The sequence below is a fragment of the Novosphingobium chloroacetimidivorans genome (genome assembly GCF_014204535.1).
Classification (GTDB): domain Bacteria; phylum Pseudomonadota; class Alphaproteobacteria; order Sphingomonadales; family Sphingomonadaceae; genus Novosphingobium; species Novosphingobium chloroacetimidivorans.
Map to the genome: position 1 here is coordinate 224,199 of NZ_JACHLR010000005.1, position 42,450 is coordinate 266,648.

42 protein-coding genes and 1 pseudogene (1 of these 43 cut by a window edge) are annotated in these 42,450 nt (G+C 65.5%); 20 read left to right on the forward strand and 23 right to left on the reverse strand.

Annotated elements, in window-relative coordinates; all coding sequences use genetic code 11:
* On the reverse strand, nt 1-123 hold the beginning of the coding sequence (locus tag HNO88_RS08265) for a GntR family transcriptional regulator (RefSeq protein WP_221419893.1). The gene continues 543 nt to the left of window position 1, outside the view; only the first 123 of its 666 coding nucleotides appear in the window; it begins with the start codon at nt 121-123; its stop codon lies off the left edge, out of view.
* Nucleotides 124-131: 8 nt separating this feature from the next.
* Nucleotides 132-1,376, reverse strand: coding sequence for a CaiB/BaiF CoA transferase family protein (locus tag HNO88_RS08270; protein WP_221419894.1), 1,245 nt, complete (start codon nt 1,374-1,376; stop codon nt 132-134).
* Between the two features lie 183 nt (nt 1,377-1,559).
* On the opposite strand from HNO88_RS08270, the gene HNO88_RS08275 reads away from it, so the two are divergent.
* Both HNO88_RS08275 and HNO88_RS08280 read left to right on the forward strand, forming a co-directional pair.
* The gene (locus HNO88_RS08275) at nt 1,560-2,597 is read left to right on the forward strand and encodes an aldo/keto reductase (protein WP_184243957.1); all 1,038 of its coding nucleotides are present in this window, start codon (nt 1,560-1,562) and stop codon (nt 2,595-2,597) included.
* 229 nt (nt 2,598-2,826) lie between these two features.
* Complete coding sequence (locus tag HNO88_RS08280; protein WP_184243959.1) at nt 2,827-3,612, forward strand: carboxymuconolactone decarboxylase family protein; 786 nt, start codon at nt 2,827-2,829, stop codon at nt 3,610-3,612.
* A gap of 198 nt (nt 3,613-3,810) precedes the next feature.
* On the opposite strand, the gene HNO88_RS08285 is transcribed toward HNO88_RS08280, so the two are convergent.
* Genes HNO88_RS08285 through HNO88_RS08325 form a run of 9 tightly spaced genes read right to left on the reverse strand, consistent with a single transcriptional unit; the run spans nt 3,811 to nt 12,962 of the window.
* Nucleotides 3,811-4,878: a phosphotransferase gene (locus tag HNO88_RS08285; RefSeq protein WP_184243961.1), complete on the reverse strand. Its 1,068-nt coding sequence runs from the start codon at nt 4,876-4,878 to the stop codon at nt 3,811-3,813.
* 4 nt (nt 4,879-4,882) lie between these two features.
* Nucleotides 4,883-6,082: an acyl-CoA dehydrogenase family protein gene (locus HNO88_RS08290; protein ID WP_184243963.1), complete on the reverse strand. Its 1,200-nt coding sequence runs from the start codon at nt 6,080-6,082 to the stop codon at nt 4,883-4,885.
* The gene (locus tag HNO88_RS08295; RefSeq protein ID WP_184243965.1) at nt 6,082-6,639 is read right to left on the reverse strand and encodes a VOC family protein; all 558 of its coding nucleotides are present in this window, start codon (nt 6,637-6,639) and stop codon (nt 6,082-6,084) included. The genes HNO88_RS08290 and HNO88_RS08295 overlap by 1 nt, the downstream gene beginning before the upstream one ends.
* A gap of 9 nt (nt 6,640-6,648) precedes the next feature.
* Nucleotides 6,649-8,082 carry a 2-oxo acid dehydrogenase subunit E2 gene (locus tag HNO88_RS08300; protein WP_184243967.1) on the reverse strand — a complete coding sequence of 478 codons (1,434 nt, stop codon included), beginning with the start codon at nt 8,080-8,082 and terminating at the stop codon, nt 6,649-6,651.
* 13 nt (nt 8,083-8,095) lie between these two features.
* Nucleotides 8,096-9,109, reverse strand: coding sequence for an alpha-ketoacid dehydrogenase subunit beta (locus tag HNO88_RS08305; RefSeq protein ID WP_184243969.1), 1,014 nt, complete (start codon nt 9,107-9,109; stop codon nt 8,096-8,098).
* Nucleotides 9,110-9,126: 17 nt separating this feature from the next.
* Entirely contained in the window at nt 9,127-10,116 is a 990-nt protein-coding gene (locus HNO88_RS08310; RefSeq protein ID WP_184243971.1) for a thiamine pyrophosphate-dependent dehydrogenase E1 component subunit alpha, read from the reverse strand.
* Between the two features lie 46 nt (nt 10,117-10,162).
* A complete protein-coding gene (locus HNO88_RS08315; protein WP_184243973.1) occupies nt 10,163-11,371 on the reverse strand; it encodes an acyl-CoA dehydrogenase family protein in 1,209 nt (402 codons plus the stop codon).
* 5 nt (nt 11,372-11,376) lie between these two features.
* On the reverse strand, nt 11,377-12,537 hold the full coding sequence (locus tag HNO88_RS08320; RefSeq protein ID WP_184243975.1) for a thiolase family protein: 1,161 nt from the start codon (nt 12,535-12,537) through the stop codon (nt 11,377-11,379).
* Nucleotides 12,534-12,962 carry a Zn-ribbon domain-containing OB-fold protein gene (locus HNO88_RS08325; RefSeq protein ID WP_376768759.1) on the reverse strand — a complete coding sequence of 143 codons (429 nt, stop codon included), beginning with the start codon at nt 12,960-12,962 and terminating at the stop codon, nt 12,534-12,536. Before HNO88_RS08325 ends, HNO88_RS08320 begins: the two co-directional genes overlap by 4 nt.
* A 104-nt stretch (nt 12,963-13,066) precedes the next feature.
* Between HNO88_RS08325 and HNO88_RS08330 the strand changes: the two genes are divergently transcribed.
* Nucleotides 13,067-14,734 carry a GMC family oxidoreductase gene (locus tag HNO88_RS08330; RefSeq protein ID WP_184243977.1) on the forward strand — a complete coding sequence of 556 codons (1,668 nt, stop codon included), beginning with the start codon at nt 13,067-13,069 and terminating at the stop codon, nt 14,732-14,734.
* On the opposite strand, the gene HNO88_RS08335 is transcribed toward HNO88_RS08330, so the two are convergent.
* Complete coding sequence (locus tag HNO88_RS08335) at nt 14,725-15,498, reverse strand: helix-turn-helix transcriptional regulator (protein ID WP_184243979.1); 774 nt, start codon at nt 15,496-15,498, stop codon at nt 14,725-14,727. The two genes, HNO88_RS08330 and HNO88_RS08335, sit on opposite strands and share 10 nt — an antisense overlap.
* Before the next feature lie 149 nt (nt 15,499-15,647).
* Between HNO88_RS08335 and HNO88_RS08340 the strand changes: the two genes are divergently transcribed.
* On the forward strand, nt 15,648-16,778 hold the full coding sequence (locus HNO88_RS08340) for an acyl-CoA dehydrogenase family protein (protein ID WP_184243981.1): 1,131 nt from the start codon (nt 15,648-15,650) through the stop codon (nt 16,776-16,778).
* A gap of 89 nt (nt 16,779-16,867) precedes the next feature.
* Here the strand turns inward: HNO88_RS08340 and HNO88_RS08345 are convergent, their stop codons facing one another.
* Nucleotides 16,868-17,656: a ThuA domain-containing protein gene (locus HNO88_RS08345; RefSeq protein ID WP_184243983.1), complete on the reverse strand. Its 789-nt coding sequence runs from the start codon at nt 17,654-17,656 to the stop codon at nt 16,868-16,870.
* A gap of 4 nt (nt 17,657-17,660) precedes the next feature.
* On the reverse strand, nt 17,661-19,124 hold the full coding sequence (locus tag HNO88_RS08350; RefSeq protein ID WP_184243985.1) for an aromatic ring-hydroxylating oxygenase subunit alpha: 1,464 nt from the start codon (nt 19,122-19,124) through the stop codon (nt 17,661-17,663).
* A gap of 143 nt (nt 19,125-19,267) precedes the next feature.
* Between HNO88_RS08350 and HNO88_RS08355 the strand changes: the two genes are divergently transcribed.
* From HNO88_RS08355 to HNO88_RS08365, 3 genes are read left to right on the forward strand one after another with little or no spacing between them, the layout of a single operon-like run.
* Nucleotides 19,268-20,047, forward strand: coding sequence for an SDR family NAD(P)-dependent oxidoreductase (locus HNO88_RS08355; protein WP_184243987.1), 780 nt, complete (start codon nt 19,268-19,270; stop codon nt 20,045-20,047).
* Complete coding sequence (locus HNO88_RS08360) at nt 20,044-20,862, forward strand: SDR family NAD(P)-dependent oxidoreductase (RefSeq protein WP_376768760.1); 819 nt, start codon at nt 20,044-20,046, stop codon at nt 20,860-20,862. Before HNO88_RS08355 ends, HNO88_RS08360 begins: the two co-directional genes overlap by 4 nt.
* Nucleotides 20,863-20,884: 22 nt before the next feature.
* Entirely contained in the window at nt 20,885-21,664 is a 780-nt protein-coding gene (locus tag HNO88_RS08365) for an SDR family NAD(P)-dependent oxidoreductase (RefSeq protein ID WP_184243991.1), read from the forward strand.
* Between the two features lie 326 nt (nt 21,665-21,990).
* Here HNO88_RS08365 and HNO88_RS08370 read toward each other — a convergent pair whose 3' ends face one another.
* Complete coding sequence (locus HNO88_RS08370) at nt 21,991-23,313, reverse strand: aromatic ring-hydroxylating oxygenase subunit alpha (protein WP_184243993.1); 1,323 nt, start codon at nt 23,311-23,313, stop codon at nt 21,991-21,993.
* A gap of 189 nt (nt 23,314-23,502) precedes the next feature.
* Between HNO88_RS08370 and HNO88_RS08375 the strand changes: the two genes are divergently transcribed.
* Nucleotides 23,503-24,189, forward strand: coding sequence for an SDR family oxidoreductase (locus HNO88_RS08375; protein ID WP_184243995.1), 687 nt, complete (start codon nt 23,503-23,505; stop codon nt 24,187-24,189).
* A gap of 7 nt (nt 24,190-24,196) precedes the next feature.
* Here the strand turns inward: HNO88_RS08375 and HNO88_RS08380 are convergent, their stop codons facing one another.
* Nucleotides 24,197-24,985, reverse strand: a complete 789-nt coding sequence (locus HNO88_RS08380; RefSeq protein WP_184243997.1) for a sugar phosphate isomerase/epimerase family protein — start codon at nt 24,983-24,985, stop codon at nt 24,197-24,199.
* A 4-nt stretch (nt 24,986-24,989) separates the two neighbouring features.
* On the reverse strand, nt 24,990-26,129 hold the full coding sequence (locus tag HNO88_RS08385) for an aromatic ring-hydroxylating oxygenase subunit alpha (RefSeq protein WP_184244072.1): 1,140 nt from the start codon (nt 26,127-26,129) through the stop codon (nt 24,990-24,992).
* A 184-nt stretch (nt 26,130-26,313) separates the two neighbouring features.
* Here HNO88_RS08385 and HNO88_RS08390 point away from each other — a divergent pair, with 184 nt between their 5' ends.
* Nucleotides 26,314-27,948, forward strand: a complete 1,635-nt coding sequence (locus HNO88_RS08390) for an AMP-binding protein (protein WP_184243999.1) — start codon at nt 26,314-26,316, stop codon at nt 27,946-27,948.
* A 2-nt stretch (nt 27,949-27,950) separates the two neighbouring features.
* Here the strand turns inward: HNO88_RS08390 and HNO88_RS08395 are convergent, their stop codons facing one another.
* Entirely contained in the window at nt 27,951-28,751 is an 801-nt protein-coding gene (locus HNO88_RS08395; protein WP_184244001.1) for an SDR family NAD(P)-dependent oxidoreductase, read from the reverse strand.
* Nucleotides 28,752-28,886: 135 nt separating this feature from the next.
* Between HNO88_RS08395 and HNO88_RS08400 the strand changes: the two genes are divergently transcribed.
* Nucleotides 28,887-29,645 (forward strand): SDR family NAD(P)-dependent oxidoreductase, encoded by a 759-nt coding sequence (locus HNO88_RS08400; RefSeq protein WP_184244003.1) that lies wholly within the window; start codon nt 28,887-28,889, stop codon nt 29,643-29,645.
* A gap of 58 nt (nt 29,646-29,703) precedes the next feature.
* Here HNO88_RS08400 and HNO88_RS08405 read toward each other — a convergent pair whose 3' ends face one another.
* Complete coding sequence (locus tag HNO88_RS08405; protein ID WP_184244074.1) at nt 29,704-30,717, reverse strand: NADP-dependent oxidoreductase; 1,014 nt, start codon at nt 30,715-30,717, stop codon at nt 29,704-29,706.
* A 155-nt stretch (nt 30,718-30,872) separates the two neighbouring features.
* On the opposite strand from HNO88_RS08405, the gene HNO88_RS08410 reads away from it, so the two are divergent.
* Nucleotides 30,873-33,149 (forward strand): TonB-dependent receptor, encoded by a 2,277-nt coding sequence (locus tag HNO88_RS08410; RefSeq protein ID WP_184244005.1) that lies wholly within the window; start codon nt 30,873-30,875, stop codon nt 33,147-33,149.
* Between the two features lie 93 nt (nt 33,150-33,242).
* On the forward strand, nt 33,243-34,010 hold the full coding sequence (locus HNO88_RS08415) for an SDR family NAD(P)-dependent oxidoreductase (RefSeq protein ID WP_184244007.1): 768 nt from the start codon (nt 33,243-33,245) through the stop codon (nt 34,008-34,010).
* Between the two features lie 49 nt (nt 34,011-34,059).
* Here the strand turns inward: HNO88_RS08415 and HNO88_RS08420 are convergent, their stop codons facing one another.
* The 3 genes from HNO88_RS08420 to HNO88_RS08430 are packed head-to-tail and all read right to left on the reverse strand — an operon-like array spanning nt 34,060 to nt 35,883.
* On the reverse strand, nt 34,060-34,485 hold the full coding sequence (locus HNO88_RS08420) for a nuclear transport factor 2 family protein (RefSeq protein ID WP_184244009.1): 426 nt from the start codon (nt 34,483-34,485) through the stop codon (nt 34,060-34,062).
* Between the two features lie 35 nt (nt 34,486-34,520).
* Entirely contained in the window at nt 34,521-34,871 is a 351-nt protein-coding gene (locus tag HNO88_RS08425) for a Rieske (2Fe-2S) protein (RefSeq protein WP_184244011.1), read from the reverse strand.
* A gap of 4 nt (nt 34,872-34,875) precedes the next feature.
* Nucleotides 34,876-35,883, reverse strand: coding sequence for an NADP-dependent oxidoreductase (locus HNO88_RS08430; RefSeq protein ID WP_184244012.1), 1,008 nt, complete (start codon nt 35,881-35,883; stop codon nt 34,876-34,878).
* Between the two features lie 33 nt (nt 35,884-35,916).
* Between HNO88_RS08430 and HNO88_RS08435 the strand changes: the two genes are divergently transcribed.
* The 8 genes from HNO88_RS08435 (at nt 35,917) to HNO88_RS08470 (ending at nt 42,364) form a co-directional block, all read left to right on the forward strand.
* Nucleotides 35,917-36,399, forward strand: a complete 483-nt coding sequence (locus HNO88_RS08435; RefSeq protein ID WP_312857023.1) for a nuclear transport factor 2 family protein — start codon at nt 35,917-35,919, stop codon at nt 36,397-36,399.
* A 133-nt stretch (nt 36,400-36,532) separates the two neighbouring features.
* Complete coding sequence (locus tag HNO88_RS08440) at nt 36,533-38,206, forward strand: acetolactate synthase large subunit (RefSeq protein WP_184244015.1); 1,674 nt, start codon at nt 36,533-36,535, stop codon at nt 38,204-38,206.
* A 522-nt stretch (nt 38,207-38,728) separates the two neighbouring features.
* On the forward strand, nt 38,729-39,733 hold the full coding sequence (locus HNO88_RS08445) for an NADP-dependent oxidoreductase (RefSeq protein WP_184244017.1): 1,005 nt from the start codon (nt 38,729-38,731) through the stop codon (nt 39,731-39,733).
* Nucleotides 39,734-39,778: 45 nt separating this feature from the next.
* Complete coding sequence (locus HNO88_RS08450) at nt 39,779-40,243, forward strand: nuclear transport factor 2 family protein (RefSeq protein ID WP_184244019.1); 465 nt, start codon at nt 39,779-39,781, stop codon at nt 40,241-40,243.
* The gene (locus HNO88_RS08455; RefSeq protein ID WP_312857024.1) at nt 40,240-40,455 is read left to right on the forward strand and encodes a YbhB/YbcL family Raf kinase inhibitor-like protein; all 216 of its coding nucleotides are present in this window, start codon (nt 40,240-40,242) and stop codon (nt 40,453-40,455) included. The genes HNO88_RS08450 and HNO88_RS08455 overlap by 4 nt, the downstream gene beginning before the upstream one ends.
* 277 nt (nt 40,456-40,732) lie before the next feature.
* Nucleotides 40,733-40,969 (forward strand): hypothetical protein, encoded by a 237-nt coding sequence (locus tag HNO88_RS08460; protein WP_184244022.1) that lies wholly within the window; start codon nt 40,733-40,735, stop codon nt 40,967-40,969.
* 44 nt (nt 40,970-41,013) lie between these two features.
* Complete coding sequence (locus HNO88_RS08465) at nt 41,014-41,439, forward strand: DUF3429 domain-containing protein (RefSeq protein ID WP_246381352.1); 426 nt, start codon at nt 41,014-41,016, stop codon at nt 41,437-41,439.
* A gap of 37 nt (nt 41,440-41,476) precedes the next feature.
* On the forward strand, nt 41,477-42,364 hold the full coding sequence (locus tag HNO88_RS08470; RefSeq protein WP_184244026.1) for a type 1 glutamine amidotransferase: 888 nt from the start codon (nt 41,477-41,479) through the stop codon (nt 42,362-42,364).
* Here HNO88_RS08470 and HNO88_RS08475 read toward each other — a convergent pair.
* A pseudogene (locus tag HNO88_RS08475) lies at nt 42,308-42,450 on the reverse strand (IS5/IS1182 family transposase); the annotation flags it as partial. The gene HNO88_RS08470 and the pseudogene HNO88_RS08475 overlap by 57 nt on opposite strands.

The window sequence follows — 42,450 nt, forward strand, 5'->3', positions numbered from 1 at the left end:
CGTCTTGAGCATCGTCGCGATTTCCTGCTGCTTGAGCCGGACGCCGCGGGGTATCCGGCCGGAGATGATGCCCTCGCGAAGGAAGTCGGCGACTTGCTCCTCCTTCGTACGAAACTGCATCATCGGTTCGATCATCCTTTCTGGCGGACCGGCGCCCAGGCGAAGTCACCAGGTTCATAGGCCTTGGCCGCCCCCCCTGCCAACAGCTGATCGATCTCGTCGGGCGCGTAGCCGAGCTCGGCCAGCAAGGCTTGCGTATGCTCGCCGATCTCGGGCGGAGGCAAGTTCGGTTCCACGGCGGTCTGGCCCGGAAATTCGGGAACTTCGAATTGCAAGCCACGAAACTCGAGTTCGCGCAGCTTGCCGGGCTGGCGCGCTTGCGGCTTTTCCAGCACTCGCTCAAGCGGCATGACTTCATTGAAGCCCAGGCCGGCGGCGCGCAGGCGCTGCTCCACGTCGGCGAACTGATACTTGGCCACGGCCTTGCGGACCGCCTCCTCGACCACCTCGCGATCCTTCTTGCGGTCGCGCAACTTGGCATAGGCCGGGTCACCGTGCTCCGGCATATCGAGCGCCTTGGTCAGCTTGGCCCAGTGCGCATCGGTCAGGATCAACAAATAGACCCAACGCTGGTCGGCAGTTAGGTAGGAGCCGTATCCTGGCATCGAGAACTCGCCGCCGCCCTCCTTCTCCAGCCGGCCGAGCAACTGCGTTTTCAGCTGCATGCCGGCAAGATCGCGCGCGGCAAGGTGCAGGCCCGTCTCGTAGAGGCCGATCTCGATGCGGCGATCCGCTTCGCTCGCGGCAGGGTTGAGCATCGTCGAGAGCACGCGGATGACCGCATATGTGCCTGCGAACTGGTCATGGTACGAAGGGCCGAATCGCGTGGGGCGATCATTGACCCGATGGTCGTCCATCGCCCCGGTCGCCGCCTCTGCGATCGGGTTGGTCATGAGGTCGTCAGCCTGCGGTCCGTGGGTGTATCCCTTGATGTGGACGTGAACGATGCCGGGATTGACCTCCATGCAATCGTCCGCGGTGACGCCCAGCTTGCGCGCGGCCGCTGGAGCGAGATTGTGGATCACCATGTCTGCGGTCGCTGCCAGGCGACGGAAGACCTCCCTCCCCTCACCCGTCGTCAGGTCGAGGCAGATTGCCTTCTTGGAGTGACTGTAGGCGACGATTGTTCCAGAAGGTCCGCCGCGCACCAGCGCCCGGGTCGTGTCGCCCGCAGGAGGTTCGACCTTGATCACCTCCGCTCCGAGCTGGGAAAGGATATGTGTCGCAAACGGCGCGGCAATCATCGTGCCGAGTTCGAGAACGCGCTTGCCGCTAAGTGGCTTATCGGTGATCTGCATTCCCGCTGGATAGTGCATTATATATCCTGGGTCTAGTCGGACTAAGTCTAGTCTTCCTGGCAGCCGCTACTGCGCGTCGCACCAGGATCGTGTATGCAGGCAAACGGCATAGCAGTTCGTGCCCGGCGCCCAAGCTTGAACCACGCCACCGGTTGGGCGTTGAAGTACCTGATCTGCCCCCTCACATAAGGCCTCCCAACCATGCGCTATAACAAACTCGGTCGTACCGGCCTGTTCGTGTCGGAGATCTGCCTGGGCACGATGACGTTCGGCGGCAGCGGTGAGGATATGTGGGCGAAGATCGGCCAGCTCGGCCAGGATGAGGCGGACGCGCTCGTCCGTGCCGCGGTAGAGGGCGGCGTGAACTTCATCGACACCGCCGACGTGTATGCTGGCGGCCGTTCCGAAGAAATCACCGGCCAAGCCATCCGCAACCTTGGCCTCAAGCGCGACGAGATCGTCGTCGCCAGCAAAGGCTTCGGTGCGACCGGCGAGGGTCCGAACGCCCGCGGCGCTTCACGCTACCATCTGATCGATGCCTGCAAGGCCAGCCTGAAGCGCCTTCAACTCGACCACATCGACCTCTACCAGATCCACGGCTTCGATCCCGTGACGCCGATCGAGGAGACGCTGCGCGCCCTCGATACTTTGGTCCAGCATGGTCACGTGCGCTATATCGGCGTGTCGAACTGGGCCGCCTGGCAGATCACGAAGGCGCTCGGAATCTCGGAGCGCCTGGGCTTGCACCGCTTCGCCTCGCTGCAGGCCTACTACACTCTGGTCGGCCGCGAGCTCGAGCGGGAGATCGCGCCCATGCTCTTGTCCGAAGAAGTCGGGCTGATGGTCTGGAGCCCGCTGGCCGGTGGTTTCCTGTCCGGCAAGTACAGCGCCGGCGACCCTGCCGATGGCCGGCGTACACAATTCGACTTCCCGCCCGTCGAGCCGCAACGCGGCGATGCGGTCATCGCGGCGCTACGCCCGATAGCCGAGAGCCGCGGCGTTTCGATCGCTCGCATCGCTCTTGCCTGGCTGTTGCACCAGCGCGCCGTGACGAGCGTCATCGTCGGCGCGAAGCGACCGGACCAGCTGGCGGACAACCTCGCGGCGGCCGACATAGACTTGACCGCCGAAGAACTTGCGGCGCTTGACGATGCCAGTGCCTTGGCGCGAGAATACCCCGGATGGATGTTCGAACGGCAGGGCGAGTTGCAGCGCCGCTTGCTCGCCCAAAGACGCTGACCAAGCGTCGTCCCAGGTGCGGCGCGTGACTGTACTTGCCGCCTGGTGTGAGAATGAAAGGCCATGCTACCGGCCTGCGGGCTTGCTCTGCCCATGACCACTCCGGAGCCTTGGGATCGCACCCCGGCATTGTTCGCAGGGATCGTGGGCACTTCCGTTATCTCGGAGCTTCTGCCCCTCGGTCTTATGCCGCCTTCGATCCCGTATCAGACATGAAAGGTCACCCGCAATGAACATGCTAAGCGCAGCTGAACGGATGCAACGTGGCGAGGTCAACCAGTCGCGGCTTCTTGCTCGTACGGCGCCCAGCCCGGCCACGGTCTGGCAGGCATCGGTGCGGGACTATGTCTTTGCGGAGATATGGGAGCGTCCGGGCCTGGACCTGCGCTCCCGTTTCCTGATCGCGATCAGCGGGGCGGCGAGTTGCAACGGATCGACTTCTCACGTGGACGGCTACGTTCGCGGTGCGCTCACCCTCGATGAACTATCGCTCTCCGAATTGCGCGAAGCGGCGTTGCACCTGGCGGTCTACACTGGCTGGCCCTGCGGCGAGGCACTCGACGCATCGATTTCGCGCGTTGCCGAGGAGCTGGACCTGGCGGCTGCCGCCTTCGATCCGATCCGCGCCGAGCCATGGGATCCGAACCAGCGACGGTTGCTGGGACGCGAGAACTTTCGCAAGGTCATGGTGTTCGACGCCGGCGAGCCCAGGACGGCCTTCGCCAAGGGCGGCGTCACGAACTTCGTGTTCGCCGAGATGTGGAACCGACCAGGCCTGGACGAACGCGCCCGCCGATGGATCACGCTGGTCGGCGTGGCGAACACGGCGCCCGACACGCCGCTGAACTCACACATCCATGCCGCCATGGCGAGCGGCAATGTCACGGGCGAGGAACTGGACGAGTTCGTCCTGCAATACGCAGTCTACGCCGGCTGGCCCAAAGCCTCGGTCGTCGACAGCGTGGTGCTGCGCCAACGCGATCGCGTAGCGCGCGGGCTCTCGTTCTCCTACTGACGCGGTTCCATTGTCAGACCGCTTTGCACGGCGGCGGCGCGTGATCGCTATCACGCTCGCCTTCCTCGGCCGGTGTGGTGCGAAGGCCCTTGGGCGCGGCCACTGGCCTGATCTCCTTGCGCCCGCCCTGTTGTAAAGGCGGCCCGCGCTGCCGCGCTCAAGCAGGGAAACTCGACAGGTCCTACTCTAACGGGCAGATCAGCGGGGGCCTGTGAGGCTTTCCAAGGCCATGCGCGCGAGTAAAGGGAAGCTCTGCGCGCGACTGGCGGCCTGCGCATTGGCGGCATTTCCGCGCAGCACGCGCCCCTTGATGCCGTGGAAGATCGCGGCGAGACGGAACAGGTTGAAGGCCACGTAGAACTCGTAGTCGGGAATACCCGCCCGTCCCGTCCGCCTGCAGTAGCTGGTGACGTAGTCCTGCTCGCTCGGGATGCCCAGCGCCTCCAGATCGGCTCCTTGCAGGCCCGGCACGATGCTGGGATCCATGCGATACATCAAGGCATGGTACGTGAAATCCGCCAGCGGGTTGCCGAGGGTGGATAGTTCCCAGTCGAGCACGGCCAGGACCCGCGGCTCGGCGGGATGGAAGATCATGTTGTCGCAGCGGCAATCGCCATGGATCACCGCCGTCTCGTCCTCGGCGGGGATCAAAGCCGGCAAGGCCTCGACCAGTGCGTCCATGTCTGGGTTGCGGCCGGCCAGCTCGTCGGACTGGTACTGCTTCGTCCAACGGCCGATCTGGCGTGCGAAGTAGCTGCCCGGCTTGCCGAAGCCTTCCAGCCCAGCCGCGACCGGATCGATCCGGTGCAGCGCGGCCATGGTTCCGTTCATGGCGTCGAAATAGGCGGGGCGCTCCTCGCGGCTCACACCGGGGAAGGTCGCATCCCAAAAGATGCGACCTTCGACCATGTCCATCACGTAGAACCAGGTGCCGATCACCGCCTCGTCCATGCACAGGGCATGGATGCGCGCGACGGGAAAGCCCGCGGTTCCCAGCGCCATCTGTACCCGCGCCTCGCGGTCGACGGCATGGGCACCCGGCAGCAGCACACCGGGAGGCTTGCGCCGGAGGACGTAGCTCGCAGATGGAGTGGAAAGGCGATAGGTCGGGTTGGACTGTCCGCCCTTGAATTGCTCGACCCGCATGGGCCCTGCGAAGCCCTCGACATGCGCGGCCATCCAGCGCGCGAGAGCGGCTTCGTCGAAGCCGTAGCCTTCGCGGACAGGGACGGTGCCGGAGTTGTCGGCCGCAAGATCGGTGCTCATCGCGTCAACCCGCCTTGGCGTCCTGCGCGTGCTTCCACTCGCGCTTGATCTTCTTGGCGAGCGACCACTTGTGCACCTCGGTCGGGCCGTCGTAGATCCGGAAGGCGCGGATTTCGCGGAACATCTGCTCGACGATGGTGCGCTCGGTGACTCCGGTTCCACCCATGACCTGGACGCAGTTGTCGGCGATCTTCATCAACGCCTCGCTGACCGAGACCTTCGCCATCGAGCTTTCCACCGTGCCGAGCGAACCGCTGTCCAGCACTCCCGCGCACCAGTCGATCATCAGCTCGCATTGCTGGATCAGGATGCGGTTCTCGGCGAGCATGAAGCCGACGCCCTCGTGGTCGATCAGCGTCTTCCCAAAAGCTTCGCGTCGGCAGGCATAGTCCACCGCGATTTCGTGCGCGCGGATGCAGCCGCCCAGCCAGCGCATGCAGTGCGACAGGCGCGCCGGCGACAGGCGAACCTGGGCATAGCGGAAACCTTCGCCCGGCTCGCCCAGCATCTGCGTGGCGGGAACGCGCAGGTTCTCGATCGTCAGGGTGGCGTGGCCGCCGGGCATCGAGGTGTCGATGGTGTTGGGCACCTCGTCGATGCGGATCGCCTCGTCCGGCAAGTCGACCAGGAACATGCAGGCGCCACCGCGCGTGTCGTCCTCGTCGGATGCGGCCATGACGATGCCGACCATCGCCCCTTGCGCGCCGGTGATGAAGGTCTTGCGCCCGTTGATGACCCACTGGTTGCCGTCCTTGCGGCAAGTGGTCTTCATCATCGAAGGATCGGACCCGGCGCCGCCCCATTCGGCAGGTTCCGTCATGAAAAAGGCGGAGCGCGCCCGGCCTTCGACCAGCGGCGCGAGGAACCGCTCCTTCAGTTCGGGCGAGCCGACATGGCCGATGAGGTACATGTTGCCCTCATCCGGCGCCATCGTGTTGCAGGCGAGCGGCCCCAGCGGCGAGAGGCCGGACTTGATCAGCACGGCAGCGGTTTCGCGCTGGGTGAGGTGCGAGCCATCGGCATTGATGTGCGGCGTCAGTACGCCCGCCTCGCGAGCGAGCGCGCGCATCTCCATGACAAGTTCGTCGGTCGGGGCACCGTGATGGTCGCGGCGCGGATCGCGCTCGTACGGGACGATCGTCTGGCGCACGAACGCCTCGACCTTGGCCGCCATGGCAGCCGCATGTGCGGAAATCTCGGTCATTACTGGAGCACCCGGATCGGATCGGAGCCATCCCAGTCCCGGGCAGCATCCTTCATCATCTGGAACAGGCCTTCCGAGCCCGACATCGGTTGCAAGTACTCGATGACCTGCCCGGGCCCCTGCCCCGGATCGACGTAGATCACCGCGCCGTCAGGCCCGACCTTGCCCTCGACGATGATCTCGGCCCCCACGGCGGCGCACGCCTCGCGCGCTTCGACGATGGATTCCACGAAGACGCAGACGTGGTGCAGGCGATCGCGCACCGCGTATTCGCCGGAATAGAGCGAAGGCGCATCGCTATCGGTCTTGATCAGCTCGATCTGGATATCACCCCAGTAGCCGATCGCCATCGTAAAGACCGCGTCGGTGGGCTGGCCCTTGTACTTCATCTCGTCGAGCCGGACGTCGTTGAGCACGAAGAACGGTCCGACGCCGACCGTCTCGATCCAGTACTTCATGGTGGCGTCGAAGTCGGTGGGGAAGAAGGCGAGCTGGATCACGTCGCCCAGCCGCTTGAGCGGGCCGGGCCGGAGGGAGCCTGAAGCGTCGTTGGTCATGGCGTTTCCTTAGGCGAAGAGACCCGCAGGCTCTTCGATCAGCGACTTCAGGGTCTGGAGGAACTGCGCACCGGCAGCACCATCGATGGCGCGGTGATCGACAGACAGCGTGAACGAGATGCGCGTCTCGAACGCGACACCGCCCGCAGCGGTCTCGACCGGCTGCCGAAGCGCCGCACCCACCGCCAGGATCGCGCCCTGTGGCGGATTGATGATCGCGTCGAAGTTCTCGATCCCGAACATGCCGAGGTTGGAGACGGAGAACGTGCCGCCCTCCATGTCCGTCATGCTCAGGCCCTTCCCTTGCGCCTTGTCGATCAGGCGGCGGGTTTCGGCCGCAAGCTGGTCAATCCGCATCAGGTTGGCCTGGCGCACCACCGGCGTGACCAGACCCTTCGGACTGGCCACGGCGATGGACACGTCGGCATGGGGGAAGCGATGGATCTGTTCCCCATGCACCTGCACATTCACGTCCGGATGGCGGGCGAGCGCCATGGCGCTGGCCTTGACGATCCAGTCATTCACCGAAGCCTTGCAGCCCAGCACCAGATTGGCGGTCTTGCGCATGTCCAGCAGCGCATCGGCGCTGGCCGACATGCGCAGGTAGAAGTGCGGAAGCTCCTGCTTGGCCTGGGTGAGGCGCTGGGCGACGACCTTGCGGACGCGATCGAACGGCACGATCTCGGGCCGGTTCTCGCCCACGACGAAGGCCGTGGTTGCTGCCGCAACGCTCGGCTTGGGGACGAGCGCCAGCACATCAGCCTTCGAAATGCGGCCGCGCGGACCGGTGCCGGTCAATTCCCCCAAGGCGATGCCGTGGAGCGAGGCCAGACGACGAGCCAGCGGCGAGGCAAAGACTTTGAAGTCCTCCACATCCAGCGCCAGCACACCCTTGTTCGCGCTGTTCGCAGGACCACGCAGCGCCTTGATCACGTCCTGATGGGTGATGCGGCCTTGCCGGCCTGATCCCTCGATCACCGCGATATCGACGCCTTCCTCTTCGGCCAGACGCAGGGCCTCGGGGCTGATCGGGCGGTTGGTCTCGATCCTCGTGCGCGGCTTCTCGGGCATCGGCGCCGGCGCGCTCTCAGCGTCTTCCTGCGCCGCCGCCTTGGCGCTGGCGGCTCCCTTGGCCAGGCCACCCTCGGCGGGCTTGAAGGAGGCCACGAAGGCGTCGATCTCGGCGTCCGAGTGGTCGCCCTCATCGAACACCGCGAGCAGTGCACCGACCGGCTCGGCCTCGCTGCCGCCGGGCACGATGATGCGGCGCACGGTGGCGTCGTACTCGGCATCGACTTCGTTGGTGATCTTGGCGGTCTCGATCAGGCACAGGGTCTGGCCGCGCTTGAAGCTGTCGCCTTCCTTCACCGTCCAGTCGGCGATGGTTCCTTCGGTCATCTCGATGCCCCACTTGGGCATGGTGAATGCGCGGATGCGGCTCATGACAGCGGCCTCCTCACCGGTATTCCAGCGACTTGCGCACAGCTGCCGCGATCTTGGCGGGGCTGGGCAAGTAGGCGCTCTCAAGCTCGCGGGCGAACGGCACCGGCGTGTGCGGCGGCGTCACCATCTCGATCGGAGCCTTGAGGCTGGCGAATGCCTTCTGCGCCACCAACGCGGAGATGTCGGTTGCCAGCGAGCAGCGCGGTGGCGCTTCGTCGACCACGACCAGCCGCCCGGTGACTTCGACCGAGTCCAGGATTGCCTCCTCGTCCAGGGGGGACGTGGTGCGCAAGTCGATCACGTCGCAACCAATGCCGTCCTGCGCCAGGTCGTCGGCAGCGGTTTCGGCATAGCTGACCATCATGCCCGACGCGACGATGGTGGCGTCCTGCCCGGCCCGCGCAAGGCGAGCATGGCCGAAGGGGATCACGAAGTCCGGATCGTCGGGCACCTCGCCGCTCATCGCGTAGAGGAACTTGTGCTCCAGGAAGACCACCGGATCGTCATCGCGGATCGCCTGGCGCAGCAAGCCGCAGGCATCGGCGGGGGTCGCCGGCATGACCACCTTGATGCCCGGCATGTTGGTGACGAACTGGCTGATCATCTGGCTGTGCTGCGCGGCCGCGTTGTAGCCTGCGCCGCAGGGCATGCGGATCACCGCCGGGCAGATCGACTTGCCGCCGAACATGTAGCGGAACTTGGCGATCTGGTTCCACAGCTGGTCCATGCACACACCGATGAAGTCGGCGAACATGATCTCGGCCACCGGGCGCTTGCCGGCCAGCGCAAGGCCCCCCGCCGCACCCATGATCGCGCTTTCGCTGATCGGAGTGTCGATCACCCGGTCGGGCCCGAAAGCATCGTAGAAACCCACCGAAGTCGACCAGATGCCGCCGATCGCCTCGGGACCACCCGCCGTGCCCATGCCACCGGCGACGTCCTCGCCCAGAACCACCACGCGCTCGTCGCGCTGCATCTCCTGGAAGATCGTGTTCCGGATCGCATCGCGATACATCATCTTTGCCATGTGTTTCGGTCCTGCGATCAGTAGCTGATGTAGACGTTGTCGAGCACGTTCTCAGGGCTCGGACGCGCCGCGGCGCGAGAGGCGGCAACCGCGTTCTCGATCTGCTGCAACGCATCGGCGTCGAGGACATCGAGATCGGCCTCGTCGAGCAGCGCGGCACCGCCCACTTTGGCGCGGAAGATCTTGATGCAGTCCCGCTCGGCGCGCAGGCGATCAAGCTCGCCCTCGCCGCGATAGCGCTGCGGATCGCCTTCGAAGTGGCCGAAGAAGCGCTCGGTATCGAACTCGACTGCCGCCGGGCCATTGCCGGGCACGCGAACGTATTCCAGCACCTCGCGGAAAGTATCGTAGACCGCGAAGAAGTCGGTGCCGTCCGCGCGCCAGACCTTCATGCCGAAGGCCTCGGCGCGGCTGGCGATGTCGCGGGTGGTGCCCACCGCGTAGTCGACGCCGGTGTGCTCGGAATAATGGTTGTTCTCGAACACGAAGATCGCCGGGGCCTTGGTGACCACCGCCAGGTTCATTGCCTCGAAGGTGGTGCCCTGGTTGCACGCCCCGTCGCCCGAGAACGCGATGGCGACCGCCAGCTTGCCCTCTGCGTCAGGCCCATCGATCTTGTTGGAGATCGCCGCGCCCACCGCGATGGGAGCGCCCGCGCCGACGATGCCGTTGGCGCCCAGCATGCCCTTATCGATGTCGGCGATGTGCATCGATCCGCCCTTGCCGTTGCACAGGCCGTCCTGGCTGCCCCAGATCTCCTTCATCATGCCCTCGACATCGCAGCCCTTGGCCAGGCAGTGGCCGTGGCCGCGATGGGTGGAGACGATCTTGTCCCGGTCGGTCAGATGCTCGCAGACGCCCACGGCGACGGCTTCCTGACCGCAGTAGAGGTGCGTGAAGCCGGCGATCTCACCGGTCTGGATCTCCTCGTGGAGCCGTTCCTCGAATTCGCGGATCAGCTTCATCTGCCGGTAAGCGCGGGTGAGCGCTTCGCGGTTCAGCTGCATCGGGCATTCCTCTCGTTATCGCGCCCATCGTTATTGTGAGGGCCCCTCAAAGGCCCAGCACCGACTTGGCTATTATGGTGCTCTGGACTTCGTTGGTGCCACCAAAGATCGTCCACGCCCTGCTGTTGAGATAGCGCGCCGAAGCGACTTGCGCGCCCTTCGAATGCACCGGCGAGGGTGCATTGTCGCCATAGAGCGGGCGCGCGGTTTCCAGTTGGAGTCCGGCAGGGCCATAGAGGTCCACCGCCAGCAGATCGATCTCCTGCCGCAGGTTGGACGCCAGCAGCTTGGTGAGCGAGGTTTGCGGTCCCGGCGCTCGGCCCTTGGCGACCTCGGAAACGATCTTCATCTCGATCATCTCCAGCGCGTTGACCGACAACCGGGTCAACGCGACCCGGCGCTTCCAGTCGATCTGATCGGACAGCTTGCCACCGCGACCATCGCTTTCCTGCGTTGCGGCTTCCTCGATCTGGTCGAGATCGTAGCTCAGCTTGGGCGCATGGCACGATCCGCCACGCTCGTTTTCCAGCAGGAACTTGGCGATGGTCCAGCCCTGCCCTTCTTCGCCGACGAGGTTCTCCACCGGAACGATGACGTCTTCGAGGAAGACCTGATTGACCTCGTGATCGCCCGCCGAAGTCAGGATCGGGCGGACCGAGACGCCGGGGCTCTCTAGATCGATCAGCAGGAACGAGATGCCGGCCTGCTTCTTCACTTCGGTGTTCGTGCGCACCAGCGTGAACATGCCCGTCGCGTGATGGGCGTGCGTGGTCCAGATCTTCGATCCATTGACGACGTAGTGGTCGCCTTCGCGCACCGCGCGGGTTTTGAGGCTGGCGAGGTCCGATCCGGAACCCGGTTCGGAGAAGCCCTGGCACCAGTAGTCCTCGCCACTGAGGATGCGCGGCAGGTAGTGGTTCTTCTGCTGCTCGGTTCCGAAGTTGTAGATCACCGGAGCCAGCAGCTTGAGGCCCAGCACCGTCAGGTTCGGAGCACCGGCCAGCGCGCACTCCTTCTCGAACAGGTATCGCTGCAGCGGCGTCCAGCCGGTGCCGCCATGGGCCGCGGGCCACTGATAGCCCAGCCAGCCCTTCTCGTGCAGGACAGCGTTCCAGACCTGACCGATCTCGGGCTCGACAAAGACCGAAGGCGTTGCCGCACCGCCGGCTTTCACTTCGGCGGGCAAATGGTCGCGAAGGAACGTGCGCACCTCGTCACGGAAGGCGGCGTCCTGCGGGGAGAGTTCGATGTCCATGGGCTCTAACGTTCCAGTATCGTGACGGCAGAGACGCCCGGCGCGCCGTAGACGTGGCTGTAGGCGGTCCGGGGATCGCCGGGCACCTGACGGCCGCCGCCGTGGCCGCGCAATTGCACCACGTTCTCGTAGACCTGGCGCAGGCCGGAAGCCCCGATCGGCTCCCCGCAGGCGAGACAACCGCCGTCGGTGTTGACCGGCAGCGCGCCGCCGATCTCGGTGCGGCCCTCGGCGAGCCATTGCTCCTGCTCGCCATCGGCGCAGAAGCCGCTCTCGGCCATGTGCATGATCTCGGCGCCGGCTTCGGTGTCCTGCAATTGCGCTACATCGATGTCGCCCGGGTCGATGCCGGACAGCCGGAATGCATCGGCAGAGGCGATGCGCGAGGCGGTGGGGCGGGGCTTGGTGTCGTCCGCCACCACGTCCACCGAAGGCGCGAACACCTCGAAGCTGTGCGGCGGGCGGGTGCGCATCGTCGCGGCCTTCAGGCGGATCAACGGCTTGCCCAGCTCGCGCGCCTTCTTCTCGCTGGCGAGGATCAGCGCGACCCCGCCCTCGGCAGGCGAGCAGAACATGTACTTGGTGTAAGGATCGCTAACCAAGGGCGCTTCGAGGATGTCCTCCAGCGAGACCAGCTGCCGTCGCCACGCATGCGGCGCGTGCACTGCGTTGCGGAACGCCTTCTCCGCGACCCGGGCAAGCGAGGTCTGCGAAATGCCGAACAAGCTCATGTAGCGCATGATCTTGGCGGCAAAAAATTGCGTGGTGACCATCTGACCGACTTCGCCGTACCACTCCGGCAAGTTGTATTCGGCGGGCAGCGCGTTGAAGGCGCCGCGCGGGTGCTTGTCGAAGCCGACCGCCAGGCCGATATCGAACTCGCCCGACTTGATCGCCATCTGCGCGCTGAACAGCGCCGATCCACCCGCAGCGCAGCCGTTGCGCACGTTGATGAACTGCACTCCGGTAAGGCCCAGTCGATCGACCATCGTGTCCGGATTGCCGGCGGCATCCGAGCTGCCGTAGGCGAACTGGACCTGGGGCCAGTCGATCCCGGCATCGGCCAGCGCCTCACGCACCGCATGGACGCCCTGATCGAGGCCTGACAGGCCATCGGTGCGCCCGAACTTGTGGATACCGATGCCGACGATGCACACGTCGCTCATGCGGGAAGCTCCGCCGGCACAAAGGCGGGAATGTGGGAGCTCGCCGGATCGTTGCGATCAAGCAGGCCCGGCTCGAACCGCACCGGCATGCCCACCGCCACGTCCTCGAAGGCGACGTCGTCCAGCCGCGCCTCGACGATAACTTCGCCGGGCAGCTCGACGTAGGCGACCACCCATGGCGCGAACGCCTCGGGGCCGGCATAAGGCGGGCTCTTGGGCCGAAACCGCTGCACGGTGTAGGACCACAGCCTGCCCTCGCGCGAAAGCGGCACGGGCTCATGCGTCGCGGTCGATGGACAGGGGAAGACGATGCGACCGGATTTCCGGTCCTTGCCACCGATCAGACGCGGGGGCGTCTCGTCGGTGAACAGGCCTTCGGCTATGGCGCGCATCTCTTCTCCACCCCGGTTGATGTCTCCGGTCATGGCAGCTGTTTAAGCCTGCCCTCGCCCGCAATTTGACTCACCAAAACGCTAGGGTAGCCAAAGCGCCAGTTCATGCGACCCATGCCGCCGGGAGAGCGCAAGCCATGAGCAAGCAATGGGACTACATCATCGTCGGGGCCGGCAGCGCTGGTTGTGTCATGGCCGAGCGGCTGAGCGCCGACGGCCGCTCGCAAGTCCTGGTGCTGGAAGCGGGCGGTGAGAACGACAGCTTCTGGGTCACGCTGCCCAAGGGCGTCGCCAAGCTGGTCAAGAAGCCTGAGCACATGTGGGCCTACCACGTCGCTCAACCGCGCGAGGAAGGCGCCAACGATCCCGGCGCGGGCGAAGTGTGGATCCGCGGCAAGGGGCTGGGCGGCTCATCCTCGATCAACGGCATGATCTGGAGCCGGGGCGAGCCAGCGGACTACGATGCGTGGGAGGACGAGGCCGGCGCGACCGGCTGGAACGGCGCCAGCATGACCGCAGCGTTTCTCGAGCTTGAGGACCATAAGGCGGGCCCTTCCGAAATGCGCGGCAGCGGCGGCCTCGTGCGCGTCGATCCCGCCTGCTACACCTACCCTCTTGCCGAGCGCATGATCGAGGCCGGCGAGGCGCTGGGCCTGCGGCGGGTCGACGATCTCAACGCCACCGCCGGGCCTCGCGTCGGCTATTACAGCCACAACATCAGCAAAGGCCGCCGTGAATCTTCGGCGCGCACCTACCTGGCGGCGGCGCGCAGGCGGCCCAACGTCACGGTGATGACAGGGGTCACGGCGGAGAGGATCGTGTTCGATGGCATCCGCGCGGTGGGCATCGACGTCACGGTCGACGGAAAGCCACAGCGCTTCGACTGCGCCGGCGAGATCGTCGTCAGCGCCGGGGCCATGGAAAGCCCTCTCCTGTTGCAGCGATCCGGCATCGGCGATGCCGGTCGGCTGGCGCTCGCCGGCATCCCGCTGGTGGCGCACTCACCCGATGTCGGCGAGAGGATGATCGAGCACCTGTCGCTGTCGATGCCGTTCCGGCTGGACCATGGCAAGGGCACCAACAAAAGCTTCTTCGGCCTGGGCGCGGCTCTTGCGATGCTGCGCTATTTGCTGCGCCGCGACGGGGTGCTGGCGACGGGGCCTTTCGAGGTCGGCGCGTTCTGCAACGTCGCGCATCCCGACGGCCGCACCGACGCGCAGTTCTATCTGGGCGGCTACACCTTCAAGGTCGGCGACGACAAGGATCCCGTCCCGCTCGACAAGATCGATCCCAGGCCGGGCGTGACAATCTACGGCCAGCTGCTGCGCCTCACCAGCGAGAGCAGCGTTCGCGCCACCGGGCCTACGACTGAAGCTGCACCGCACATCCTGCACAACTTCCTGAGCACGCAGCACGACCGCACCTCCGCCATCGCGCTGGTACGCAAGATGCGCGCCTATATGTCAGCGCCGCCGCTCGACCGGATGGTCGGCGCGGAACTGGTGCCGGGTGCGCAAGTGCAGAGCGACGAGGACGTGCTCGCCATGTTCCGGCGCCTTTCGAGCTGTGGGCTCCACGCCATCCGCTCGTGCCGCATGGGCAGCGATCCGGAAGCCGTGGTTGACCCGAGGCTACGGGTGAACGGAGTTCAGGGCGTGCGGGTGGCGGATTGCTCGGTCATGCCCGGTCACGTCACCGGCAACACCAATGCCCCCGCCATGGCGCTAGGCCTGCGCGGCGCGCAGCTGATGCTGGAGGATCGTGCCGCTGTGAAGCCTCCGCGCGAGTTAGCCGATCACTTCTGAAGCGAGATGTAGCCCAGCTGCGCGGCCTTGAAGACCGTCTGGCTGCGATTCACTGCATTGAGCTTGGTCGCGGCGTTGTGGATGTGGAACCGCACGGTCGCCCGGCTGCGCGACATGATCATGCTGATCTCCATATCGGTCTTGCCGATCGCCGCCCAGCGCAGGCACTCGACCTCGCGCTTGGACAGGCGCGAGCCCGACGGCAGCGCCTGGGCCGAACCCATCACCTGCACGTACGTGGCGATGAAGGTGCGGGCATAGAGCCCCAGCGCGTCCGAGTAGAGCTCGAACTCCTCGCTGAGATCGGTCTTGCCGCGATCCAGCGGGTTGAAGCTGACCGCGCCGATCTGACCGAACGGCAGGTGAACGGGCACGCCAATCGCGGCCCAGGTCATCGCGCGGTTCTCGAAGTTGGAGAGGTCGATGGAGGTGAGATAGGCGTTCGGCTCGCGCGTGCGGAAGCCATTGGCGTTGACCCAGAACGGCTGGCTCTCGAACCGGCAGGCAGTGGTCAGCGGACTGTCGAGCGCGATGCGCGAGTTGCGCCACCAGACCCGCTCGTCGGTGTCCCAGCCGAACACCTCGGTCGCCAGGATACCGCCGTCGGCATCCACAGGCGTGCGCTTGTCGGCGATGTCGTGCGCGGGTGCGACGCGCATGCCCAGTTCCTGCGCGATCGCATGCAGCGCCTCGGCAGCCGAGCGCACCCCGGCAGCCGACTTCACGCGCACAGCGTCGATGTGATCCTGTGATAACAGCGCCATTAAGCTTCTCTCCCAAGCCTTCTTAGACCGCGCGGTCGGGGGGCACAATCGCGTGCACCAGGTTGGGCATGGGTGTGACTAGTCTTTTGCTCAGCAGCAAGGGCGCGGGACGCGATGGTATCACCGCCGGTGGATACCGGGAGTGGATTGTGAACTTCGATCTTAGCGAAGACGAGGAAATGCTGAAGGCGCTGGCCGATCGGTTCGTCGCCGATCGCTACGACCACGACAGCCGCCGCGCGTTCCTGGCGGAGCCTTGCGGGTTCTCTTCCAGCAACTGGCAACTGCTGGGCGAACTCGGCCTGATCGCGGCGCCGTTCCCCGAGGATCTGGGCGGGCTTGGGCTCGACGCCACGGGCATCGCCATCGTCTTCGAGGCATTGGGACGTGGCCTAGTGGTCGAGCCCCTGGCGGAGTCCGTCATGATGGCAGGCCGCCTGTTCGCGATGACCGCGCGCGAGCCGTTGCTGGAAGCCTGGATCGAGGCGCTGGTTTCGGGCGAGAAACGCCTTGCGCTCGCAGCGCTGGACGAGAGCGCGCGGGACGGACTTTCCTGGTTGGAGACACGAGCAGTCGCCGAAGGCGACAGCTGGAGGCTCAGCGGCACCAAGCCGTTCTGCGCCGCGGGCGGCGGTGCCGATGCCTTCATCGTCCCTGCACGCATCCACGGGGAGCCGGGCGATCGCACCGGCGTGGCGCTGTTCCTTGTTCCTGCCACGCAGCCAGGTGCCTCGCAGCGCCCATGGCACATGGCCGACGGCAGCGTCGCGGTGGCGCTGACACTGGACGATGTCGTGATCGGCGCCGACCACAAGCTAGACCGCGCTGGAGAAGACGGCCTAGCCGCGATCGATGCCGCGAACGAGACGGCCGACCTGGCCCGCAGCGCCGAAGGGCTGGGGATCATGGAGCGGCTGTTCGGCGACACGATCGACTACTTGCGAACCCGCAGCCAGTTCGGCGCGGCGATCGGTTCGTTCCAGGCGATCCAGCACCGCATGGTCGCGCAGTACGCCGTGATCGAGCAGGCCCGCGCGCTCCTCAACCTCGCCCTGGTGTCGAGCGGCAGCGCAGACTTCGGCAAGGCCGTCCAGGGCGCCCGCGCTTTCATCGCCCGCACCTCGCTCGATCTGGGTCATGAGATGATCCAGTTCCACGGCGGCATGGGCATCACCGACGAACTTGCGATCGGCGCCGGACACAAGCGGCTGCTGGTCCTCTCGCGCTGGCCCGAGAGCCCGCAGGCGACCCTGGACCGCTACGCCGGCGTGCTCAACTGACAGCTTCACCCCGACTGGAGGGCGGCCTGCATCATGCGGCCGCCCTTCTCTTTCCCGCTATCGCTCTTGGTGCGACCCGAAGAGCCTGATCAATCTGCGGGCTGGCGCTGCTTGAGCCAGGCGATGCCACGGCGCAGCAAATCGTAGAACACCGGCAAGTCCCAGGCGCAGCGGTCGACGGTGGGCCACCAGTCCATCATCGGCTGCAGGTCGTAGTGTCCGCGACAATGCCCAAGCGTGTTGTAGAGCACCGCGCCGGCGCCGTGATCCTTGAGGTACATCACCGGGTGCGTGCCAGGCGCATCCGCGGCCTCGACGAAGCCAGTGCCCTGCTGCGTGCACTCGGCTTCCAGCAGGACGTGCAGGTGCCCGTGCGTCTCCATGTGGTAGAGCTCGTCGGTGGTCTGGAACGGCTCCACTCCGGACACCAAGGGATGGCTCGGATCGGCAACGGTGACGGTGTAAGGCGCGATCGGAGGGTGGGAGAGGAACTGCGAGCCGAGCAGGTCCATGAACAGCGGCGCCCAGCGCGGCGCATCCCACAGCCCCGCACCGGGGCCCTCGGACAGCAGGCGCAGCACAGAGTTTGTGCCATGCAGCGCGTACCAGCGTCCGCCCGCCGCCAGCCAGTCACGCAGCACCTCCTGCGCGGCCAGCGAGGGCGTGACGTCGCACGTATAGGTGATCAAGATGTCCGCCTGGCGCAGCGCGTCGAGGTTCTCGTAATCCTCGAACACGCGCGTACGGACGGCGGGGTCCTCGCCCAGCAGCTTGAGCAGCTCTAGCCGGGCGAAATCCATGTCGTGCCACACGCCGCCGCACACGAGCACACAGTTGATCCGCGGCGGGCGGCCTGCGCCCTCGTCCTGCTCCGCCATCCGCTCAGTCCTGCTTCCAGCCACCAAGCTCGCCGCCGATGTACTTCATCAGCGTGTCCTGGAACTGGCGGATGCGGATTTCCTGGTAGTTGCCCAGGTTGATGTTGCCGGTCTTCGAGACGTGCAGGCCTTCCTGCACATAGGGCAGGTTGTCCATGTCCTGCTCGAACACGTCGCCCAGGATGCCCAGCTCCGGCGCCTCAGTCCACTTCTGGTCGAGGCGCAGCATCTTGAGCGGAGCGCCGCGCGGGATCGGCTGGCCCTTGGGAATGCGCGAAAGGATGCGCACTTCCATGATGCAGGTGTCCGGCGTCTTGCCGGTGCGCCAGTTGTAGACGACGTTGGGCATGAACCCGCCCCACGGCGAGAAGTTGGGGAAGACGTTGTAGACCAGCGCGTCGAGCAGCTCGGCATCCGTCGCGTCGGCATGATCGTAGCCGGTCGAAGCGGTATAGGCCTTGCGCATGGCCTCACCCAGAGCGGCTCGCGCGCTCACGCCATCGGGGACCGCGATCGCCATCGGGTTGTCCCTTGCGGCTTCCTCGTAGTTGTCCGCCGAGCGCCCATTATAGCGGATGAACTGGTCGACGATCCACTGCTCGCCCTGCCCTTCCTCGATGTGCGGGCTCATCACTCCGAAGGGCACCAGGTTGACGTTCACGTTGTCGCCCCAGGTCCAGTAGGCGGCATTGGAGTCGCCGGTAAAGGGCAGCAGCTGGGGGTGGGTGACGATGGTGTGCCAGGCCTCCATGAAGGCCTCCATCACCACCTTCCAGTTGGCAGGGACTTCCTTGGCGACGCGCATGACGCTGGCGCACTCGTCATGCCGCCAGCGCTTGAAGTGCTCGGGCAGCGGTGCCAGGAACTCCTCCAGGGTTGGGCCGCCCTTCTCCTCGCGGATGAACACGTAGCCCTGCCACCGGCCGACCTCGGCCTCGGGCAAGTCAAGGCTCTGTTCGCTCAGGTGCGGGAAGTCCCACTGGCAGGGCATCGAGTTGAAGCTGCCGTCCTTGTTCCAGGCAAAGCCGTGGAACGGGCAGACGAACTTGTCGGTCGTGCCTTCCTCGGTGCGCAGCTTGCGACCGCGGTGCAGGCAGACGTTGTGCATGGCGCGGATCGAGCCATCGTCCTGCCGGCTGACGAGGTAGGATCGCCCGGCGTTCTCATAGACGACGAAGTCGCCGGGTTCGGGCAGGTCTTCCTCACGCGCGGCGAACTGCCAGACGTAGGGCCACATCCGCTCCCGTTCCGCCTTCGCGAAGTCCTCGCTGGTGTAGCGCTCCCCCGGGATCGGCTCGGACCCACGGTATGTGTAGCTCTCCTCGGTCAGGATCGCGGGTGCCGGACGCGAGTCCCGCGCCATCAGCTCGGACCAGCTGATGCCCTTGCTGCGGTCGGCGCCAAGACCCTCCGATGCCGGGGTTTCCAGCTGTGACTTGGTCGCAAGGGCGGGATCGCGCTCGGCCATCTTTATCGTACTCCCAAAACGTACTTCTATTTGGGATATGTCTGCCTTAACCGGAGCCTCAGGTCACCTTGCTCAAGTCATAGGTTGCCGGGCCGCGCAGCAATGGGTCATGCTCGCCATCGGATAAGACTTGGGAGAATGCCGTGCAGCGGCTTGAAGGCAAGGTTGCGCTGGTAACCGGGGGAACCTCCGGTATCGGCGCGGGAACGGTGGAGCGCCTCTGCGCCGAAGGGGCGCGCGTGGTGTTCACCGGCTCCAACCAGGCGGCCGCGGACGCCGTCTGTGCCGCGACGGGCGCGCAGTTCATCAAGCACGACGTCACCGATGCCTCGGCATGGGACGGACTCATCGACACGATCCTGGAACGCCACGGACGGCTCGACATTGCCTTTGCCAATGCCGGCACCGAGAGCGGTGACGCCAGCATCGAGGACATCACCATTGACGGCTGGAACAACGTCATGAACGTGAACCTCACCGGCGTGATGCTGACCGTGCAGCACGCGATGCGGGCGATGGCGCGCAATTCTGACGGACCGGACGGCTCGATCATCGTCAACTCGTCCATGAACGCGCACCGCGCGATGGGCAACTTCTGCGCCTATTCGGTCTCCAAGGCAGCGGTGATCGCGCTGATCAAGTCCGCCGCGGTGCATGCCGGCAATCGCAAGTACAAGATCAGGGTCAACGCCGTGCTGCCGGGCGTTGTCGAGACCGCCTTGATCGTGAACCTGATCGACAAATCCGCCGATCCTGCCGCCGCCCGTGCCGCCTACCAGAGCCTGTCACCGCTCGGCCGCATGGCTCAGGTCGATGAAGTCGCCGGCATGGTGGCCTGGCTGGCGAGTGACGAGGCCCGGTTCTGTTCGGGCAGCGAGTTCACGATGGACGGCGCGTCCACGGCAGGAATGAACGGCGTATGATGGACCTGGGATCGCAGCGTCTCAAGGGGCGCGTCGCGCTCGTCTCCGGAGGATTGCGAGGCATCGGCCTTGCTTGCGTCGAGCGTTTCGTGGCCGAGGGTGCCGAAGTCGTCCTGACCGACCTCTCGGCCCCCGAGAGCGATGCCGTCACGAGCACGCTCGGCAGGCTTGGGCAGGCCGCCAGCTACGTGCAGGCGAATGTCACCAGCGAGGATGATTGGCAGGCCGTGCTTGCGGCCGTGACCGAACGCCACGGCAAGCTGCACGTGCTGGTCAACAACGCCGGCATCGACTTGACCGGCCCCGTCGCCGCGACCTCGCTCGACGACTGGCGCAAGATCATGAGCATCAACGTCGACGGCGTGTTCCTCGGCGTGCGTACCTTCGTGCCGTTGCTGGAGCGCAGCGGCGCCGACGTGAAGGGCGGCGCCTCGATCATAAACGTCAGCTCTATCATGGGCCTGGTAGGCCTCAGCGAGGTGTCGGGCTACAATGCCAGCAAGGGCGCGGTGCGCTTGTTCACCAAATCGATCGCGCTGGAATTCGCCGAGAAGCGGATGCCGATCCGCGCCAACTCGCTGCATCCCGGCTTCGTCGTCACGCCGCTGCTGCAGGAGGGTTTCCAGCGCTGGGTGGACAAGGGCATCGCCAACCAGACGCAGGACCTGGTCGACATGATGGCCGGCAAGACGCCGCTGGGACGATTGGCCGATCCCGCCGAACTCGCCGGCGCCGCATTCTTCCTTGCGTCCAGCGACAGCTCCTACATGACCGGCGCCGAGCTGGTGATCGATGGCGGCTGGACCGCGCAATAACTTCACCGGAGATCACGACGCCATGACCATCGCCCTCCCTAATGTGATCGCCGTGGTGACCGGCGCTGCCGGCGGCATCGGCCGTGAGATCGTCAAGGACATGAAGGCCGCGGGCGCAGTCGTGATCGCGACCGATCTGAAGGACGATGCACAGATCGACGGCGCCGATCACTACTTGCGCCATGACGTCACCAGCGAGGCCGACTGGCGCGCGGTGGAGCAACTGGTACGTGACCAGTACGGCAGACTGGACGTGCTGGTAAACAACGCCGGCTTCTCCATCGTCACCAAGTTCGAGGACACGCCCCTCTCCGAATTTCATCGAATCAACGGCATCAACGTCGATTCCGCGATCATCGGCACGCAAGTGCTGCTCGACCTGCTCAAGCAAGGCGGTCAGGCCCGCGTCGGCGGCGCCTCGATCATCAACTTTTCCAGCGTCGGCGGTCTGCGCGGCGCGGCCTTCAATGCGGCTTATTGCGTCAGCAAGGCCGCGATCAAGATGCTCAGCAAATGCCTGGGCGCGGAGTTCGCGGCGCTCGGCTACAAGATCCGCGTCAACTCGGTCCACCCGGGCGGCATCGACACGCCGATGCTGGATTCGATCATGGCCCGCTACGTCGAATTGGGCGCCGCTCCTTCGCGCGAAGCGGCGCTGGCCGGCATGAACGCCTCGCACCCGATCGGCCGCCTGGGCCGCCCCGAGGAGATGGCGGGCGGCGTCGTGTTCCTCGCCTCGGACGCATCCAGCTACATGACCTGCGACGAACTCGTGATGGACGGAGGCTTCAGCCAGGTCTGATCGAGGCGGGCATATAAGGCCGTAGAAGAGAGAAATTGGCCAACAAGGCTTATGACGTCGTCGTGCCCCGGGGTGCTTGAGGCGGGGCCGTCGACCCGCTCGACCCCGGACTGATCCACGTCTACGAGGGGTGGGAGCGCGAGGCCGCCTTGCTCCAGCACTTCGCGCACAGCTCAGACAGGGCCATGCGCGAACATCTGGGCCGCTTCGAGCTGATAGGCTTTACGGTCCAGATCTACTTCGTCTGCGGCGTCGAGCCGATCTATGGCGGAGGCTGCTGGCCGCGCACCAAAAACTGTGGCGTGACGCTAGGGACCACCGGCGCCTCAGCCGCCGGGGCGCACCATGTCGTTGAGCAGTTCGTGGAAGCGCTGCACGCGCTTCTCCTGATCGGGCAGGATGCAACCCTTGAACCCGCGCGAGTTCAGGCCCTGTTGCTGGCTGGTACCGATCGACAGGTCCTGATCCGCGACGAAGCCCACCGAGACGCCATCGCCATAGACGGAGTGCCGCGCCACCGCATCGTGCCGCAGCGGAACGGAGCCGATCGGCGTCACCACCTCGCGCATGCCTGCCACGGGCGGATAGAGGCACCAGTGCTGGAACACGCACTTCTCGGGATCGGTCGGGTGCGGCTCCGTGCGCAAAACCTGCATCTGCTCCGGGCTCATCGTCAGCGTGAGGTTGGGGAACAGCGTGCAGTGGAAGTAGTCGACCAGTTGCTGGTCGGTCATGCTGTCGTAGTTGATGAACCCCCGCGAAGGGCCCAGCCGTCGCTTCGCTTCGATCACCGCGGCACGCAGATCGCCGGTGCGGCCGTGGTACTGGGCCGGATCGATGTCCCACGCGCGGGCGATCTGGTCGAGCGGGGCAGGCACCTCCGTGGTGTGATAGTCGGCACGTGTGGTCGCCTGGTGGCCCTTCATCCACATCGAATTGTGACCCGATGGGTACATCTCGAACAGGGTGTCGGGCAGGCCGTCGTTGATGAAGGTCGCCAGCTCCGGATGGATGGTGGGTAGGTGATAGCTCTCGTTGAAATTGTCGCGGATGATCTTCCAGTTGAACTCGCAGTCGACCGAGAGGTTGAGGACGCGCACCCAGTTGTCCAGGCCGTAGCCCGCCAGCCGCTCGGGGAACGGGGCCAGCCACTCGTGCAACGGCGCCACATCGTCGTCCATGCACCAGAACACGAACGGGCCCCAGGTGTCGCAGCGCAGCTCGGACAAGTGGACGCGTCCGCACGGGCTCCCGCCCGCGAAGTCCTCGGGATCCTGCACTTTCGCCAGGGTGCCGTCCAAGTCGAACGTCCAGTTGTGATAGCTGCACACGATCCGCGGCACGCTGGTCGCCTCGCCCAGCACCAGCCGGTTACCGCGGTGCGGGCAGGAGTTGTAGAACGCCCGGATCGAGCCGTCCTCCTGCCGGACCATGATGACCGACTCCTTGGCGAAGTTGTGGCGAATGATGTCCCCGGGCTCTTCCAGGTCGGCGAGAACGCCGCCCAGGTGCCAGACCTTGGGCCAGACGTTCTTCATCTCAAGATCCATCCAACCCTTCGAGATGTAGCGCTCGGCGGTGATCGTGTCGCCACGCACCGGCATGTCGAACTCGGGCGAGTAGCGCGAAACGGTGCTTTGAACGTTCATGATCCTGATCCTCTCGCGGGGCCGCGCGGGCGCCCGCCGCTTTTTCGATCCATTTCGCCGACGTGTGCGTCGGCGCGGTTTTGCCAGCGTTATGCTGCCGCGTGCCCCCGCCACTCACCTGCGATAAAAAACAGGTGCATGGCGCCAAGGTCCGTCACCACATGAGGCTGACGGTTTCGGGAGACGATGATGGCGAACGTGGCAATCACCGGTGCAGGGCGCGGCATCGCGCTGGAGCTTGTGCGCCTGCACCTGGCAAAAGGCGACAGGGTCTATGCGCTGGTGCGCGATCCCAGCCGGACCGACGAGCTCAACGACATGGCGGCCGCATCGAACGGCCTGCTCTCCGTCCACACCATGGATGTCGGCGACGACGCGTCGGTGAAGGCGGGCGCGGCCGACACTGGCCGCGACACCATCGACTTGCTCTACAACGTCGCCGGCGTGTCGGGCAGCACCAAATCCGAATTGGAGAACGCCGACTTTGCCGATTGGGCGGACGTGTTCAACGTCAATGTCAGTGGTCCGATGCGCGTGTTCCAAGCCTTCAACCCGCGCCTCGTCGCCGGATCGCGCATCGTCAGCTTCGGCAGCCAGGTCGGCGCCTCCACCTGGCCCTCTCCCGGGTTCGAGGCCTATTCGGCGTCCAAGGCCGCGCTGCACAGGTTGATGCTCTCGCTGGCGCTGGGCCTCAAGGATCGCGGGGTGATCGCGATCAGCGTGCACCCCGGCTGGGTGCAGACCGACATGGGTGGACCGCAAGCCGACCTCACCCCGCAGGAGAGCGCCGAAGGTATCGTCGCGCTGGCGGAAGGGCTCACGCCCGAGATGTCAGGCGGGTTCTACAAGTGGAACGGCGAGCCGCACGCCTGGTAGCCTCGGCTCAGCGAGGGCCGAGCCAGGCGCGGGTCGCCTGGAGCACGGCGGTCGCTCGGGCCGTAGGATCGGGGTAGGCTTCGCGCAGCGCAGCCGAGCGCAGCTCGATCGAGAGCGGTATGTCTGCGGGCAGTGCCTCCAGCAGCGCCTTCAGCGGAAGCGCGCCCTCTCCGCACTGCCTGCGCAAGTCGATCGCATCGTGGATGACTGCATCGAAGTCGTTCGGACCGGGCCGGGCCCCAGGCGCGTCGCAGAACTGCGCGTATGATAGCAACGCGGGATCGATCGCAGCAACCTCCGCCACTGTAGTGCCGGAGCGATCGACGTGGATCGGGTCGACCAACACGGCGGCAGTCGGGTGCGCCACGCGTTCGATCACCGCCAACGCCGCCCTCAGGTCCCGGACCGCGGTGAAGATCCCGAACTCCAGCGCCACCCGCAACTGGGTCCCTTCCGCCTGCCGGCAGAGCGCCGCCAACTGCTCGGCGGTTGTCCCCGCGTCGGGATGGGAGGAGACGCACAGCACGTTGGCCGCGCCGAGTTCCACGCCCACGTCGATGAGCTTGCGATGGGCGTCCAAGCGAGTGTCCGGCTTCAGCCAGACGACTTCGACATCCAGCAAGTCGAGGTCCGTGCCACGCAGTGCCGACTTGGCGGCGATGGTGTCCGCAGCGCTCCAGCTGTCGGGATCGACCCATAGCCCGACCGCATCGAAGCCCGCCTCGGCGCCCGCACGCACCACGTCGAGAGCGCCGAACTCGGGCAGCACGCCCGATGCGAGCGAAAGCTTGCGCACCCGCCTACATCCGCGGTTCGGGCTGCGAAGCGTCGTCCTCCAGGTACCAGTTGAGCCATTCATGAAAGTACTGGTTGCCGCGCTCGTTACGGCCGAACACGAGTTCGTCGTGCGCGCCGGACTCCAGGCCCCGCTGGATCTCAAGCCCGATCACGTAATCCTCCTGGTATGTGACGTCGCGGAAGAAGTTCATGGCGGCTTCGACGCCTTCGCGGTCGGCATCGTCCTTGACTGGCTCGCGGCGCAGGTAGTTCAGCACCGTACGGTTGCGATCGGGCGTGGGCCCGGGAAACAGCTGGGCGACCTGCGTGATCTCCGGCGCGATGAAGATCGAAACGTTGGGGAAGAAGATGCGCACGAAGTCGTAGCCATAGTTCTCGCGCGTGCCCCACTCTGCCCGCGGCACGTCCTTGAGCTGCTCACCGATCGAGTGCTGCGGAAAGCCGATGCGCATGTTGGGGCCGAAACCCTGGAAGTGCGTGCAGTTGGATGGCGTGCGCGGGAAGATCGTCTCGGGATGCAGCGACTGGAAGTGGTAGCCTTCCAGGTAGCCGTCGTATGCGACCTTCCAGTTCGCGCCTTCGATGGTACGGCTGCCGAGATAGGTCCAATTCGCGAAATCGAGCGCGTCGAAATCCTCCAGGAAGCCGCGAAAGTGATTGTCGAGGTCCATCGGCGCGTTGGGTGTGAGGCAGACGAAGATCATGCCGCTGCGCTCCTCGCACGGCAGCTGCCGCAGACCCATCGCACTCTTGTCGACATCGCCGAAGGTGCTCGCCTCCGATATCCCGATCAGCCGTCCGTCCTGCCCATACGTCCACGAGTGGTACTTGCAGGTGAAGCGTGCACAATTGCCATGCCCGTCGGCTGCGACCGGCGCGCCGCGATGCGAGCAGACGTTGAGGAAGGCGCGCACCTTGCCCTGCTTGTCTCGCGAGATCAGCACCGGCAGGCCAATCGCCTCCATCGCCTTGTAATCGCCCGGGTTCGGCAGCTCGGCGGTGAACGCCAGCATCAGCGGCACCCGCTTGAACACCAGCTCCATTTCCGCCTTGAACTGGTCGGGATCGGTATAGCTCTGGGTCGGGACCTTGAAGGTGCTGTCGGTCTGGAAGGTCTTCTTGTTCTCGACATAATCGAGCATGATCTCGGCGACATCGCCAACCTGCTGTACCCGGTCCAAATGACGTCCTCTCGACACATCTTATCCCGCACCAGAATGTCGCGCGGCAAGCGGCCTCGCAAGCTGCTCAAGGTGTTAGGTCGGGCTGCGAGCCTTGACACTTTGGCCAGTTGGCCGCTCCCCTGAGGCGGGGCAGGCCTTTGCCATGATGGAGAGGACAAAAAAGCCCTGGGCGTGGCTCGCGACCCCGCCCCCGCACCTGCAGCGCTACGCCGGCACCGGCTTGTGGGACGAGCGCACGATCGCCGAACATGCCGAAGCCCTGGCGCACGACGATCTGGGCTTTGTGCTGGCGATCGATGGGGTGGTGGAAGTCACGCGCGCGCAGGCGCTGGCCGATGCCGAGGCGCTGAGCGCGGCGCTCCATGCGCGCGGGATGCGGGCCGGTGACGTGCTCGCGTTCCAGGTGCCGAATTGGCACGAGGCGCTGGTGATCAATCTGGCAGCGGCAATGTCAGGCCTGGTGGTTAACCCCATCGTGCCGATCTACCGCGATCACGAGGTCGCCCAGATGCTGGCCGACTGCGGCGCCAGCGCGCTGTTCGTGCCCGGCGGCGCCCGCAAGTTCGACTACACCGCCATGGCGCGGCGTCTCGCCAGCGAGTTGCCTGGATTGCGCCATGTCTTCACCGTGCGCGGCGAAGGCGAAGACGACTATGCCGCGCTCTTGGCCGAGGGACGCGGCGCCGCGTTTGCACGGCCGAAAGTGGACCCGCTGGGCGTGAAGATGGTGCTCTACACCTCGGGCACGACCGGGCGCCCCAAGGGCGTGCTGCACAGCCACGTCGCGATCGCGCGCGTGCTGCGTCAGAGCGGGACCTTCTGGGGATTGGCTCCGGGCGAGGCGACGCTCATGCCTTCCCCGGTCACCCACGTGTCCGGCTATGCCAACGGCCTCGAGGCGCCATTCGTCTGCGGCACGCGTACGGTGCTGATGGATGGCTGGGACGCGCAAGCGGCGCTGACGCTGATCGACCGGCACGGTCTGGTAGGGACGGTTGCGGCAACGCCCTTCCTGGTCGAACTGGCGGCCGCAGCTCGCGACAGCGGCAAGACGCTTCCCTCGCTGCGCTTCTTTGCGTGTGGCGGAGCGGCAGTGCCGGGCGACCTAATCCCTGCGGCCAACGCTGCCTTCGCCCAATGCCGGGCCTTCCGGGTGTTCGGAGCGTCGGAGGTGCCGCTTGTCTCGTTCGGATGGCCAAGCGACGAGCACCTCGCGGCCACCACCGACGGCGCCATCGTCGACTACGAAGTCCGGATCGTCGACGGCGACGATCGCGATCTGCCGGACGGCGCCGAAGGAGAGATCCTGGCGCGCGGGCCCGCCATGCTGCTGGGCTACGCCGACGAAGCGCAGACCAACGAGGCCATCACGCCCGACGGGTTCTTCCGCACCGGTGACCTCGGCGTTCGCACGCCCCAGGGCGCAGTTACCATCACCGGGCGCAAGAAGGACCTGATCATCCGCGGCGGCGAAAACATCTCCGCCAAGGAGATCGAGGACGTACTGCACGCCCATCCGCATGTTCGCGAAGCCGCGATCGTCGCGATGCCGCATGCGCGGCTCGGCGAAGGGGTATGCGCCTACGTCGTTGCGCGCGGCGATGCTCCGTCAGCCGCCGAACTGGCCGAGCACGTCGCCAGTAGCGGGCTCGCACGCCAAAAGATCCCCGAGCGCTTCGAGTTTCGCGAAGACCTGCCACGCACCGCCTCGGGCAAGGTGCGCAAGGACATGCTCCGCCTGGAGGTCAAGGCGCTGGTCGAAGGCGTTGCCGACTGAGATCAGCCGGCGGCAGCGGCGATGGCGGCGGCAAGCTCGCTGTTCATCGGATTGCGCCGCAAGGTCAGGCCGCCGTTTACCTGCAGGTTCTCGCCGGTCATGAAGCATTCGTCGCTGGCGAGCCACACGGCGGCCGCGGCGATGTCGTCCGATGTGCCGATGCGTCCCAGCGGATAACCCGCCAGGAACGCCTTGGCCAAGCCCGGCACTTGCATCGCATCCGCCGTCATCGGCGTATCGGTCAGCCCCGGCGAGATCGAGTTGGCGCGCACACCCTCGCTGCCGAACTCGTGGGCGATGCAACGCACGACGTGATCGGTACCGGCCTTGGTACCCATGTAAGCAGCATGATCGTTCAGCATGATCGTCGCGGTGGCCGAGCTGATCTGGATGAGCGAACCGCCGGTTCCACCATGACTGTGCGCCATGCGGCGCAGCATCGCCTGGAAGAAGTGAAACGGTCCGACGTACTGCAGCATGGTGAGGCCCATCAGCTCTTCGTGGGTGGTCTCCAGAAACGGCTTGAGCAGGCCCCAGCCCGTCGAGTTGATGGCGATGTCGATACCGCCCAACTGGTCCATTGAGGCCTGGCCGAGATCGTCCAAGCTCTGCTCATCGGTGAGATCGCAAACGGCGTAAGGGCAGCCATGCGACGAGGCGAAGTCCGCCAGCACGTCTTCCTTGCGCCCGGACACCAGCACTTGCGCGCCTTCCGCCAAGAAGCGCCGTGCGATGTGCTGGCCCATGTTGTCCGGGCTGCTTGCCCCGACGATCACCGCGCGTTTGCCGTCCAGCCTGCCCATCGCTCTCTCCATCGCCTTTGCGCCGGGCTAGCATGGCGCTTGGCAGCACCGTCCTGACCAAAATAGGAGTGGCCGCCACACGCTGCAGGGTCGAACATGCCATCGAACGATCGTGCGATAACAAGGAGAGGCACCATGGATCTGGGATTGAAAGGCAAGAAGGTCATTCTGACCGGCGGCAGCCGCGGAATCGGCCGCGCCGCGCTTGAGATCTACGCCGAGGAAGGCTGCGACGTGGCGTTCTTCTCTCGAAATGCCGATCAGGTCGCCGAAACCGTGGAAGTGCTCTCCCGTCATGGCGGCAAGGTCATCGGCGAGCCGCTCGATATGCTGGACCACGAAGCCTACATTGCCTGGCTGAAGTCGGCGGCCGACCGGCTGGGCGGATGCGACATCTTCGTTCCCGGCGCCAGCGCCTCCGGCTCGGGCGCGACCGGTGACTGGGAAGCCTGCTTCAACGCCGACATCAAGGGGACCGTGCTGGGTTGCGAAACCCTGCTGCCGTACCTGGAGAAATCGGGCGACGGCGCCATCGTCATCATGGGATCGACCGCCGGCACCGAGACATTCATCGTGCCCCAGGCCTTCAACGCCCTCAAGGCCGCGCTGATCGCGTATTCGGGCCAGCTCGGCCAGCAAGTCGGCGCGCAAGGCATCCGCGTGAACTGCGTCTCGCCCGGTCCGATCAAGTTCCCCGGCGGTAATTGGGAAGCCATCCAGCAGGCCGCGCCCGAACTCTACGACGCCACCGAGGCATCGTTCGCGCTCGGCCGCTGGGGCGGCGCGGAGGAGGTAGCCAGGACGATCGTCTTCCTCTCCAGCGCGGCATCGTCCTATACGACCGGCACCAACGTGATCATCGACGGCGGATACACCAAGCGCGTCCAGTTCTGACGCGCGTGCACTTCGGCGCACGATTTATGCGGCGGCTCCGTGCGGAGCCGCCGCTTTGTCATGCGATCTTGAGCACAAGCTTGCCGGTGTTGGCACCGGAGAACAGCCGCATGAACGCATCATAGGCGTTCTCAAGGCCTTCCTGCACATCCTCGTCCGCACGCAGCTTTCCTTGTGAGAGCCACTGCGCCATCTGCGCACCACCCTCGGCAAAGCGATGGGCGTAGTCGGCGATCAGGAAGCCGTGGATCGTCGCCCTGCGCGCCAGGATTTGCCACAAGTTGTGCAGCCCGTGCTTCTCGGTCGCGTTGTATTCGCTGATCAGGCCACACAGCACGATGCGGGCGTGGTGGGCGAGCGCGAACACTTCCGCCTCCAGCACCGCTCCGCCCACGTTCTCGAACACGACGTTCACGCCATCCGGGGCCGCGGCATGGATCGCCGAGACCAGTTCTTCGTGCCCCTTGCCCTTGTAGTCGATCGCCGCGTCGAACCCGTAGTCCTCGATCAGGCGGCGGCACTTGTCGGGTCCGCCGGCGATGCCGACCACGCGGCAGCCCATGATCTTGCCGATCTGGCCGACGGCCGATCCGACCGCGCCTGCCGCGCCCGACACCAGCAGCGTCTCGCCAGGCTGCGGCTTGGCGACGTCCGCCAGTCCGAAGTAGGCCGTGAGGCCGACGGCTCCGAGCGCCGACAGGTAATTGGAGGGAGAGGCCACCGCATCCACATCGATCGGCATGGTGAAGCCGCCGGGCACCGCCACGGAATAGTCCTCCAGCGCATTGAGCCCCATGACCCACTGTCCGGCTCTGAAGTCAGGGTTGTCCGACGCATGGACCACACCCACCGTCGTCGCGCGCACCGGATCGCCGAGCGGGATCGGCGGCATGTAGCTTTCCGCATCGTCCATCCAGCCGCGCTGTGCAGGGTCGAGCGAGGCGAAGCGGTTGCGCACCACCAGCCCGCCGGGCGGAGGAGCCGGGATCGGCTGAGTGACGAGCGCGAAGTCCTCGCGAACAGGTTCACCCTGCGGCCTGCGTGCGAGCAGGAAGCGGCGGTTCTGGTCCATGGCATCGATCTCCTGGGAAGTACGCACGTGATCGATGCTTCGCGCGTCACCCGCACCTATGCAAATCGTCAGTTAGGGGCTGCGACGATCGGATGCATAGTGATGATGAAGCGAAGGCGCCGAAGAATTCTGCGCCACGCCCGGGAGGAACACTGATGGCATCCGCATACAACCGCGGAGCGTGGTCGGCCGCGCTCGTCAAGCTCGCGCTCACCACCAGCGCGCTCACCTGCATCGCATCGCCTGCGATCGCACAGGACGCCCCTGCCGAGACCGCATCGGTCGACAGCAACGAGATCATCGTCTCGGCGCGCCGCCGCTCGGAAACGCTGCAGGACACGCCCGTCGCCATCACCGCGGTCAACGCGGCGATGATCGAGGACAAGGCGGCAATCAACATCGGCGACCTGATGGGCACCGCGCCCAACCTGATCATCACCAACCAGGCGTCTGGCGCCGCCGCGGCCAACCTTTCCATCCGCGGCCTGACATATGCCGACGTCGAGAAATCGGCCGAGCCGACCGTCGGCGTGGTCGTCGACGGCGTGTTCATCGGCACCAGCACCGGCCAGTACTTCGACTTCTTCGACATCGAGCAGATCGAAGTCCTGCGCGGCCCGCAAGGCACGCTGTTCGGCCGCAACACCATCGGCGGCGTGATCAGCATCCGCCGCAGCCGGCCCACCGGCAAGCTCGGCGTCAAGGCCGAGGTCTCCTACGGCAAATTCGACACGCTCGCCACCCGCGCAGTGGTCAACGTGCCGCTGGGCGACAGCCTCGCGCTGAAGGGCTTTTACTTCCACAACGAATCCGACGGGTGGTACCGCCAGGCCCAGGATGGCCGCCGCCGTGGCGGGTCGAACAACGAGAATTTCGGCCTGAGCCTGCTGGCCACGCCGACCGACACCTTCGAAGCGTTGCTGACCCTGGAAAAGCAGGTCCAGAAGTTCGATCCGGTGGTCTCGGTTCTCACCAATTCCAGCGAGTTGTTCTGCGGCCTTGCGCCGGCGGAGCAGTGCAACCGCAACAACACCGACGATCTCTACACCGTCTTCGGAGAGCCGAACACCGGCCGCTACAGCGCGCCTGCCGCAACGCTCGAGATGAACCTGGACGTGGGCGATGTGAAGCTCACCTCGGTGACCGGCTATCGCGAGTCCAAGGAAGCGCAGACGCAGGACTTCGACGGCAGCTCGACCGACCTGTACTATGTCTACCGCGGACAGAAGTACGACCAGTTCAGCCAGGAGCTGCGTGCAGCCGGCAATCTGACGCCCAAGTTCGACTATGTCGTGGGCGCGTACTACTTCCGCTCTAACTACGAGCTGGACCAGTTCACCCGCGTCTTCGGCTTCAGCCCCGGCGTCGACCCGCGCGTGTTCGACCAGAACCCGCAGCACGTGGAGGGCAAGACCCGCTCGGTAGCCGTCTTCGGCGATTTCAACTGGGCCTTCGCGGACAAGTTCCGCCTCTCGTTCGGCGGCCGCTTCACGCGGGACAAGAAGGCGCTCAGCAATGCCTTTGGCGGCGTGCTGATCGGCCAGGGTTCGGACAGCTTCAAGAAGTTCACGCCCAAGATCGGCGTCGACTATCGCCCCAGCAACGACGTCATGCTCTACGCCTCCTGGTCGCGCGGTTACCGCTCGGGCGGCTTCAGCCCGCGTGCCGGCTCGGCCGCGAGCGCCAGCCGCGCCTATGGCCCCGAGACGGTCGACAGCTACGAAGTGGGCGGCAAGTTCGACCTGATGGACGGCATGCTCCAGGTCAATCTCGCCGGCTTCGTGTCCAAGTACAAGGACCTGCAGCAGAACAACAACATCTTCTGCTCGACGTGCGCCACCCAGAACGAGACGGTCACGTCGAATGTCGGCTCTGCCACGATCAAGGGCATCGAGGGTGACTTCACCCTCAAGCCGGCAGATGGTCTGGCGATCACCGGCGCGGTCGGGTTCCTGAAATCCAAGTTCAAGGACTTCATCGTCGGCGGCATCTCTCCCGTCACCGGCGCGGTGATCCCGTTCGACTTCTCGAACAACGACCTGATCTACAATCCGAAGATGACCGCATCGTTCGGCGCCAATTATACGGTGCCCACATCGTTCGGTGAAGTGGTGGGTAACGTGGGTTACCGTTATATCGGCCGCTACGACCAGCAGATCTCGATCGGGGGCCTGACCGGCAATACCACCACCGGTCCCGCGATCGTCACCGGCAACGACCCGCGGGTGCGCACCGACAAGCAGAACCTGCTCGATGCCAGCCTGACCACCCGGTTCAACCTCGGCAACACCGAAGCGCACCTGACCGCGTTCGGCCGCAACCTGCTCGACGATCGCGGACCCACGCACGGCTTCACCGTCGGCGGTCTGTTCGCCTTCGGCAACGCACGCGAGCCGCGCAGCTACGGCCTGACGCTGGGCATCAAGTACTGACGCATCCGGGAAAACCCTGGGTGCCTTCGGAAGTGCGTGCAGGTTTTCCCCAGCCTGCACGCACTCTCATTTTTTCGACGGGAAGGACTATCGATGACGGGTCGGCTTGAAGGCAAGATCGCGCTGGTGACCGGCGCAGGCGGACTGCGCGGCCTGGGTGCGGCGACGGCGCAGCGTTTCGCGCAGGAAGGTGCGTTCGTCTACGTGACAGACCTCGACAGGGCCGGCGCGGGCGAAGTGGCCGCCGCGATCGAACAGGCAGGTGGCCAGGCCCAGGCCTTGGCACAGGACGTCACCAGCGAAAGCTCATGGGACGAAATTTTCGCCACGATCGAACGAGGCCACGGCCGCCTCGACGTGCTGGTGAACAACGCCGGCATCGCCATCCTCAAGCCCCTGCCCGAACTTACCGCAGCCGATTGGGAGCGGCAAAACAAGGTCAACCTGGATAGCGTGTTCTTCGGCACGCAGCGGGCCGTCGCGCTGATGCGCAATGTGGGCCAGGGCGGCTCGATCGTGAACCTCTCCTCGATCGCCGGCATCGTAGGCGTGACGATGTGCGGCGCGTACGCGGCGGCCAAGGGCGGCGTGCGGCTGTTCTCCAAGGTCGTGGCGATGGAATGCGCGGCCGACAACATCCGCTGCAATTCGGTGCATCCCGGCATGATCGAGACCGCGATGCAGGACGTGGCCCGCAGGGACAATCCCGAGGGCTTCAAGCAGATCGTCTCGGCTATCCCTATGCAGCGCATGGGCAGCCCGCTCGACATCGCCAACATGAACCTGTTCCTGGCGAGCGACGAGTCCGGCTATATCACGGGCTGCGAGTTCGTGGTCGACGGCGGCTCCACCGCGATGTGAGGGCCACTGGGCGGGCCCGCTCGGACTCGCCCGGGAGTTGCCCGCAATCTTAGTCCCTTGCAGCCTGCTGCCGGTGCAGCTTGCGGAACGTGCGGCTCTTGAACAGCCAGCGGCCATCCTGCTTCACGCAGGTATCCTCGTACACACCACGATCGCGTACCGTCATCTTGCCCTGATCGTAGACCTCGGAGGTGTAGCTGCGCATGGTCGCGTGATCGCCCTGCACTTCGATAGACCCCGGCCAGGCCTCGAACATGATGCCGGGGTAATGCTTCATCGCTTCGACCCACATTGCAACGATGGCCGCCTTGCCACGCGTAGTCCCGATCTCGGGATAGTCGGGCAAGGCCCAATCGGCATCCTCGGCGAACGTCGCGCCCAACGCGTCTGCATCGTTGCGCGTCACGGCATCGGCGTAAGCCTCGAGCAGCTCTCGAATGGCTAGGCGATCCTCAAAGGGTCCGGTAAAGGGCATCCACGTCTCCATCGTTGTTCTATCAAGTCGGTGCGTCAGCTCGCGATCGGTCGCTCCTGCGGCCCTGGCGGGGTCGCCGGCACGGCCACCTCGATCGACCCGCCTTCGCTGCGCACTGCGAAGCGCCGCAGATCGGCATAGGCGCCGCCGACACAGCGGCCGGTCGCGACTTCGAAGCGGGCACCGTGCAGCGGGCACATGATCGCCCCGCGCCGCACCCGCCCTGGCGAAAGCATCGCCGCCTGGTGCGTGCAACGATCGTTGAGCGCGTGAAAGCCATCCTCGGTGCGCACGATCAGCACGCTCCAGCCGCCCAGCTCTATCGCAAGCTTGCCCTCTGCCGGGAAGTCGCTCTCGGGAACGACGGTATGCCAGACTTCGCTCATAGCCTCAGATCCGCACCAAGGTCTTGCCGATCGTCCGGCCCGACATGAGGTCGACGAAGGCTTGCGGCAGCGTCTCGAACCCGTCTCGCAAGTTCGCCAGCGGGCGCAGCTTGCCTTCCGCGACCCACGCGTCGAGCTCGGCTTGTGCCTGCGCGAGCACCTCGGGATGGTCGAAGGTGATGAACCCCTGCATCTTGATACGGTTCACCACGAGCTGCCAGAGCGTCTTGACGCCGAAGGGGTGGTCGGCGTCGTTGTATTGCCCGATCATGCCGCACACCGCCACGCGCCCGTGCAGGCGCATCAACGGCAGCACGGACTCCAGCGTCTCGCCGCCGACGTTGTCGAAGAACACGTCAACGCCCTCGGGTGCGGCCTTGGCGATCTCGGCGGCGATGTCCGGCGTCGCGCGATAGTCGATCGCCGCATCGAAGCCGAGATCGCTGATCACCTGCGCCTTCTCGGCAGATCCGACCAGGCCGACGACCTTGCAGCCCTTCGCCTTCGCGATCTGGCCCACCGTGGAGCCGGTCGCGCCCGCCGCCGCGCTGACGACGATCGTCTCGCCCGGCTTCGCTTCGCCGATGGTGAACAGCCCGACCCAGGCGGTGAGCCCGACCGGACCCAGTGCGCCCATGTAGTGATGCAAGTCGGTGCCCGGCTCAGGTCGGACTTTCTCGATCCCCCAGCTCTCCGCCGAAAGCACATAGTGATCGGACCAGGTGGCGAAAGCGCGCACGAGCGTGCCCTCGGGATAGTCCGGATTGCGCGAGGCGATCACCTCTCCCAGCGACATGCCCTTGATCGGGGCATCGATCGCGACGGGTTCGATGTAGCTCGGCCTATCGTCGAGGAAGCCGCGAATCGCCGGATCGACAGATCCCACCCGCATCCTGACCAGCAGCTCGCCCTCGCCAAGCTCCGGCATGGCAGTCTCCACCAGCCTGAAATCCTCCACGGCGGGTATGCCCACCGGCCGCCGTGCCAACACGATCTGTCTTACCTGTCCCATGCTCCGGAACTTAGGCAAGCGCATGGAGCCGATATGCTGGCCGAAACGCTAGGTTCCCGCGCGCGGCACCTGCGTCAGACAGGCGATGGGACGAGGAGACGCACGATGACCATGACGCCTGATGAGATGATCGCCTTCGTCGACCGGATGTACGAGGCCACGGGTGCGGGCGATTGGGCAGCGGCATCGCAGATGGTCACCGACGACTTCTTCGTGACCGAGGCCGCCGATCTGCCGATGGCTGGCACCTACCGCGGCATGGACGGTTTCCGCGATCTCTTCGTCAAGGTGATGGGCCTGTGCGATGTCGCGGGCCTCGAGCGCATCGAGACCACGGCGGGCAAGGATCACGCCGTCACCATCCTGTCGTTCCGCTTCGCCGATCCGGCACTCGCGCCCGCAGAGCTGTGCGAGATGTTCCGCTTCCGCGACGGCAAGTGCTGCGAGATCAAACCGTTCTATTATGACGCGGCGCCGTTCTGGGCGGCGGTCAGAGCCAAGGCAGCCGTGGCCTGAGCATCGTCGCATCGGTTTAATCCGTCACGCAGCACGTGCGATATCGCGACAGGCATTTGCACGCCACTATGAACGCAGTACGAGACTGATCGCGGCCATGTGGCTGGCTGAGAAACCTGGGGGTTGAGGAATCATGGCTGAGGGCGACAAGCGCAAGGCATCGGACGTCTTTATAGAGTGCCTGGAGCAAGAGGGCGTCGAGTACGTCTTCGGCGTTCCGGGCGAGGAAAACCTCGATTTTCTGGACTCGCTGTCGCGTTCCAAGCAGATCAAGCTGATCCTCAACCGGCACGAGCAGGCCGCAGGCTTCATGGCCGCAACTTACGGCAGGCTCACCGGCAAGGTCGGCGTCTGCCTTTCGACCTTGGGCCCGGGTGCGACCAACTTCGTCACGGCCGCTGCCTATGCCACTTTGGGTGGCATGCCGATGCTGATGATCACCGGACAGAAGCCGATCAAGAAGTCCAAGCAGGGTCGCTTCCAGATCCTCGACGTGGTCTCGATGATGCAGCCGATCACCAAGTACGCGCACCAGATCGCCTCGTCGGACAACATCCCCAGCCGCGTGCGCGAAGCCTTCCGCATCGCCGAGGAGGAGAAGCCGGGCGCCACTCACATTGAACTGCCCGAGGACATCGCCGACGAGCATACTGCCTCTGCAGCGGTTCCACGCTCGATCGTGCGCCGGCCGACCGCGGACGTGAAGTCGATCGCGCAGGCGGTCGAGGCGCTGCAGAGCGCCAAGCGCCCCCTGCTGGTCATCGGAGCCGGCGCGAACCGCAAGATGACCAGCAAGATGCTGGGCGAGTTCGTCGAGAAGACCTGCATCCCCTTCCTCACCACCCAGTTGGGCAAGGGCGTGATCGACGAGCGTCATCCCCGCTTCCTTGGTTGCGCGGCGTTGTCGGCGGGTGACTTCGTGCACCGCGCGATCGAGGATGCCGACTGCATCGTCAACATCGGCCACGACGTGATCGAGAAGCCGCCGTTCTTCATGCACAACGACCGCAGCCGCGGTGCCCGCACGGTGATCCACGTCTCCACCAAGACGGCCGAAGTCGACCCAGTCTATTTCCCGCACATCGAGGTGATCGGCGACATCGCCAATGCCATCTGGCAGATCAAGGAAGCGATCACGCCCTCGCCGAAGTGGAACTTCGATGCGATGCTCCGCTATCGCCAGGCCGAAGTGGAGCATACCGCGCGGCTTGCGGACGATGCGCGTTTCCCCATCTTCCCGCCCTACGCCGTGCGCCAGGTGCGCGACGCCCTGCCCGACGACGCCATCGTCTGCCTCGACAACGGCATCTACAAGATCTGGTTCGCGCGCGGCTACAACGCGCGTCGGCCCAACACCGTGCTGCTGGACAACGCGCTGGCGACGATGGGCGCTGGCCTGCCCTCTGCCATGGCCAGCGCCATGGTCTATCCCGATCGCAAGATCGTGGCGGTATGCGGCGATGGCGGGTTCATGATGAACAGCCAGGAACTGGAGACCGCCGTTCGGCTCGGCCTCAACCTGACCGTGCTGATCCTGAACGACAACGGCTACGGCATGATCCGCTGGAAGCAGGCCAACATGGGCTTCGAGGACTTCGGCCTCACCTACGGCAATCCCGACTTCGTCAAGTATGCCGAAAGCTACGGCGCGGTTGGGCATAGGGTGGAGAGCGCCGCGCATCTGGGCGAACTGCTCGCGCACTGTCGCGACACGCCGGGCGTTCACTTGATCGACTGTCCGGTGGACTACTCCGAGAACGACCGCATCCTGAACTCCGAGATCAAGACTCTGGCCAGCCAACTCTGAAGGCCGGGAGCAGAACCGGCAGCAGCAGCCTGGCGAAGACGTCGAAAACCCGAGCCGACATCAAGTCGACCCGGGTTTTCGTGTTCGTTTCTCCGGGGCGTCGGAGCCCGATCAGAAGCCGGTGGAAACCTGTAGCACCACGGTGCGTGGCAGCGTGGCGAAGCCGAGCTGATCGGCGTGCACGCGGTCTGGTCGGCGGTCATCACGCTCAGGCCGTCGGGCGGGTTCTGCGGACCAAAGATCGAAGTGACCGCAACGTTGTTGTAGGGCTGCCTGAAGAAGCTGTCCTTCGTCTCGTGCGTGTAGCGCACGCCGCCGGCCAGCTCGAGCGTCTCTACACAGCCGCAAGCCCAGCGGTTGTTATTCCACTGGTAGTTGGTGACAGATGTGATCGTGACGCTCTATCGCCGCCTATGCGGGATGACTTGAGCCGCAGCGCACTTGCGTCACCTAGCCAAGGCATCAGGTTGCTCGATACCGGCTTGTCGTCGATCCAGAAGGCCCCGAACGGAGCGGCCTACCATGTCCGAAAACCGCGTATGGACGCTGCAGGCCTATCCGGAAGGCCTCGATTTCGCATCCGCCATCCACCTTGACCGACGACCGACACCCGAGCCGGCGGATGGCCAGGTGACGATCGCCGCCGACTGGCTGTCGCTGGACGCGGGAACGCGGATGTGGATGACGCCGCGCACCGATAGCTATCAACCTCCCATTCCGCTCGGCAGCCCCGTACCCGGTCAGGTCATGGGGCGAGTGCTGGAATCCCGCGCGCCCGGTTTCGCCCCCGGCGACCTGGTGCGGGCGTTCGGACAATGGGCCGATGTCTCATGCGTCGATGCGCTCGCCTCCGGGTTGATGAAGCTCGATCCGACGGTAAGCGATCCTCGCCTGCACCTTGGGCCCCTCGGCATGAACGGCTGGACCGCGCTTGTCGGCATCGAGGAAGTCGGCCGCGTCAAGGCAGGCGACACGGTCCTCGTCTCGGCCGCAGCCGGCGCCACCGGCATGCTTGCGGCGCAGATAGCCCGTGAGCAGGGCGCGCGCGTGATCGGTATAGCGGGCGGCCCGGCCAAGTGCGCCTTCCTGACCGAGCAACTCAAGCTCGATGCGGCGATCGATCATCAAGGGCCGGATGTCGAAGCAGCCATCGCGCAGGCAGCGCCGGAGGGGATCGACGTCTACTTCGAGAATGTCGGAGGACCGCTGCTCGATGCGGTTCTGCCGAACATGGCGCATTACGGCCGCATCGCGATCTGCGGCTTGATGGCGAACTACGCACAAGCCCAGCCCGGTCCAAAGCGCTTCGACCAGATCCTGTCGCGTCGGCTGCAGGTCACCGGCTTCTTCTCCCCCGACTTCGCCCACCGCGGCCCCGAACTCACCGCGCGCCTGCGCAGCTGGACCGACGCCGGCAAGCTCATGACCCCGTTCGACGAAACCATCGGTCTGGATAACGTGCTGACCGCCTATGCGCGGCTGTTCACCGGGGCCAACATCGGCAAGGTCGTCGTGCGCGTACGCTGAGGCCCCCGAAGAAGATACAAAGAGACGGCGGAGAGGAGAGTGATCATGGACGCCTACGACCAGCTACTCGCGATCGAGCAGATCAAGCAGCTCAAGGCTCGCTACTTCCGTTGCATGGACACGAAAGATTGGGCCGGCCTGCGGGCGGTGTTCTGCGACGACGCCGTGTTCGACGCCCGCGCGTCGCTCAACATGGACGGGTCGGGAGAGGGTCCGGGTGCGGAGAGCAACGAGTGGACCTACGAAGGTGGCGACGTGATCGCCGGCTTCGTACGCGATGCAATCTCCACGCGCCGTACCGTGCACCACGGTCACTGCCACGAGGTAGAGATCCTCTCCGCAACCCAGGCACGCGGCGTGATCGCCATGGAGGACAAGGTGTGGGAGCTCGCCAGCGGAGCGCCGGTCCTGCACGGCAGCGGCCACTATCACGAGACCTACCGCCACGATAACGGCGCGTGGCGTATCCTGACCTCGCGGCTCACGCGATTGTACTTGAAGCTGGGGTGACGCATGGCCGCGCACGCAGCGGCCTCGGTAGCGCTATCGGCTGGGATGGCCCGCGTCCGCCCATGGGCGATCGGCCGCACGGCCACCATCTCCAGGTCCTGGCGCTCGATCGGATGCTCGATCTGCCGCTCGGCGCCACTCGCGACCAGCTCCTGACAGCTGCGGCCGGGCATGTGCTGGCCAAGGGGCGAGATCGTCGGGACGTACGGTGAGCCGAAGGTGACTGCTCCCCCGTGTTCCAACGATAGCCGAGGCTTACATCAGTGACCTACCCCAAGGGGCAAGGTCGGCCTGCGCTGGAACCCGAGACGCTCCGCAACGGCTATGCGGGGGATGACGCATTTTCGACGAAGCGGCGTACGCGCCCTGCCCCACGCACGACTGACGCGCCAGGGCGCAGTCGGTCGGCTGGCCTACGGCGTCACCGGGTTGCTGATGGGCCAACCGAGATGTCCAGCCTCGATACCGCCACCCGGGAAGGATTGACCAGTGACAGACAATGCCGTGCTGACCCGCCGACGGGAAATCGCGATCGAACACGTTCTGTTCAAGCTGATCGAATATATCGAGCAACGCCAACCGGGGCTCCTCGACTTCGTCGAAGGCAGCCTCGACCATCTGGGCGACAACGCGCGTGACGAGACCAAGGACGACGAGGCTGTGCGCGATATTGCCCGGCGACTGATCGCCGGCGCGCGGCACGAGATCGGCTCATCCATCCGATGAGAACCCATGGGGCCGCCCCGCCGCTCCGGCCTCCGGCGCTGCCGATGGCACTGGGCCTTGCCGGGCTTCTGCCTCAGGCCGCTTGCGTCGCCGTGCTGGCGCTTGGCCCAGAGCCATGGCACTTCTCGGCGCTGTCGCTCGGATATGCCTACTCCGCGCTGATCCTCAGCTTTCTGGGCGGCATGTGGTGGGGCCTGGCTGCCGGCAAAGCTGCATCAATACCGCCATGGATCTGGTTCGCGGCCATTGCCCCATCGCTCATCGCGCTTGCTACAGCAGTCCCATGGGCGATCGGAGCCGCCTGGCCCGCACCTTCGCTGGTCGTCCTGGCAGGAGCGCTGCTCGCCAGCTTGCTGGTCGACCGGGAGCTTTCAGCCCACGGCCTTGCACCCGATTGGTGGATGTCCTTGCGAACGCCGTTGTCCCTTGGCTTGAGCGCCTTGACGCTTGCAGTGGCGGCACTCGGTTGAATGCCCAGCCCTGAAGCACCACGATGAAGCACTCCTGATGCCCAACTACCTTGTAGCGCAAAGCGAACTCCCCGAAGAACGGGAGGCGCGGCGGGAGAGTGCCGGCAAGAGCGCGGGAGAAACATACCGCGCGACGCTTCAACAGCTGGTGCCTGGCGCCCGCATCAAGATCGCGTCCCCGGCTGACGCGGACGCACGGAGATACACCCCGGCGCAGATCTCAGACTACGATGCGGTCTTCCTGACGGGCTCGCCGATGCACGTCTACCATGAGACGCCGGAAGTCGATCGCCAGCTCGACTTCATGCGCTGCGTGTTCGCGTCTGGTGTCCCCTCGTTCGGATCATGCGCGGGGCTGCAGGTCGCCGTCGCGGCGGCAGGCGGCAAGGTCCGCAAGATGCCCGAACGGATGGAGGCAGGTATCGCCCGCAGGATCTGCGCGACGCCCGCGGGTCGCGCGCACCCACTGCTGCAAGGCCGTCCTGCAAGTTGGGATGCGCCGGCCGTTCATGGCGACGAGGTGGAGGATCTTCCACCCGGCGCGACGTTGCTGGCATCGAACGGCGTGACGCGGGTCCAGGCTGCCGAGGTGCGATGCGATCGCGGCGTTTTCTGGGGCGTGCAATACCACCCCGAACTCGCGCTAGGGGAGATCGCGGCGGCACTGCTCCGGCAAGCCGCGAGCCTGGTCGAAGCCGGCCTCGCGCATGACGAGGATGCCGTGCGCGCTTATGCAAGGGACATCTACGCGCTTCACCGTCAGCCCGACGACCGTGCGCTGCAGTGGCGTCTGGGCATAGATGCAGAACTGGCGGAAGAGCGAAAGCGGCGCCGAGAGATCATCAACTTCCTTCGCCATGTGCCCGCGCTAGGCCACCGACTCATTATGTCGCAGCCAAATCCGTATGGATGCAAGTTGGACTGACGCGAGGAAGTTATCATCTCGCTTGTCGTAGCGGGTGGCGACGGCCCGGAACTGCTTGAGTTTGTTGAAGAAGCGTTCGACGAGAT

Bases quoted from the DNA above. Each gene is read 5' to 3' on its own strand.
- HNO88_RS08270 (WP_221419894.1), bottom strand. From the start codon at position 1,376: ATGCACTATCCAGCGGGAATGCAGATCACCGATAAGCCACTTAGCGGC.
- HNO88_RS08275 (WP_184243957.1), top strand. From the start codon at position 1,560: ATGCGCTATAACAAACTCGGTCGTACCGGCCTGTTCGTGTCGGAGATC.
- HNO88_RS08280 (WP_184243959.1), top strand. From the start codon at position 2,827: ATGAACATGCTAAGCGCAGCTGAACGGATGCAACGTGGCGAGGTCAAC.
- HNO88_RS08285 (WP_184243961.1), bottom strand. From the start codon at position 4,878: ATGAGCACCGATCTTGCGGCCGACAACTCCGGCACCGTCCCTGTCCGC.
- HNO88_RS08290 (WP_184243963.1), bottom strand. From the start codon at position 6,082: ATGACCGAGATTTCCGCACATGCGGCTGCCATGGCGGCCAAGGTCGAG.
- HNO88_RS08295 (WP_184243965.1), bottom strand. From the start codon at position 6,639: ATGACCAACGACGCTTCAGGCTCCCTCCGGCCCGGCCCGCTCAAGCGG.
- HNO88_RS08300 (WP_184243967.1), bottom strand. From the start codon at position 8,082: ATGAGCCGCATCCGCGCATTCACCATGCCCAAGTGGGGCATCGAGATG.
- HNO88_RS08305 (WP_184243969.1), bottom strand. From the start codon at position 9,109: ATGGCAAAGATGATGTATCGCGATGCGATCCGGAACACGATCTTCCAG.
- HNO88_RS08310 (WP_184243971.1), bottom strand. From the start codon at position 10,116: ATGCAGCTGAACCGCGAAGCGCTCACCCGCGCTTACCGGCAGATGAAG.
- HNO88_RS08315 (WP_184243973.1), bottom strand. From the start codon at position 11,371: ATGGACATCGAACTCTCCCCGCAGGACGCCGCCTTCCGTGACGAGGTG.
- HNO88_RS08320 (WP_184243975.1), bottom strand. From the start codon at position 12,537: ATGAGCGACGTGTGCATCGTCGGCATCGGTATCCACAAGTTCGGGCGC.
- HNO88_RS08325 (WP_376768759.1), bottom strand. From the start codon at position 12,962: ATGACCGGAGACATCAACCGGGGTGGAGAAGAGATGCGCGCCATAGCC.
- HNO88_RS08330 (WP_184243977.1), top strand. From the start codon at position 13,067: ATGAGCAAGCAATGGGACTACATCATCGTCGGGGCCGGCAGCGCTGGT.
- HNO88_RS08335 (WP_184243979.1), bottom strand. From the start codon at position 15,498: ATGGCGCTGTTATCACAGGATCACATCGACGCTGTGCGCGTGAAGTCG.
- HNO88_RS08345 (WP_184243983.1), bottom strand. From the start codon at position 17,656: ATGGCGGAGCAGGACGAGGGCGCAGGCCGCCCGCCGCGGATCAACTGT.
- HNO88_RS08350 (WP_184243985.1), bottom strand. From the start codon at position 19,124: ATGGCCGAGCGCGATCCCGCCCTTGCGACCAAGTCACAGCTGGAAACC.
- HNO88_RS08360 (WP_376768760.1), top strand. From the start codon at position 20,044: ATGATGGACCTGGGATCGCAGCGTCTCAAGGGGCGCGTCGCGCTCGTC.
- HNO88_RS08365 (WP_184243991.1), top strand. From the start codon at position 20,885: ATGACCATCGCCCTCCCTAATGTGATCGCCGTGGTGACCGGCGCTGCC.
- HNO88_RS08370 (WP_184243993.1), bottom strand. From the start codon at position 23,313: ATGAACGTTCAAAGCACCGTTTCGCGCTACTCGCCCGAGTTCGACATG.
- HNO88_RS08375 (WP_184243995.1), top strand. From the start codon at position 23,503: ATGGCGAACGTGGCAATCACCGGTGCAGGGCGCGGCATCGCGCTGGAG.
- HNO88_RS08385 (WP_184244072.1), bottom strand. From the start codon at position 26,129: ATGCTCGATTATGTCGAGAACAAGAAGACCTTCCAGACCGACAGCACC.
- HNO88_RS08390 (WP_184243999.1), top strand. From the start codon at position 26,314: ATGATGGAGAGGACAAAAAAGCCCTGGGCGTGGCTCGCGACCCCGCCC.
- HNO88_RS08395 (WP_184244001.1), bottom strand. From the start codon at position 28,751: ATGGGCAGGCTGGACGGCAAACGCGCGGTGATCGTCGGGGCAAGCAGC.
- HNO88_RS08400 (WP_184244003.1), top strand. From the start codon at position 28,887: ATGGATCTGGGATTGAAAGGCAAGAAGGTCATTCTGACCGGCGGCAGC.
- HNO88_RS08405 (WP_184244074.1), bottom strand. From the start codon at position 30,717: ATGGACCAGAACCGCCGCTTCCTGCTCGCACGCAGGCCGCAGGGTGAA.
- HNO88_RS08410 (WP_184244005.1), top strand. From the start codon at position 30,873: ATGGCATCCGCATACAACCGCGGAGCGTGGTCGGCCGCGCTCGTCAAG.
- HNO88_RS08415 (WP_184244007.1), top strand. From the start codon at position 33,243: ATGACGGGTCGGCTTGAAGGCAAGATCGCGCTGGTGACCGGCGCAGGC.
- HNO88_RS08420 (WP_184244009.1), bottom strand. From the start codon at position 34,485: ATGCCCTTTACCGGACCCTTTGAGGATCGCCTAGCCATTCGAGAGCTG.
- HNO88_RS08425 (WP_184244011.1), bottom strand. From the start codon at position 34,871: ATGAGCGAAGTCTGGCATACCGTCGTTCCCGAGAGCGACTTCCCGGCA.
- HNO88_RS08430 (WP_184244012.1), bottom strand. From the start codon at position 35,883: ATGGGACAGGTAAGACAGATCGTGTTGGCACGGCGGCCGGTGGGCATA.
- HNO88_RS08435 (WP_312857023.1), top strand. From the start codon at position 35,917: ATGCTGGCCGAAACGCTAGGTTCCCGCGCGCGGCACCTGCGTCAGACA.
- HNO88_RS08440 (WP_184244015.1), top strand. From the start codon at position 36,533: ATGGCTGAGGGCGACAAGCGCAAGGCATCGGACGTCTTTATAGAGTGC.
- HNO88_RS08445 (WP_184244017.1), top strand. From the start codon at position 38,729: ATGTCCGAAAACCGCGTATGGACGCTGCAGGCCTATCCGGAAGGCCTC.
- HNO88_RS08450 (WP_184244019.1), top strand. From the start codon at position 39,779: ATGGACGCCTACGACCAGCTACTCGCGATCGAGCAGATCAAGCAGCTC.
- HNO88_RS08465 (WP_246381352.1), top strand. From the start codon at position 41,014: ATGGCACTGGGCCTTGCCGGGCTTCTGCCTCAGGCCGCTTGCGTCGCC.
- HNO88_RS08470 (WP_184244026.1), top strand. From the start codon at position 41,477: ATGCCCAACTACCTTGTAGCGCAAAGCGAACTCCCCGAAGAACGGGAG.